At 59.8% G+C, this 57,232-nt stretch carries 48 protein-coding genes and 6 pseudogenes; 32 read left to right on the top strand and 22 right to left on the bottom strand.

The features are described from left to right. Positions 1-178 precede the first annotated feature (178 nt). Together NKH43_RS30005 and NKH43_RS30000 are read right to left on the bottom strand one after the other, a co-directional pair. Positions 179-601: a type II toxin-antitoxin system VapC family toxin gene (locus NKH43_RS30005; protein ID WP_352480554.1), complete on the bottom strand. Its 423-nt coding sequence runs from the start codon at positions 599-601 to the stop codon at positions 179-181. Further along, complete coding sequence (locus NKH43_RS30000; RefSeq protein WP_023679089.1) at positions 598-864, bottom strand: type II toxin-antitoxin system prevent-host-death family antitoxin; 267 nt, start codon at positions 862-864, stop codon at positions 598-600. The genes NKH43_RS30005 and NKH43_RS30000 overlap by 4 nt, the downstream gene beginning before the upstream one ends. 387 nt (positions 865-1,251) lie before the next feature. On the opposite strand from NKH43_RS30000, the gene tyrS reads away from it, so the two are divergent. After that, complete coding sequence (gene tyrS / locus NKH43_RS29995; RefSeq protein ID WP_352610115.1) at positions 1,252-2,511, top strand: tyrosine--tRNA ligase; 1,260 nt, start codon at positions 1,252-1,254, stop codon at positions 2,509-2,511. 50 nt (positions 2,512-2,561) lie between these two features. On the opposite strand, the pseudogene NKH43_RS29990 reads toward tyrS, so the two are convergent. Then, a pseudogene (locus tag NKH43_RS29990) lies at positions 2,562-2,939 on the bottom strand (IS30 family transposase); the annotation flags it as partial. A gap of 5 nt (positions 2,940-2,944) precedes the next feature. Between NKH43_RS29990 and NKH43_RS29985 the strand changes: the two are divergent. Next, positions 2,945-3,262 (top strand): annotated as a pseudogene (locus tag NKH43_RS29985) (integrase core domain-containing protein); the annotation flags it as partial. 977 nt (positions 3,263-4,239) lie between these two features. Here NKH43_RS29985 and NKH43_RS29975 read toward each other — a convergent pair. From NKH43_RS29975 to NKH43_RS29965, 3 genes and pseudogenes are all read right to left on the bottom strand, one after another. Beyond that, positions 4,240-4,552 (bottom strand): annotated as a pseudogene (locus NKH43_RS29975) (Tn3 family transposase); the annotation flags it as partial. Between the two features lie 78 nt (positions 4,553-4,630). Next, a complete protein-coding gene (locus NKH43_RS29970; RefSeq protein WP_352517481.1) occupies positions 4,631-5,785 on the bottom strand; it encodes an ISNCY family transposase in 1,155 nt (384 codons plus the stop codon). Positions 5,786-5,985: 200 nt separating this feature from the next. After that, positions 5,986-6,201 (bottom strand): annotated as a pseudogene (locus NKH43_RS29965) (leucine zipper domain-containing protein); the annotation flags it as partial. A 140-nt stretch (positions 6,202-6,341) separates the two neighbouring features. Between NKH43_RS29965 and NKH43_RS29960 the strand changes: the two are divergent. Then, positions 6,342-7,331, top strand: coding sequence for a tannase/feruloyl esterase family alpha/beta hydrolase (locus NKH43_RS29960; RefSeq protein ID WP_352861195.1), 990 nt, complete (start codon positions 6,342-6,344; stop codon positions 7,329-7,331). Then, a complete protein-coding gene (locus NKH43_RS29955) occupies positions 7,271-7,999 on the top strand; it encodes a tannase/feruloyl esterase family alpha/beta hydrolase (protein WP_352861202.1) in 729 nt (242 codons plus the stop codon). The genes NKH43_RS29960 and NKH43_RS29955 overlap by 61 nt, the downstream gene beginning before the upstream one ends. Before the next feature lie 254 nt (positions 8,000-8,253). Here the strand turns inward: NKH43_RS29955 and NKH43_RS29950 are convergent, their stop codons facing one another. The 3 genes from NKH43_RS29950 to NKH43_RS29940 are packed head-to-tail and all read right to left on the bottom strand — an operon-like array spanning position 8,254 to position 10,027. Then, entirely contained in the window at positions 8,254-9,387 is a 1,134-nt protein-coding gene (locus NKH43_RS29950; protein WP_352861193.1) for a site-specific integrase, read from the bottom strand. Beyond that, on the bottom strand, positions 9,384-9,770 hold the full coding sequence (locus NKH43_RS29945; protein ID WP_352453724.1) for a type II toxin-antitoxin system VapC family toxin: 387 nt from the start codon (positions 9,768-9,770) through the stop codon (positions 9,384-9,386). The genes NKH43_RS29950 and NKH43_RS29945 overlap by 4 nt, the downstream gene beginning before the upstream one ends. After that, positions 9,770-10,027: a type II toxin-antitoxin system VapB family antitoxin gene (locus tag NKH43_RS29940; protein WP_352492342.1), complete on the bottom strand. Its 258-nt coding sequence runs from the start codon at positions 10,025-10,027 to the stop codon at positions 9,770-9,772. The genes NKH43_RS29945 and NKH43_RS29940 overlap by 1 nt, the downstream gene beginning before the upstream one ends. Before the next feature lie 168 nt (positions 10,028-10,195). On the opposite strand from NKH43_RS29940, the gene NKH43_RS29935 reads away from it, so the two are divergent. Together NKH43_RS29935 and scpB are read left to right on the top strand one after the other, a co-directional pair. Beyond that, positions 10,196-11,215: a DUF1403 family protein gene (locus NKH43_RS29935; protein WP_352861200.1), complete on the top strand. Its 1,020-nt coding sequence runs from the start codon at positions 10,196-10,198 to the stop codon at positions 11,213-11,215. 5 nt (positions 11,216-11,220) lie between these two features. Continuing rightward, positions 11,221-11,901 carry an SMC-Scp complex subunit ScpB gene (gene scpB / locus NKH43_RS29930; RefSeq protein WP_352861191.1) on the top strand — a complete coding sequence of 227 codons (681 nt, stop codon included), beginning with the start codon at positions 11,221-11,223 and terminating at the stop codon, positions 11,899-11,901. Positions 11,902-12,082: 181 nt separating this feature from the next. On the opposite strand, the gene NKH43_RS29925 is transcribed toward scpB, so the two are convergent. Both NKH43_RS29925 and NKH43_RS29920 read right to left on the bottom strand, forming a co-directional pair. Further along, the gene (locus NKH43_RS29925; RefSeq protein WP_352861190.1) at positions 12,083-12,964 is read right to left on the bottom strand and encodes an ImmA/IrrE family metallo-endopeptidase; all 882 of its coding nucleotides are present in this window, start codon (positions 12,962-12,964) and stop codon (positions 12,083-12,085) included. 9 nt (positions 12,965-12,973) lie between these two features. Continuing rightward, positions 12,974-13,288, bottom strand: a complete 315-nt coding sequence (locus tag NKH43_RS29920) for a helix-turn-helix domain-containing protein (protein WP_352861188.1) — start codon at positions 13,286-13,288, stop codon at positions 12,974-12,976. A gap of 131 nt (positions 13,289-13,419) precedes the next feature. Between NKH43_RS29920 and NKH43_RS29915 the strand changes: the two genes are divergently transcribed. From NKH43_RS29915 to NKH43_RS29890, 6 genes are all read left to right on the top strand, one after another. After that, on the top strand, positions 13,420-13,644 hold the full coding sequence (locus NKH43_RS29915) for a DUF2188 domain-containing protein (RefSeq protein WP_084791880.1): 225 nt from the start codon (positions 13,420-13,422) through the stop codon (positions 13,642-13,644). Between the two features lie 2 nt (positions 13,645-13,646). Next, complete coding sequence (locus NKH43_RS29910; protein ID WP_352861186.1) at positions 13,647-14,660, top strand: CBASS cGAMP-activated phospholipase; 1,014 nt, start codon at positions 13,647-13,649, stop codon at positions 14,658-14,660. After that, positions 14,657-15,856: a nucleotidyltransferase domain-containing protein gene (locus NKH43_RS29905; protein WP_352861184.1), complete on the top strand. Its 1,200-nt coding sequence runs from the start codon at positions 14,657-14,659 to the stop codon at positions 15,854-15,856. The genes NKH43_RS29910 and NKH43_RS29905 overlap by 4 nt, the downstream gene beginning before the upstream one ends. Further along, positions 15,856-16,320 (top strand): type II CBASS E2 protein, encoded by a 465-nt coding sequence (locus tag NKH43_RS29900; protein ID WP_352818760.1) that lies wholly within the window; start codon positions 15,856-15,858, stop codon positions 16,318-16,320. Before NKH43_RS29905 ends, NKH43_RS29900 begins: the two co-directional genes overlap by 1 nt. Positions 16,321-16,571: 251 nt before the next feature. Continuing rightward, complete coding sequence (locus NKH43_RS29895; protein ID WP_352861182.1) at positions 16,572-17,288, top strand: hypothetical protein; 717 nt, start codon at positions 16,572-16,574, stop codon at positions 17,286-17,288. Between the two features lie 210 nt (positions 17,289-17,498). Beyond that, complete coding sequence (locus NKH43_RS29890; RefSeq protein WP_352861180.1) at positions 17,499-18,221, top strand: AbiV family abortive infection protein; 723 nt, start codon at positions 17,499-17,501, stop codon at positions 18,219-18,221. 346 nt (positions 18,222-18,567) lie between these two features. On the opposite strand, the gene NKH43_RS29885 is transcribed toward NKH43_RS29890, so the two are convergent. Beyond that, positions 18,568-19,188 (bottom strand): DUF4160 domain-containing protein, encoded by a 621-nt coding sequence (locus tag NKH43_RS29885; protein WP_352861178.1) that lies wholly within the window; start codon positions 19,186-19,188, stop codon positions 18,568-18,570. A 90-nt stretch (positions 19,189-19,278) separates the two neighbouring features. On the opposite strand from NKH43_RS29885, the gene NKH43_RS29880 reads away from it, so the two are divergent. The 5 genes and pseudogenes from NKH43_RS29880 (at position 19,279) to NKH43_RS29860 (ending at position 22,709) form a co-directional block, all read left to right on the top strand. Next, a complete protein-coding gene (locus NKH43_RS29880) occupies positions 19,279-19,533 on the top strand; it encodes a hypothetical protein (RefSeq protein WP_352861176.1) in 255 nt (84 codons plus the stop codon). Between the two features lie 2 nt (positions 19,534-19,535). Continuing rightward, positions 19,536-19,917 (top strand): annotated as a pseudogene (gene dnaE2 / locus NKH43_RS29875) (error-prone DNA polymerase); the annotation flags it as partial. 98 nt (positions 19,918-20,015) lie between these two features. Further along, positions 20,016-21,245 (top strand): AAA family ATPase, encoded by a 1,230-nt coding sequence (locus NKH43_RS29870; RefSeq protein ID WP_352818549.1) that lies wholly within the window; start codon positions 20,016-20,018, stop codon positions 21,243-21,245. Between the two features lie 2 nt (positions 21,246-21,247). Beyond that, positions 21,248-21,808 (top strand): RloB domain-containing protein, encoded by a 561-nt coding sequence (locus NKH43_RS29865; RefSeq protein ID WP_352682119.1) that lies wholly within the window; start codon positions 21,248-21,250, stop codon positions 21,806-21,808. A 76-nt stretch (positions 21,809-21,884) separates the two neighbouring features. Continuing rightward, entirely contained in the window at positions 21,885-22,709 is an 825-nt protein-coding gene (locus NKH43_RS29860) for a toll/interleukin-1 receptor domain-containing protein (protein WP_352861174.1), read from the top strand. Here the strand turns inward: NKH43_RS29860 and NKH43_RS29855 are convergent. Beyond that, on the bottom strand, positions 22,706-22,969 hold the full coding sequence (locus tag NKH43_RS29855; RefSeq protein ID WP_352861171.1) for a hypothetical protein: 264 nt from the start codon (positions 22,967-22,969) through the stop codon (positions 22,706-22,708). The genes NKH43_RS29860 and NKH43_RS29855 overlap by 4 nt on opposite strands. Before the next feature lie 527 nt (positions 22,970-23,496). Between NKH43_RS29855 and NKH43_RS29850 the strand changes: the two genes are divergently transcribed. The 4 genes from NKH43_RS29850 (at position 23,497) to NKH43_RS29835 (ending at position 39,761) form a co-directional block, all read left to right on the top strand. Further along, positions 23,497-28,050 carry an ATP-binding protein gene (locus NKH43_RS29850; RefSeq protein ID WP_352861169.1) on the top strand — a complete coding sequence of 1,518 codons (4,554 nt, stop codon included), beginning with the start codon at positions 23,497-23,499 and terminating at the stop codon, positions 28,048-28,050. A 347-nt stretch (positions 28,051-28,397) separates the two neighbouring features. After that, the gene (locus tag NKH43_RS29845) at positions 28,398-33,539 is read left to right on the top strand and encodes an NACHT domain-containing protein (protein WP_352861168.1); all 5,142 of its coding nucleotides are present in this window, start codon (positions 28,398-28,400) and stop codon (positions 33,537-33,539) included. 211 nt (positions 33,540-33,750) lie between these two features. Beyond that, complete coding sequence (locus NKH43_RS29840; protein WP_352861167.1) at positions 33,751-38,595, top strand: NACHT domain-containing protein; 4,845 nt, start codon at positions 33,751-33,753, stop codon at positions 38,593-38,595. 302 nt (positions 38,596-38,897) lie between these two features. Next, complete coding sequence (locus NKH43_RS29835) at positions 38,898-39,761, top strand: hypothetical protein (protein WP_352861166.1); 864 nt, start codon at positions 38,898-38,900, stop codon at positions 39,759-39,761. 6 nt (positions 39,762-39,767) lie between these two features. On the opposite strand, the gene NKH43_RS29830 is transcribed toward NKH43_RS29835, so the two are convergent. Beyond that, positions 39,768-40,349, bottom strand: coding sequence for a hypothetical protein (locus NKH43_RS29830; protein WP_352682133.1), 582 nt, complete (start codon positions 40,347-40,349; stop codon positions 39,768-39,770). 46 nt (positions 40,350-40,395) lie between these two features. Here NKH43_RS29830 and NKH43_RS29825 point away from each other — a divergent pair, with 46 nt between their 5' ends. Both NKH43_RS29825 and NKH43_RS29820 read left to right on the top strand, forming a co-directional pair. Beyond that, positions 40,396-40,719, top strand: coding sequence for a hypothetical protein (locus tag NKH43_RS29825; RefSeq protein WP_352700229.1), 324 nt, complete (start codon positions 40,396-40,398; stop codon positions 40,717-40,719). A gap of 285 nt (positions 40,720-41,004) precedes the next feature. Continuing rightward, a complete protein-coding gene (locus tag NKH43_RS29820) occupies positions 41,005-43,209 on the top strand; it encodes a hypothetical protein (RefSeq protein ID WP_352861165.1) in 2,205 nt (734 codons plus the stop codon). A gap of 108 nt (positions 43,210-43,317) precedes the next feature. Here the strand turns inward: NKH43_RS29820 and NKH43_RS29815 are convergent, their stop codons facing one another. The 3 genes from NKH43_RS29815 to NKH43_RS29805 form a co-directional block, all read right to left on the bottom strand. Then, positions 43,318-43,899 carry a hypothetical protein gene (locus tag NKH43_RS29815; RefSeq protein ID WP_352682139.1) on the bottom strand — a complete coding sequence of 194 codons (582 nt, stop codon included), beginning with the start codon at positions 43,897-43,899 and terminating at the stop codon, positions 43,318-43,320. Positions 43,900-44,119: 220 nt separating this feature from the next. Further along, complete coding sequence (locus NKH43_RS29810; RefSeq protein ID WP_352861163.1) at positions 44,120-45,283, bottom strand: hypothetical protein; 1,164 nt, start codon at positions 45,281-45,283, stop codon at positions 44,120-44,122. Positions 45,284-45,999: 716 nt separating this feature from the next. Next, positions 46,000-46,251 carry a DUF6074 family protein gene (locus tag NKH43_RS29805; RefSeq protein WP_352861161.1) on the bottom strand — a complete coding sequence of 84 codons (252 nt, stop codon included), beginning with the start codon at positions 46,249-46,251 and terminating at the stop codon, positions 46,000-46,002. 75 nt (positions 46,252-46,326) lie between these two features. On the opposite strand from NKH43_RS29805, the pseudogene NKH43_RS29800 reads away from it, so the two are divergent. The 6 genes and pseudogenes from NKH43_RS29800 to NKH43_RS29775 form a co-directional block, all read left to right on the top strand. Then, positions 46,327-46,524, top strand: a pseudogene (locus NKH43_RS29800) (transposase); the annotation flags it as partial. 524 nt (positions 46,525-47,048) lie between these two features. After that, positions 47,049-47,357, top strand: a complete 309-nt coding sequence (locus NKH43_RS29795) for a hypothetical protein (RefSeq protein WP_352861160.1) — start codon at positions 47,049-47,051, stop codon at positions 47,355-47,357. A gap of 654 nt (positions 47,358-48,011) precedes the next feature. Then, complete coding sequence (locus NKH43_RS29790; RefSeq protein WP_352861158.1) at positions 48,012-48,239, top strand: hypothetical protein; 228 nt, start codon at positions 48,012-48,014, stop codon at positions 48,237-48,239. A gap of 669 nt (positions 48,240-48,908) precedes the next feature. Further along, positions 48,909-49,163: a DUF982 domain-containing protein gene (locus tag NKH43_RS29785; RefSeq protein WP_352861157.1), complete on the top strand. Its 255-nt coding sequence runs from the start codon at positions 48,909-48,911 to the stop codon at positions 49,161-49,163. A 218-nt stretch (positions 49,164-49,381) separates the two neighbouring features. Beyond that, a complete protein-coding gene (locus NKH43_RS29780) occupies positions 49,382-49,627 on the top strand; it encodes a DUF982 domain-containing protein (protein WP_352643109.1) in 246 nt (81 codons plus the stop codon). A gap of 8 nt (positions 49,628-49,635) precedes the next feature. Next, positions 49,636-49,881, top strand: coding sequence for a DUF982 domain-containing protein (locus NKH43_RS29775; RefSeq protein ID WP_352861156.1), 246 nt, complete (start codon positions 49,636-49,638; stop codon positions 49,879-49,881). A gap of 444 nt (positions 49,882-50,325) precedes the next feature. Here the strand turns inward: NKH43_RS29775 and NKH43_RS35380 are convergent, their stop codons facing one another. After that, on the bottom strand, positions 50,326-50,568 hold the full coding sequence (locus NKH43_RS35380; RefSeq protein ID WP_502906522.1) for a hypothetical protein: 243 nt from the start codon (positions 50,566-50,568) through the stop codon (positions 50,326-50,328). Between the two features lie 50 nt (positions 50,569-50,618). Here NKH43_RS35380 and NKH43_RS29765 point away from each other — a divergent pair, with 50 nt between their 5' ends. Further along, a complete protein-coding gene (locus NKH43_RS29765) occupies positions 50,619-52,274 on the top strand; it encodes a DNA polymerase/3'-5' exonuclease PolX (RefSeq protein ID WP_352861198.1) in 1,656 nt (551 codons plus the stop codon). Between the two features lie 21 nt (positions 52,275-52,295). Here NKH43_RS29765 and NKH43_RS29760 read toward each other — a convergent pair whose 3' ends face one another. The 3 genes from NKH43_RS29760 to NKH43_RS29750 form a co-directional block, all read right to left on the bottom strand. Further along, positions 52,296-52,934, bottom strand: a complete 639-nt coding sequence (locus tag NKH43_RS29760) for a hypothetical protein (protein ID WP_352861154.1) — start codon at positions 52,932-52,934, stop codon at positions 52,296-52,298. Positions 52,935-53,455: 521 nt separating this feature from the next. After that, positions 53,456-53,701 (bottom strand): hypothetical protein, encoded by a 246-nt coding sequence (locus NKH43_RS29755; RefSeq protein ID WP_352479079.1) that lies wholly within the window; start codon positions 53,699-53,701, stop codon positions 53,456-53,458. A gap of 74 nt (positions 53,702-53,775) precedes the next feature. Further along, positions 53,776-54,486 (bottom strand): Crp/Fnr family transcriptional regulator, encoded by a 711-nt coding sequence (locus NKH43_RS29750; protein WP_352861152.1) that lies wholly within the window; start codon positions 54,484-54,486, stop codon positions 53,776-53,778. A gap of 412 nt (positions 54,487-54,898) precedes the next feature. On the opposite strand from NKH43_RS29750, the gene NKH43_RS29745 reads away from it, so the two are divergent. Continuing rightward, positions 54,899-55,075: a hypothetical protein gene (locus NKH43_RS29745; protein WP_352861150.1), complete on the top strand. Its 177-nt coding sequence runs from the start codon at positions 54,899-54,901 to the stop codon at positions 55,073-55,075. A 705-nt stretch (positions 55,076-55,780) separates the two neighbouring features. On the opposite strand, the gene NKH43_RS29740 is transcribed toward NKH43_RS29745, so the two are convergent. Further along, complete coding sequence (locus NKH43_RS29740) at positions 55,781-56,242, bottom strand: hypothetical protein (protein WP_352861148.1); 462 nt, start codon at positions 56,240-56,242, stop codon at positions 55,781-55,783. 167 nt (positions 56,243-56,409) lie between these two features. On the opposite strand from NKH43_RS29740, the gene NKH43_RS29735 reads away from it, so the two are divergent. After that, a complete protein-coding gene (locus tag NKH43_RS29735) occupies positions 56,410-56,712 on the top strand; it encodes a hypothetical protein (RefSeq protein ID WP_352861146.1) in 303 nt (100 codons plus the stop codon). Positions 56,713-57,232: the final 520 nt, after the last annotated feature.

Genomic DNA, 57,232 nt, shown 5'->3' with positions numbered 1-57,232 from the left:
GCGCCCGTCGCTTCACCCGCCCAGCAGGGCACAACCCACGCCGGAAACGAACTCAAAACTGGATAGAAACTGGGGGCAACGTCACTCTGTCACAACATTTCAGCAAAGGGTATGAGAGCAAACCCACACTTCTTTTTCGAAATTCGCTTCGAGCATTCGGGATGAGGTGCTGGGCGATTCACGCAGTCCACGGATCGAAGAGCTCTATTCCGAAGCCTTCGAAATCCTTCATATTACGCGTTGCCAGAGTGAGCTCCTGGGCAATCGCTGTGGCTGCGATCAATCCGTCCATTGACGTCAGCCCGCGGCCGCGGCGCTTCGCAAGACCCATCAGATCGCCCCAGGCCAGAGCAACCGGCTCGTCGACGGGGAGGACTCTCTGCTCGAAACGCTGAGGCAGGTCTCGGGCAAGCCATTCGGCCAGCGCCTCACGCTTCCGACCCTCGCCCATGAGAGCAACGCCGCGCCGGATTTCCGCGATCGACACCACGCTGATGAACGAGCGATCCTCGTCGAGCTTGTCCAGCCATTCCAGAACGCGTGCGTCCGGCGCCGGCCTTGTCACCTCGGACAGGACATTCGTGTCCAGCAGTAGCCTCACAGCGGCAGATCACGCGGTTCATCGCGTTGACGCTCAAGGTCGAGTTCCGCGCCGCGTAGCGGCGACTCCAGCAGAAACTCCGCAAGCGTACCCTTGCGCACCGTCTTGCGTTGCCATTCCTCGGCGGAGACGACAACGACGCTTGGCCTACCGTTGCGCGTGATCGTTTGCGGCGCCGCCTGCGCACGCTCGATGACTTCCGACAGCCGCGCCTTGGCCCGAGCGACGGTCCAGTTGGCATCCTCTTTTGGAGCAGACTGCATTCTGGCCTCCGTGACCATTGTGACTACGGTGACTATATAAAAATGCATAGTGACCGCAACAGGGGAGGGGGACTTTTTTCTAGAGCCCGGACGCCTTGGTGAGATGTTGTCGCAAAAGTTGAGTTCTGCGACGGTGCAAAAGTCAGTTGCAAAATCGTCGCGACAAAGGCTCGGCAGCTCCCCGAAGTAGCCATTTCAGATTGCTTGCAGGTGCGGATAAAGTCCTTTATGCATCGGCACATGATCAAGTCCGCGCCCATCGCTGCAATCTATTATGCGACGCTTCCATAAGGAGCGGCGCGTTTCGATCATGCCTTGAAACAAGCCGCCGTCAGGCGGCTTGTTCATTGAGAGGACCCCCTGGCGGCAATACCAGGAGGATTCCCTATGGCACTTCCCGATTTATCAACCGGTCATTCCGAACCATGTTCGGCCGCTTTGAAGACGCTCATTGAGCGCGGCTATGTAAATCAAGGGACCGACCTGCCGGGTGTCGATGCCGCCTTTGAAGCAGGCGTCGTACCCGCTTACGCTGGTTTCGATGCGACGGCTGACAGTCTTCATGTCGGCCATCTTCTTCTGATCATGGCGCTTCGTCATCTTCAGCAGACTGGCCATAAACCCATCGTTCTCATTGGGGGTGGGACCACCCGCATCGGCGATCCCAGCTTCCGTTCGGAGGCGCGGCCGATGCTGACGGACGACCGGATCGCCGCCAACATTGAAGGGATCAGAAAGGTCTTTGACCGTCTCCTTGTCTTCGGAGACGGCCCGACGGATGCCGTGATGGTGAACAATGCCGACTGGCTGGACAGCATTCGTTGGATCGACATGCTGAGAGACGTCGGCAGGCATTTCTCCGTCAATCGGATGCTCTCTTTCGACAGTGTGAAGTCGCGGCTGGAAAAGCAGGAGAACCTGAGCTTCTTAGAATTCAACTACATGATCCTCCAAGCGTTCGACTTCCTTGAGCTATCCCGCCGGACCGGTTGCCGTCTGCAGATGGGTGGAGCCGACCAGTGGGGGAACATCATCAATGGCATCGACTTGATACGGCGGACGGATGGAAAGGAAGTCTTCGGAGTGACTACGCCGCTTCTGACGACTTCTTCAGGTGTCAAGATGGGTAAGACGGCTGCCGGAGCTGTGTGGCTCAACGAAGATCGCCTTTCGCCATACGATTACTGGCAATTCTGGCGTAACACGGAAGACGCTGATGTCGTTCGGTTCCTGAAGCTTTTCACCGATCTGCCGATGGACGAGATCGAGCGATTTGGACAGGCTGAAGGAACCGAGCTAAACGCCGTCAAAGAACGTCTGGCCAACGAAGCTACGGCCCTGGCACATGGAACTAACGCCGCCAAACAGGCGGAGGCCACGGCTAGCCAAGCATTTGGGCAGGGCGAAGCCGCAGAGGGGCTACCGACGCTTCATCTAAATGACGCCGAGGGCTTGGCCGGAGTAGCCCTTGTGGATTTGCTGGTACGCGCCGGATTGACCTCCTCCAAAGGGGAAGCGCGAAGGGCGATCTCGGGACGAGGTGTGCGGATCAACGGCAACGTCGTCGAGATTGATACAATGATATCGTCCCAAGACCTCCCGATCCGGCTTTCGCTCGGCCGGAAGCGCCACACTGTTGTAAAGTAGGGTTTCAGCAAATGCTGTCGCAGAAATTCTGCCCGCTTAGCGGGGTGGGTTCAACTGATCCCTGCAACACACTCCGCGAACTTTTCAGCTGGGGTTTGATAAAGCAAGGTCTTTCGCGGCCTCTCATTGAGCTGCCGTGCGATCGCGCTGAGCTTAGTCTGGCTGTGCAGGGATAGATCGGTTCCGCGCGGCAGATATTGGCGCAGTAATCGGTTGGTGTTTTCGTTGGAGCCGCGCTGCCACGGCGACCGCGGATCACAGAAGTAGACCTCGACGTCGGAGGCCAAGGTCAGGCGCTGGTGATCGGCGAGCTCTTTACCTCGGTCCCAGGTCAACGACTGGTACAGTTCGCCGGGGAGTTTCCGTGCCTGTTTGATCAGTGCCGAGACGACGCTTTCGGTATCCTTGTTGGCGACCTTGACCAGCATCCCTTCAGCACATCTTCGACGGCATCTGCGACGAACATGGCATCGAGCACCGGCTCACAAAGATCAACCATCCCTGGGCGAACGGCCAGGTCGAGCGGATGAATCGGACCATCAAGGACGCCACCGTCAAGCGCTTCCACTATGACGATCACGATCAACTGCGCCGGCATCTCGCCGACTTCATCTTAGCTTACAATTTCGCGCGCCGGCTTAAGACCTTCAAGGGCCTAACACCCTACGAGTTCATCTGCAAAATCTGGGCAAAAGAGCCCGAACGGTTCCGACTCGATCCCACCCATCAAATGCCGGGACTAAACACCTAGCCTCCACCTTCGTTGCTTCATTGCTAATGAGCTTAGCAGGTGTTCGATGGTAAGCTCGCTGGTTTCTGCGGGTATCGCCCCGAGCGGCTTGAACGCACACGCCACAGAGCAGAGATCGGTCCATTTTGTTACGAACGAACATCTTGCTTCCGGTAGAGCTTTCTCGAACCAAGGTCCGAAAAGGGTCGCGAGCTGTCCGGTTCCCATCTGTCTCAGTAGGGTGGACAACCGACATGCAGCGGTTACCCGCCCATGCTCGTGTGTTGTTGGTTTGAAGGCTGAGGGTCTGTCACTATCCACTTTCCAATCATACGAATCGGATCACTGTCTTCGTGGTCGATATGGCAGGGCTGCTCGTGTCGTCCTGCACACTCGCGATCGTTCCCAACTTGTCCCGGGGAGCCCGTCTTTACGGGGTAATCGAAAACGTCGTGACAGATGCCAACCATCGCCGGACTGGGCTACTGGGCTGGGCCGCGCCGTCCTTCATGCCGCGCTCGACAAAGCATGGAACGCCGATTGCTACAAGGTTCTGTTGGCGACTGGATCTCGGAGGGAGTCCACTCTGCGCTTCTATGAAGGTGCAGGGTTCCAGCAAGGCGGAAAACTTACTTCGAAATTCGCCGCTTGGAGGACGCTTTGGGTCGATTTTCCACCTTCCCTGACGGCCCGGAGGGGTGGGAATCGGCCGCTCGCGTCGTCCCGGCTGCCTAGCGTGGCGGATGAATTAACAGCCAGCGATTTGGCTCTTGCTCGACGAACTCTTTCTGGACGTGCCTGAGCACGTTCCGCTGCCCGGCAAACGGAACCATGTTGACCGCTTGATCGAAGGGGACCCACTGAAACTCGCTGTGTTCGGCATTCAGTCGCACCGTCTCTGTCGACCCCGCGAAACCCACGAAAACCGGCAGGAGGCTAATGGCGTCGCGGTCCGCTTCATAGAATTGCTCGCATATGTCGGCCGAATAGAGCCTCTGCAGCGTCAAGCCCGTTTCCTCCTTATTCTCTCGCCAGGTCTTCCTTACGATCCGGTCATGGGTCTCGACCACGGCATCGGCGACCGCCGCCTCCCATTCCACGGCGCAAACGGCAAGGATCGCCCAGCGTCGATCCGAGCTGATATCGCGCAAGCCATCGGTGAACATAGCGCTCACCCTGCCGACGCAGGCGAGCGATGCGGTGTTGCGGATGCCGGCGAGCACTTGCGGATCAAGACCCACCGCGCAGGAACTCCAGTCGGTCAAGCAGCCGGTTTGCCGCCGCGGAATTGTTGCCGAGCTCGAACTGTCGGTAGCTTTTCAAGTTGTCCGGTTTTGTAGCACATCAGATGTCCGCTTCTGTTTGTTGCAGGAGGTGCGTCGAAGCGGTTCACGCCGCACTCCTGATCTCGGTTTTCTGCCCGCGCAACGACCCGTCCGCATGGTAGCGGGCGATCGACCGTGGCCCGTGGAAGACGGCCAGCGTGCCGTCGGGATATTGGCGCACCTTGACCTTGGCCTTGACGAAGTGATGACGGATCGGGCTTGGCGGCAGCTGCAGCCTGAGCCGTCCGAAGACAATGGTGTTGTCGCGGCCGACCACGCGCTCCTCCTCGATGCACAGGATCTCGGCGAGCTGGTCCGGATCGGCGGCGACGAAGGCGCTGTCGGCGATCTCGGGCGGCTTCGAAAAGCGGGCATTGTGAGCCGCCAGGTAGACCTCGGCGATGAAGCGGTTGGCCGCTTCGATGTCTGTGATCCCGGCCAGTGCAAGTTCCTTCGGCAGTCGTTCCTGCAACGTCGAGAAGGTGCGCTCCGAGCGTCCGCGCGCCTCGGGCGAATAGGCCGGTATATGCTCGACGCCGAGCCGCACTAGCGCCCGACCGACTTGGGTGAGCCGCTCCTTGTCGACCTTTTCCCCGGCCTTGGGCGTGTGGAAATAGTGGCTGCCGCGGTCGCTGTAGAGGCTCGACGCCAGACCCTTGGCCGCAAACGTCTCCAACAGGCCTTGGAAGCTTGAGGCCGTGCCTTCCTCCTCGACCAGGAAGGCCGAATAGAGCGTGCTCGTCGCATCGTCCATCGTCACGATCAGGTCGAGCGGCGGCTCACCCGTCAACCACTCGTGCCGGCTGCCGTCCTGATGCAGCATCATGCCCTCGCACGGCTTTCTGGGCCGCTTGCGCCGATGCGCCCCGCGCCGCTTGGCCCGCTCCACCAGACCGGCTGCGTGCAACTGCGCCTTCGTCCAGGTGTAGCTCCAGCAGAAATTGTGGTCGCGAACCAGGTGCTCGTGGAAGTGCTTCACGTTCCAGCCAAAATACCGCTCCCGGTAAAGCAACAGCATCTCCTCCACCGCATCGCACGGCGCCCGTCGCGGCGAGGCCTTGCCCAGCCGACGGTCGATAAGGCCGGCGACACCCTCTTCCTCGTAGCGGTCGCGATAGCGCCGGAACTGACGCTCCGACATCCCAAGCAACTCACCAGCCTCCAGCATCGACAGATCACCTCGATCCCACCGGCTCAATACGTCGCGAAACTTCTGCATCCTGCGGTCCTGTAGCCATGCTGCCCGTCTCATCCCCAGCCTCCGTTCGCTGAAGATCAAACCGGACAACTCGTCTGCTACCTAACCCGGACAACTCATCTGCTTACGACAGTTGCCGAGCTCGAACTTGCGAAGCAAGATGAAGCGGCTTATGTTACCGGCCAACATTTCGGTCAGAAGCCCATCCAACCGCTCGCGCGCACCAGCGTCGGCCGGCGCAGCCGATGAGGGCGAGATGAGCGATCCCGCAATCCTGGCATTTCCTCGGCGCGATACCGGTCGAGCCATTTGCGAACCGTCCGCGGGCAGACGCCTGCGGCTTTGGCGACGGCCTCAGGCGTCTGTCCGCTCTCGACCTGCATTACAATTCGCTCTCGACCGAGCGGCGTCAGACGGGTACTCTTATGGATGTTCATCCGGTCCCACTGGAATCACTGAAGCTTCGACAACCTCAGCTTTCCCGGTTCGGACCGGATGGATAACCTTCTGAAAGCTCACAACTAGCTACCAATGCGATCAGCTTTCGGGCTATCGGGGGCATCCAGGGAGGATGGGTATGTTCTTGGCTAACGGGCTCAAGCTGCGGGACCGCGGGTGCACCCTGGCACTGATTTTGGCGATCATATGTGTATGTGCGCCTGCACTGGCGGCAAACGCGTCGGATCAGGCGTGCCGGTCCATCGCCAAGCTCACAATTCCAAGCGTGATCTTTACCGAGGCTAGCCTTCAAAAGCCGCAGGAGATCCCCGCAGATCCCTTCACTGCATTCACCGGCGCCTCGCCTCAGGCGGTAAAAGTGGGCGGGCACTGCCTTGTCCGAGGTGTTATCGGGAAACGCCAGGGGGTCGATGGTCAATCATATGGCACCCGGTTTGAGGTGCGTCTTCCGACGACCTGGAACGACATGTTCCTTTTCCAGGGCGGCGGCGCAGTTGATGGCTTCCTGGCGCCGGCCGTCGGGACCATTCCTTGCCGGAACTCGACCGCGGCTCCCGGGCTCTTGCGCGGCTACGCTGTTGTAAGCATGGATGGCGGGCACCCAAGCCCCGATCCGGCTTTCGGGGTCGATCAAGCCGCACGCATTGATTTTGCGTACGCCTCCATTGGCAAAGTCACTTCGGTCTCGAAGCAGGTGGTGGCCAAGTTCTATGGGGCGGCTCCGAAAAAGTCGGTGTTCATGGGATGCTCGAATGGCGGTCGTGAGGCGTTGATAGCGGCTCAGCGATATCCGCTCGAGTTCGACGGGATTGTTGCAGGTAGCCCGGGTTTTCGTCTCAGTGCCGCCAACATTGCCCAAGCCTGGGATACTCGCGAGTACATGAGCATCGCTCCCAAGGATGAGGCCGGCCATCCCATTCTATCCCGCGCCTTCTCCCAGCAGGATCTGAACCTCGTCGCCAACGCGGTTCTCGCTGCCTGTGATGCCCGCGATGGCATTGAGGATGGCCCAACGCCTGGCAGCAGTGCCGGTTCGACCCAAAGGTCCTGTCCTGCCAAGGCGATAAGACGGACAGCTGCCTCACGGCTGGTCAAGTGCAGGCCATGAGCCGCGCGTTCGCGGGTCCGGAAAGCTCCGATGGCGAAAAGCTTTACAGCGATTGGCCATATGATACGGGCGTTGCGGGCGCGGACTGGAGAATGTGGAAGCTGGGCAAATCCCCCACTTCCCAGTCGGATGCAAACAACATCGTTCTGGGAGCCCGCTCGCTTCAATACTACTTCATGACGCCCCCGGCGCCGAATTTTGACCCCCTGAAGTTCGACTTCGACAAGGATCCGGCACGCGTTGCGGATACGGCCAAGCTCAATGATGCGACCGGCACGTATCTCGCCAGCTTCGCTGCCCACGGTGGAAAGCTGCTCTTGTTTCAGGGACTTTCCGATCCGGTCTTCTCGGCCAACGATCTGGTGCGCTGGTACAAGCAAGTCGTCGAGGTCACAGGCGGCGGCGATTTGGAAGCGACTCGCCGTTTCGTGCGCATGTTCATAATCCCGGGGATGACCCACTGCGGCGATGGCCAAGCCTTCGACGACTTTGATCCTTTGGCCGCCATCGAGGGCTGGATAAACCAAGACAAGGCTCCGGACTCTCTCGCGGCTGGCAGCAAGGCATTCCCTGGCAAGCACCAGCCGATCTGCGCTTATCCCACTCAAGCTGCCTATGACGGTAAGGGAAATCCCGATGAGATCGCGAGCTATTCGTGTCGGGGATAAGAGACCTCGTCATTTGTTCGCTTCAATCTGCGCGCATTCCCGGAACAGGTCTCCCGGACCAAGGATCGGTTGGAAAAGCTAAACCCGGAATTTGTGGGCCGTGCCATAACGCAGTTGATGATCATGCCTGACTACGAAGCGTCGGCCGCCGATAGTCTGGATACAGCGCTCGCTGTGCTCGATGAGGTATTGTTATCGCCTGAGATCTGACCGCCTCATCCCAGCGGACAAAACGGGGCAGGGGAGGGGGCTTTTCAGAGCCCGGACGCCTTGGTGAGATTGACGCGGAAACGATCGCGCCGGCGCTGATACTTTCGAGTCATCTCGGCCGAGGCGTGACCGAGCTGTTTTTGCACATAGCGTTCGTCGACCTCGGCCGACGAGGCGAGGCCGGCCCGCAGGGAGTGGCCGGCGAATTTCTTGGCCCGTTCGCCCTCCGACAGATCGCCGCGCACGCCGGCGGCGAGCGCCGTGCGCTTGACCAGGCGTGCGACCTCCTGGTCGTTCAAGCGATCGGCACCGACGGCTCTGCCTTGACCAGCAACGCGCCGGAACAGAGGTCCGTGCGCAATGTGCGCCAGTCTTAGCCAGGTCTGCAGAGCGGCCACCGGGCAGGTGGCGTCGGAGGAGCCGCGGCCGATTTCGACCTCGCGCCAGCCGGTTTTGCCGCGCAATGTGACAAGCAGACCCTTCTCGGCAAAAATCTCGACCCAGCCGCGTCCGTCCTCGGTCTGATCCCTGCCGGCGTCGAGGCCGACTATTTCGGATCGGCGAAGGCCGCCGGCGAAACCCAGAAGCAGCATGGCGCGGTCGCGCAGACCACGCAGCGTGCCGCGGTCGAGGGTCTCGAGCATGGCGATCAGATCCTCGGGCAGGATCGCTTCCTTCTGCCGGGGAGGGGAGGCGTGGGTGTTGCGGATGCCGGCCATCACCGTGGCGATATGCCGGTCCTTGCGGTCGAGCGGTTCGCCGCGCTGGGCAAAATTCCAGGAGAGCGACGAAAGCCGGCGCTCGATGGTTGAAACGGTGTTGGGCTTTTTGTCGCCAGTGGCCGTACCTGACGCGCAGGCGGCGATATAGAGTCCGACGACCTGAGGATCGGGCGGGAACATCTCGATGCCTTGGCGCCGGCACCAGCTCGAAAAATGCTTCCAGTCGGCTGCGTAGGCGCGGCGCGTGTTGGCTGAACTCGCCGCCTCGATATAGTCGCGCGCGCGGCCGGCGAGCGCCTCAAGATGCGCAGGCAGGCTGGGATTGGCAATGGCTGGAAGGGGAGGGGACGAGGCTAGGTCGGCATCGCCCATCTCCATGACGACGTCGATGATGTCGGGCATGTCGTCATCGCCGGAAGCAGCCGATGATCGTTGCGCGTCGCCAGCCATGCTCATGCCGCTTCGATATCCGTTTGGGAGAAGTCCTTGCCGACGAAAAGCAGCGGTTCATCTGCACGCTTTGCCAAAGCATAGGAGAGGCAATCGGCAAAATTCAGCGCCGCCGGGTGGTGGCCCTTGCCGTAGGTCAGCCAACCCTGGGTCGCTAGGTCAACCAATTCGGAGTCGACAGGAATGATGTCGGCCTCGATTTTGCGCAGCCAAAGATCGATCTCGGCCAATGCGTGTTCGCCGCGCCTGCTGACCAGCACCATGCGTGCCTCGAGCACGCAGGTTGCCGGGATCAGACGGATTGGGTCGGAGACCAGCGCTCGTTCCAGCCTTGCTGCCTCAGGCTCGCTCCGAAGGATCGCTACAACGGCTGAGGTATCGATCACCATCAGTTAGGGATTCCATGCTCGTCATACCCGATGATCTCCTCGTCGCTGCGACCATCCAGTTCAGGCAATCGTGCCACTCTTTCTCGGATGGCGCGCAATTCTGCCAGCAGACGCTCCTGAGCGGTCTCTCCAAAGCCCAAGCGATGCAGCCGCTCGCTCAGGGCCTGATGAATGGCTGCTGTCTTGCTGATACCCTGGCGGCGTGCGAGTTCATCGGCGAGAGCAACGGTGGCTGGATTTTTGATGTTTAGGGACACGAAAGACTCCAAAAGTCTACCTTTCAGGCGTATTCTACCATGGTCCCCCAGCCTCGTAAACAACGAATGATAATGCAACATTATCGTTCATTATGTAAGCATGACAGGCACAGCGCTTTTTGTCCGTTCCGGTTGCCAAAAGCGCCGCCATGATTCATCGTGTTTGCGATGATTCTGCGCCCCAAACCCTCTCCGCGCCACCACGCCACGCTTGCCGGTGCCCCTTTGACTGCGCCGATCGCAACGGTGCCGGCCTGGCTGCGCCGCGCCATCCCGGACGCGCAAAGCCTTGCGAGAAAAGAAGTTGAGGACGTCGCGCTCACTGCCGGCGCCGCCATCGGCGCGCTCGACGCGGTGGTCCGCCGGCAGGAGCGATGGGCCGGCGCCTGGCGGCAGCGGCTGGCGCTTGGGGCGGCGGCGATGACGGCAAAGCAGGCCGGCCGCGTCGAGGACGAAGCGGCCTTGCGCGATGCCGTATTGTTCACAAGACCGGGCGACAATGTCGGTCCCGCCGGCCTTTTCCTTCTTGCTTGGCGGCGGCTGGCATCTCGGCCAGCAGACGATCTGCTGACGGAGAAAAATGTCGCGGCGGTGCTGGAAGATCTAGGTCTCACGCTCAACGATGAGGCGGTCAGCGATCTGACGGACGATCTGCGACAGCTTGCCGCCAACACCGGCACGGTCGAAACGCTGGTCGGGGCCTTCACGGCCGCGGAGCGTTGCGGCTTCCGGCGCGTTCTCGGAGCCTGGCTTGCCGATGTCTTGCTCGCGCAGCGGCTAGGCTGGACACATGCAATCCCTTTGTTGGGCGCCGAAGCGACCTTAGTTGTGGGTACGGGCCGGGCGCGTCGACCAGTGACTGCCGCTCTGGCTGCCGGCGCCGAAACGGAAGCGGGTTGGGCCAAAAGCCTGCTGGCCGCGCAGGCGCGCGCTGCGCTGCGCGCCATTGATCTTTTCGCCGAACTCGAGCGCCGCGCGGACCGGCTGCTTGCGGTTGCGCCGCAACTCAGGGCCAAGGCGGCGGACGTCGTCGTGGAAAAGCTGCTCTCTGACGACGCGATCGTCGCCTCGGAACAAATCGCCGGCATGAGCGATCGCGGCCTGCGCCGCCTGTTCGACCGGCTGGTCGAGCTCGGTGCCGTGCGTGAATTGTCCGGCCGCGCCACCTTCCGCATCTACGGGCTGTGAAGACAATGGCGGAGAGTGCACGTAGGCGAGGAGGGAGCCGGCCAGATGACCGTCGATCAGCTGACCAGCTGTTTGACCGGGAACTGGATCATCTGCCGCCGGAAGCGCGTTGGCGTGAATGGATGCACCGGGTCGAAGCAACGATCTTCGCCGCTAGCGAGCCGGTCGACCGCGAAATGCTCGCCCGCATCGTCGGGAAAAGCTGCAGCATTGATCTTCTCATCGACGACATCCGCGAGGAGCTGCGCGGCCGCCCTTACGATCTGGTTTCGGTCGCCGGCGGCTGGAAACATTTGACCCGGCCTGCCTATGCAGACGCCATCCGCGCTGCTGTAGGTGGAAGTGGGAAGACGTCCGACCTTACGCAGTCGGAGGTTTTGGTGCTGATGTGCATCGGCTACTTCCAGCCGATCACCCGTGCCGAACTGTCGTCTTTCTTCGGCAAGGAGATCAGTCGCGATTTTATTGGTCATCTGCGCGGTGCCGGCCTGATCGCTTCCGGTCCGCGCAGCCCAACGCCGGGCGCGCCCTACACCTATGTGACGACAAAAGAATTCCTGCTGGAGTTCGGGCTCGACACGCTGCGCGACCTGCCGGATTTCGAGGCACTCGAGGATGCTGGTCTACTGTCGAAGGAGAAGTTGCTGGCGGGCGCCATCATGCCCGACTTTTCCGCCGGACAATAGGGTATCGGAGAAGAGGCGGGCGAATAACCGCGCTGCGTTTGCCTATACCTGATTAATAGATGAATCGCGCGATCTGCCGTGGGGATCCGGCAGACTCGGCCCAGATCATGTGCTGCTCGTAGTCATTACACATACAAAGCGCTGGACTTGCGCGACCCGCGCCAAACGATAGCTCGTTCGATCATCGCTTGTAGGCGAACCGAGGGGTCCAGCTCTCTTCGAGGACAGCATCCTCGTCCTCCTCTTCGCCGGGATCATCCGGCAAGAGTTCGCTGCTGAGCACCGTTAGAGTGTAGCCATATTTTCCAAGCCCGATGACTTCTTCATCAAGGGTCAATCGCCTCGGGCAATCGAACCAATCCTTGAGGTTTGTCTCTGCATTGGCACGCCGCGCATGCAGGACATTTGCGGGGCTCCTATTGAAGCGCAATGTCTCGCTGTCGGGCAAAGGCATCCCTTTTCGCAAGAAGGAAAGCTTGTCCAGATCCTTGAAGGTGTTCGACATAAAAGCGTAGGCAATGTGCTCACCCTGCGAGACGATCACTGCGAGCGGATAAGCGCTGCATTCGGCGGCTCGGATTGCGGCAGCGGTGCATGAGCATCCGGCTTCATCCGCCAGCTTCAGAATGCCGTCTAGGCCGACCTGATTATTCGATAGAAATTTCCGTGTCAGCGCCGTCGGCATAAGCAACCCGCTCGCGAAATGATCCGCTTCAAGCTCGATTGACGTATTCTGCGTGAAGTCAGCACGGGACATATGCGCCCCGCCCATCGCTATGATCTCTTCCGGGTGACCTGGTAAAAAATAGTGGCCCAGTTCATGGCCGAGGGAGAAATGTTCGAAACCGGCGTTCTCATACTCATTCGAGTAAATGATGGTCACCTTGTCGTTCGCAAAAATAATCGCGCCCGATACGCCTTTCACGTCGGCAGGCTTGGCCTGCACCGCAATTTCTCTTTGCCGTGCGATGTCGAACGGATCGACCGGAAACTGATGAAAGCCGAACTCGGCGGCGATTTTTTCGCCGAGTTGTGTTGCCATCTTTAGCCGGAAGCCTGCCAAGGGCGGATCCTACTTCTTGTCGCCGATCATCGTGTCGATGATGTTCTGGATAAAATTGCGGTCCTTTGCGGACAACTTTTCTTCGTCGCGGAAGGCCGTTGTGGTCGTCTTGGTGCCGAGCAGATAGTCAGCGGTGACCTTCAGGGCCTTTGCGAGTGCGCGAACATTATCGAAAGATGGCTTGCGCCTGCCCGCCTCGAAGTGGGCTATGGCCGAAGGCTGCATCCCGGCCTCACGGGCAAGCTCGGATTGGCTCAGTCCTCTTTTCTCACGGATGTCACGCAGGCGGGCGGCGAAGGTGGATGGGATGCTTGACTCAGTCATGACAGATCGTATAGACTTCCTTACCTAGATCGTCAGCCCCTAAAGGGACTTTTTTTGGGCTCGGCCTATGACAGAACGTACAGAATCGTATTACTATTTGCGAATCAGGTCAAGGAAAGAAGGAGAGTAGCATGGCTGGTAAAAATCAGCACGTCGTCCCCCATGACAATGCATGGGCTGTCCGGGGAGCCGGGAACCAAAGGGTAACATCCACGCACGGCACCCAGGCGGATGCCGAACGCGCAGCGCGTGAGATCGCAATCAACCAGAAAAGCGAAGTCGTGATCCATCGCCCCAACGGTGAAATTCGCGATCGTAATTCATACGGGAATGACCCGTATCCGCCGAAGGGATGACAATGCCGACGCTGGATGAGAAAACCTCGGAGCCGATCCGCCGGATATTGTGTATCGACGGCGGCGGTATCATGGGGACTCAACCAGCGTCGTTCCTGGCTACGCTGGAAGAAGATATCGGCCGACCAATCGGCGAGTATTTTGATCTCATTGCCGGCACTTCGACCGGTGGCATTCTGGCAATCGGTCTTGCGTTGGGGTTGCCCGCCAAGCGGCTCCTCGATCTCTACGTTCATCGCGGCCCCCATATCTTCGGGCAGGCCGGCGGCTTCATCTGGACCCGCATCGGTGACCTGTTGAGAGAGGTTCGCCACGTCGCCGCGCCAAAGCATGACGCGGAATTGCTGCGCGCCGAGCTAGACGGTGTGCTTGAGGGCAAGCGCATTGGCGATGCAAAGACGCGGCTCTTGGTCCCGGCATGGGATGCCGACCTGCGCAGTGTCTATATCTACAAGACGGCGCATCATCGCCGATTGAAGACGGACTATAAGAAGTCTGCTCTTGATGCGGCGATGGCCACGGCGGCGGCCCCCACCTATTTCAAGCGGCATCGTACTGCAGACGATGTCGGCCTGCTTGACGGCGGCACGTGGTGCAACAACCCGATCGCAATGGCAGTCGTTGAAGCCATCACCTTGCTGGGTTGGCCTTCGACCAGCCTGCGGGTGCTCAGCCTTGGCTGTGTGAATGAAGTTTACATGATCGGAGAGGCGCCCGGCTGGGGCGTCCTTGGTTCTGATGTCATCCGTTTATTTATGGACGGTCAATCGCGCAGTGCCATGGGGATGGCTAAGTTGCTCACGGGTCACGAATATGAGCGCGAGGCGCTGTTTCGATTCTGCCCGGATGTGCCAAAAAAGTTCTTCAAGCTCGATGACACCCGCAAAATTACTCAGTTGAAGGGGATGGGCGCGGCAGCGGCTCGCCGCGACCGGGCGCGCATCGAACCCGTGTTTCTGAGGGAACCGGCAGAGCCGTTTGTGCCATGCTACCAACTGAGCGAGGTGATGAAATGAACGAGCTTGCCAGAAGCCTCGTGCCGCAAAATGTCTTGCTGCGCAAATCCGAGATCTATTCGATATTGGACGAGATCTGTCAGGATCTCGAACTGACCACCGCGCAAATGCAGGCCGCCAAGGCGAGCTATGAGGCGGTCGCAGATTGGTTCTCCTCGTCGGACAATCCTGTTTTGCAGCACATCGATGTTTACCCGCATGGATCGGCGGGGCTTGGCACCTCCGTGAAGCCACTCGGCCGCGAGGATTTTGATGTTGATGTTATCTGCCTTGTTTTCCGATTTGCTTCGGTGCGCCCGCCAGCTGAGCTGAAGAAGATCGTTGGCGACCGGCTTCGCGAAAATGCACGCTATGCCGCTATGCTTGAGGAGAAAAAGCGGTGCTGGCGTCTGAACTACGCCCGCGAATTCCATCTGGATGTTTCACCGACAATTGTGAACGCTAGCTGCAACAATGGCGGCGAGTTGGTACCGGATAAAAGCCTTAGCGAATTCAAGCCCACCAACCCAAAGGGATATCGGGCACTGTTCGAGAAACGCGCCTTAATGCGGCCCCGCCTCAAGGTTCAAAAGGCCATTGCATCTGACCGACAGGCAAATATCGAGCCCTTTCCTGTTCACATGAGGGTCAAGGGCATTTTGCGCCGCACGGTTCAGCTGCTGAAGCGCCACCGCGATATCTATTTCTTCGACATCGAGGCAGACATCGCACCAATCTCCATTGTCATTACGACGCTGGCAGCGCAAGCCTACGAGTGTTGCGTGAACACGTTCACCTTTGACTCCGAACTTGACGTCGTCATCGCTACGATCCGGATGATGCCTCACTTCATCGATCGGCCGTTTGTTAACGGCCAGCGGATGTATGTTGTCGCCAACGAAACGACTATCGGTGAGAATTTTGCCGAGCGCTGGAACAAGGAACCTGCGCGGGCCACGGCTTTTTATGCGTGGCACGCCAAGGCGCTCGCCGACTTCGAGAACCTCGCTGAACTTGAAGGCCTCGATCGTATCACCAAGAAACTCGGCGATTCCTACGGCAAGACCGTCGTGGCGCGCGTCATGGATGCCCGCACGGAACAGATTTCAGGCGCGCGTGCGGCGCAAAAGCTTTTTGTTGCGCCGATGATCGGTCTTACGTTGACCAACAGCGCCGCGGCAACCGCTGTGCCGAAGAACACGTACTTCGGTGACTAATGAGCTGGTCAACCCGTCCTGATCTCACGCCCGCACAGCAATTCTTGTTCCTGCGAGCGAACCCGATTTGTGCGGGCGACGGTGCGTTGAATGCAAAAGGATTGACCTGGGAATATCATGTTCGTCCCACGCCCTTGAGTCGGGAATATCGCGTCCGTCTGAGCTATGAGCGAGGCGGATCAGCGAAGGCTGTCGTGCTGGAACCGGACATTCAGCTTCTTGCTGGCGAGAGGAAATTGCCCCACGTCTACCGTGATCCACTCCGCCTCTGCCTGCACCTGCCCAAAGCGCATGAGTGGGTGGGGTCGATGCGCCTGGACCAGACCTTCATTCCATGGATTGCGACATGGCTATTCTACTTTGAAGAATGGCTGGGTTCTGATGAATGGAAAGGCGGTGGCGAGCACCCCGATCCAGATTCGAGCGAAGTCATCCGTCGGGCCGTTCGCCGGGCAACGCGGTAGCAAGGGGAGAAGGCAAACAAGGCCTCACTTTTCGGTATCAGTGCGCGGTGGCAGGGTACCTGCGCGTGCGTGGCGATGAAGCGCAGCAGCCGGTCGACGGGCTCTCAACTCATCCGGTCAAGGACGATAGTGGCAAAAGGTGTCATCTGACCTGTAGCCATGTTTCTGGGCGTGCTTCTCGTACAAGAGTGTTGTCAGATACCTCAAATGCGTTGAACGTGACGGTGTGATCTATGCGGACGGAGAGCGAGATGGGGCTGATAAACCTAAGTCACCGCGAGAAGCAGGCCATCGGCGCGATTAACAGCGGTGCGCTTCATGACTTGGTTGATCAGGCCATCAGTTCAGAGCACCTCGGAAAACTCAGCAGCCTACCACTCTACGACTGCGGAGAGTACGTGGCCACCAAGCTTCGGTACTTCGATCGAGCGCTTGCGGCGTATAGGATCGCGAAGTCGGCCAAGAAGCGCGAAGAGACGCTATATTCCGCTCACAAGGCCGGCAGTGATCTGACTTTTGCGTTCGCCCAGATAAAGCAACGCATGGAGGTCGAGGAACGCGAGAGCCAGCTATTTTTTGTCTACGATCCGACGATGCCTCCATTTGGTCTGACCCAGAACATGCAGGTTCGCGTCAGCTACCGGTGGCGCCGGGCGACCGGGGATGAATGGACTTCCGGGTCCATTGTCTTCAAGCACAAGGTCCGGCCCCGTTTGGACTATCTTGCACTCGCTCAGCCGAAGCCTAAGCGAAAGCCGAGCGCCAGGAAACTTGCGGAGAACCGTGAGAGTGACCTGCTTTACGAATGGGAGCACTTTGAGCGGTTGGCTCATTGGTCAGTGCGCGACTATTTCCGGGCGGGCCGTGACGGAGCGGGCATTCCAGGTCAGTTTGAAGTTAGGCTCGGTGACGATGACCGGCTGGACAATTTCAGCGCTGATTTCTGGGCGCGCAACGTGAGCTCCTGACGACTAGTCGCCCGCTATCGCCTTCTGCTGAAAATTGGCGGGCTCAGTTGCTATGGACGATCCGGTTGTTTGCAAGAAAGAACTCACCGAGCCCATCGCGGTCGCCATGGGATGGAATGCGATGAACCGCCCGCGATCGCGACCTTATGTGCAGCGGTGAGTGAATGCCGGACTACATGAAGCAACGCTACTAAGTAACAAGGGAGCAACGTGAGCGAAGACAATGCGAAACCGGACCTGGCGTCCCTGGAGGTCCTCGTCCGCGGAGCGGAGAAGACATTTGATAACGCGGAGCACCTCTTCTTCGAGGCGGAACTCCTGGCCAAGGCAGGAGCAGTGGCACGAGCCCTGTGCCTGCATCAGATCTCGTTAGAGGAATGCTCCAAGGTCGACACTCTTGGGGCGTGGGGAATGAGCCTGGTCATGGGGCTCGAGGTCGACCAGAAGAAGGTGCTTGCCGCGTTTGCCCGGCATGCATCCAAGAACAAATCCAATGCCTACATGCTCGAAGAATCGGAGGCCGAGAAAGACGCCAAGCGGCGCGGTGATCTCAAGGGAGCCATAGAGGCGTTCAAGAAGAGCCAGGCCGAGTTTCACGAAACGTCGAACCAAGGGAAGAATGCCTCGCTCTACGTCGACTGGGTGGATGTCGAGTTCGTCGCCCCGAGCGAACGCATCACCGAGGCGATGTTGGCAGAGATCAAGGGGCGGAATGCTCAGTTTCTCGGTTACGCCCACAATTCGGTGAAGATGCTTAAACGGACTGCCGCGGCTCCCGAGGATGTTCGTGGCATGTTCTCCGGGTTTGTCGCGCAGGCCGAAAAACTACGGGATACGAAGCCTGACAATCCAATCGAAGCGATCGAAACATGGCTTTGGGATTTCTTGGAGGCAGAGCCGCGAAAGAGAAGGAGCGAGGATCCCGGTCAGTGAGGAAGTTTCTGGCCCGCATGCTCACCGCTTCCAGGATGATGATAACTATTCGCGAATGCGTGCGGCGTAATGCTGAAGTTCTTCCTGTAGGCTATGGTGCTGGGTCGCTTCTCAACCCTCGTTCTTGCCACTCGCTTCGCGGATCTGGCGGTCTAGTGCCCGCAGCGAGTCATCGAAATCCACCGCCCTGAATCAACCGGCTCCGCGATTGGCGAGCTTCTCAAGTTTCACTTGGCCCAAAGAAGGACGTATCGCAATCAGGACGCATAGGGCATACCGATTACAGGGAAACCCATAGAACACAGTAACTCCCCCCGTCCGAGGATTCTCACCCCTAAAGGCCCGATCAGGGCTGGTTTGGCGGTTTTGGCGGTGCGGAGCTCGCGGCTTTCGGAAGTTTCTGGTCGTCGGGCCGGGTCGCGTGCCACTCCTCGAGCAGGCTCTTCCTGTGGTCCTTCACGGCACGAAGGGCAGCAGCCTCGCCGCGAAGGCTGCGCTTGCCGGCCACGACGCGAGGTTCTTCCTCGATTGAGATATTGATGTCGCCATCCTGTAGTTGGACCTTCACGTGGGGAAAGCCGGCGTGCTGCGACTCGTTCGGGTAGAGCACCATCTTAAAGCCGGTGTTCGCCTTGACCGTCACTTCGTCGAGACGGACCGGCCCTTCGGGCAGCGTGATCAGCCCGTCCTCAAAGCTCTCCATGAGCGCGGCGTGAAGCGGCTTTGAAATCTCTAAGGTTTCTTGCTCGGGCAGGACCCCTTGAGAGGCGAGCTGACGAGTCAGAGCCGCCTCGACTTCCTGCGCATCTTCACCAGCGTCGATGAGTTGCCTCGCTGCTATCGGGTAGGCGCCCGTCAGGGCCTCTTCGAGCGCCATGCCTTGGTTAATCATGGGCGCGGCGATTTTTCCCACACGCTCGCCGAGCGCAAGCTCCACGCGGGAAAACTTCGGCAATTCGTCGGTCATCAGATCAACACTCCATATGCCTGCAATTGACTCTTCCGTCATGGGAACAAAGATAGAACATATCGAAAAACGGAGCCGAGCGCGACGGGCATGGCCATGTCCTCGAACAGTCGTGAATTGCGCGAACTTCGGGGGCGCATCGCACGCCTGGAAAGCGGCTCTGCACGCCGGCGCGAGGTCCTACTCTTCGGCGTCCCCGAAATCGCTCGCGTGCTGCTGGGAGGAGGGCTTGCGCTGGGGGCGCTGCATGAGGTCGCCAGCGGCGCTAACGGGGCCATCGACGGAGCGGCCGCCATCTTGTGGGCGGCCGGTGTCGCCGCCCGAAAGCGCGGCCGGATCCTCTGATGCGTCACCTGTCGCAGCACCCCGGTGGATTCGTCCTGACCCACGACCACCTCGATGAGCTGGTGCCGATCGAGCCGGTGCTCATGGCCGATCGGCAGGTCATCGAATGGGAGAAGGACGATATCGACATTCTCAAATTCATGAAGGTGGATGTTTTGGCGCTAGGCATGCTCACCTGCATGATGCGCAGCTTCGATCTCCTGGCCGAGGGGGCCTCACGCTCCACCTCGCCACCCGGCCGAGGATCCCGCGACCTACGCCATGATCCGCAAGGCGGACACGATTGGGGTCTTTCAGATCGAGAGCCGCGCGCAGATCTCGATGCTGCCGAGGATCAAGCCACGCGATATCGTAGATCCCAGGCTGAAGGTGGAGCCAATCAAAGTCAAAACCCGCGACTTCAGGTAGCATTTTGGCTGACTAAAACGTATAATCGACAAATTTCGGTTGAAAATACGAATACGGCACCCCATATTGCGCGAATGCTGTACCGCCTCGAAATCGAGAACTTCTATTCCATCCGCGATCCACAGGTCCTCGACCTGAGGATCGGCAAGAACGTGCCGGATCTGCCGGAAAGATTTGGTTCGATCTTCCCGCGCTCGGAAGAGCGTGTCGCCAAGGCGGTTGCGCTGTTCGGGCCCAATGGCTCGGGCAAGTCGACCGTGCTGCGTGCCTTGGCCTTCGTGAGCTGGTTCATCGGCGAGAGCTTCCAGCACAAGGGTCCCGGTCTTCCCTTCGAGCGCTTCAACGACGCGGAATCCGCCAATCGTCCGATCCGGCTCGCGATCGAGCTGGGCGGTCTGCTCGACCTGAGTGGCGCCGAACGCAGCGCGGAGGAGATCGCCGTCGCCGACGATGTCGGAACCTTCCGCTACGAATTGCACTTGCAACCCACAGATGGCGTGATCAAGACCGTCACCCACGAAGCTTTGCGCATGAAGAATAACGGCCAGGGCAAGTGGCAGCGCGTCTTCGAGCGGGATGCCGACCGTAAGGTCCAGGGATCGAGGATCTTTCCGCTCAGCGGCTTCTCGCAGGTGGTCGACAAGGTAAGGGAGGATGCCAGCGTCATCGCGACCTTGGCACTCTTCGAACACCAGGCCTCCAAGGTCATCCTCGAGGCCGCCGCCGCCGTCTATCGCAACATCCTGATCGACCGCACCGATCTTGGCGACCAGGCCGTGATCACCTACCTCGCGCAGAACCCGCCGGTCGTGGCGGCGCTCAACCGGGAGCTGCAGCGCATCGACCTCGGTGTCGAGGAGATGCAGATCGTGCAGGCAGCAACCGGACCGGTCGCACTGTTTCGGCATCAGGGTCTGCATGTGGATATGCCCTGGGGCCTCGAGAGCCACGGGACGCGTTCCTTCATCCGCATCTTCCCCCTGATCCTGCTCGCCCTGCAGCAGGGAGGGGTGGCGCTTGTCGACGAACTGGATCAGTCGATCCACCCGCTGATCCTGCCGGAGATCGTCCGCTGGTTTTATGACCCGGAACGCAACCCCTATGACGCGCAGCTATGGATGACGTGCCACTCGGCGTCCCTGCTCGACGATCTCGCCAAGGAAGAGGTGGTCTTTTGCGAGAAGGACAGCCGGGGCCGGTCACAGGTGTATAGCCTGATGGACGTTGGCGCCGTTCGCCGCACCGACAATCTCTACAAGAAGTATCTCGGCGGCGTGTACGGCGCAGTCCCCCAGGTCGGATGAGGATGCGCCGTCCGACCATAAGACCGAAAACGCCGATCTTTCTGGGCTGCGAGGGGGAATCCGAACAGGCCTATGGGCAGTTGCTCAACGATCTGCTGCAGGCCGCCGGCCGTCCGGTTCACCTCGAAGTCGTGAACCTCAGCCCGGGCGCGGGTGACCCCACCTCCCGCTTGCGCCGCGCCGCACAAGAGATCGAGCGGAGACGCCGGCGCCGCTCGGAATTCGCGCGTCGGGCAGTGCTCCTCGACATCGATCAGGTGCAGAACGATAACCAACGTCGGCAACAGGCCGAGCAGCTCGCCAACCAGCTGGACATCCGTCTCATCTGGCAGGACCCCTGCCACGAGGCGCTGCTGCTGCGTCACCTCAACGGCTTCGCCCAGCATCGGCCGCCGACCACGCAAGCATCGGGAGTCGCCCTGCGTGGTGCCTGGCCTCAGTACGACAAACCCATGACCAAGATCCTGCTGGCGCGCCGCATCGGCCTTACCGATGTGCGCCGGGCCGCCGCAGTCGAGCCCGTGCTCGCCGCCTTCCTCCACGATGTCGGGCTTCTGCCCTGACGCCTCACCTTGAAAGCACGCCATGTACAACCTCTTCGTATCCGGATGGGAAGATCAGTAGAAAGGCGATCCCTGCGTGCTCGACGCCAGCCGCTGCGTTCGCCACCATGAATACACCGACGAGCAGATAGCCCAGCAGTTCGGCGCCTTGGACGAGGAAGCGCTGAAGGAACTGACTCGTCTGCCTTCCATCTTCGCTTACGAAGCCGGCTGCAAGCTCGACCCCAAATTCGGCATCATCCGCGAGGTCACCGTACGCCGCGGCCAAGTGCGGATCGAATACGAGATCATCCCTGTAGATCCGTTCCTGGTGGCGGCCGATTTCGATGCCCTCAGCTTCGAGCTCGATATCGGCAACTGGGAAATGAACCGCACGCATTGGGCGGTCAAGAATGTCAACCTGCCCAAGGAACTCCATGCCGCACGCGGCATCGTGCTGCCGTCATGGACCCAGCAGGCCGGGAGGGCCGTCGACATCACGCGGCACACTTTCGATGTCGGCCTCTCTTTCCCTGGTGAGGCGCGCGGACTGGTCGAGCAGGTCGCCCGCGAGCTTGAAGCACGCGTCGGCCCCAATGCCTATTTCTACGACAACAACTACGTGTCCCAGCTTGCGCGACCCTCGTTGGACACCCTCCTGCAGGACATCTACCGAAATCGGTCCAAGCTGATCGTTGTCTTCCTCGGCGAGGACTATCAGCGCAAGGATTGGTGTGACGTCGAATTCCGTGCCATCCGCGAAATCATCATGGGGCGCGAAGATCAGCGCGTCATGTTCGTGCGCGTGGACGATGGCGCCGTCGATGGAGTGTTCCGCACCGATGGCTATGTCGATGCGCGCCGTTTCGTACCGGCTCAGATTGCCCAATTCATCGCTGAGCGCACCGCGCTCATTGCCTAGCCGTCAGCGAGCGCATTCGGCGGCAGTGCCACGCAGCGGCGGTCGACCATGACGTGGCGGCGCTTGGGCGCGCCGGGATCGGTCAGACGTGGCGTCACCGAGACAATGGCCACCTTCCAATCAGGCAGCCCCGGTTGCGGCGCTTCCATGACGCCCGACAACACAGTGAGGCCGGGGCGCTCGAGTTCGGCCACGCATTTCAGAATGTCGTTGTAGAGACCGCGCCGCCCACGCTCGGACGGCGTGGGGGTCTTCCACAATGTCGGAGAGGATGAACGACGCCAGATCGAGCCACTCGCCGAGATTGGCGATGTATCATCACATCAGGTCGGTAGATGAGATAGGCTTGGCACTTGGCAGCCTCGCGGATCCGTCCGTTCTTGAGCTGCCATTCGAGAATGGCGACACCGATTCAATCCGATCTTGTCTAACCCAAACGAAGGCGGAGACCATTTACGACTTACATCGACCCGCTCACGCCGCATCCTCGGGACGACGTTCGTGAACATCGGTCCGAAGGCTCGATATCAACCTTGAACGTCCCAGACTGTGGACCCTCCCGTCAGCCCATTTGCTATGCGGGGAGTTTCACAGTTTGGTCCTGCGGTGCAGGAACGTCGGGCTTGGAAATGCGGACAAAAACGTCGGCGCGAAGTAGACTGATGCTTCCGCCCGCTTCAACTGCCAGGTCCCTTCTTCCGCCTCGCCTTTGCCGCACCGATGGCTAGGCTGCTTCTGAGAGCGAATCATCGCTCGATCATGGAATGGGCCTGAGGAAGCCAACACAATGAACGACGCGGCGTCTCAGATCGCGGCCTCGCTTGCCATCGACCTTGACGCGGGAACGCCGGGCCGGCGCGCGATCGCCGGCTTTCTCGTGCAGATCTTGCGGAGCGTTCACCTCGGCCTCGAGATGAGCATCGCGCTTTCGCCTGTGGACGGCAGCGCCCAGATGATTTTGCATCTCGAACCCTCCGACGGCGGGGACCACAGGCTTCTTCGCGGACCACGCGACATCGTCGAACAGGTGAAGATGCGCACCGGCCGGGGTAGATGGTCCAGCAGTGAGGTCGCCTCAAAGGTGTTTCCCGACTTGCTGCGTGCGGTTCATATCGCTGCCGACCAGACATTTCGCTTCGTCACCAACAACGGGGCCGGCCTTGCTACGCTTCAGGGCTACATCGCGTCGCGCGGGTGGGCTACTGGCAAACCACATCGATGGGGCTCTGAACGCCTGACGACGGCAGAGTTTGAGCGACGCCTCGCGAAATTTGCTGGCCTAGACCAGGTTACCGCCGAGTTGCGCCATCTGCTCGATCGGCTTGAAATCCACGTATTCAATCCAGCGGCGGCCCTAGACGAGATCGACAAGGTGCTTACCCCGCTCATCGAGCCCGGCGAACACGTGAGTGACAAGCGCCATCAGTTGATTGGCCAATTGATGATGCTCGCAACGAATGGGGCAAAGCTGTCGTCCGCAGACCTGCTCGCCCTGGTTAGTCCGCGAGCGCACCGCCTGCTTGCACATATCCAGTCCTTGCCGACGCTGCTCGGCAATCATCTGCAAGAGGACGCCCGCCTCATCGGCTACGCCGTTGAACTACAGGTGCGTCGAGCTCTGCCCGATGTCGTGGCCGATCTCGCCGTCCTCTCGGGCGAGTCCGGACAGGGTAAGACTTGGTCACTCGCACAACTCGCCTTCGAGCAGATCGATCGCGGCGAGCTCGCTATCCTCATGCGCGCGCCCGCGACAATCGAGGAGGTTCTCGACTTCATCGCGGAGCGGATCTGGCAACCGGCGCATCCGGATCTCGCGCCGATCGCGGTCATGGCCAAAAGCCTGCGCGAGGCGCTCCGTCGCGCCGACGGGATGTGGCTCACCCTCTATGTCGATGACGTGCAGGATCGGACCTTCGCGGAGCGGCTCGCGCGAGCCAGGTGGCACGAACATGGTGTGCGCATCGTCATCTCGGCCCAGCCGCGCATTACCGAGGCGATCCGCTCGGTTCGCCAAGATTTGCAGATCATTGAGATCGGCAATTTCCGGAGTGCCGAACTGCGCCGCTTCCTAACCGTACATGGGCATGCCACGGCGCTGGAGACCACGCCCGACGATGTTTTCGAACTGCTTCTGAAGCCGGTGCACGCTAGCATTATTGTTCAGTTACCCAAACGCGATGCTTGGTCGGGCGTATCAGAGTATCAGCTGTTCAACGCCTATTGGGACTACGCGAGCCTGGATGCCCGCGAGCAATTCGACCATCCCAGCGACCGACACTGCCTGAGGTCGCTGGCCGGCCAACTCCTGACAGGGCAAAGCCACTATCCTTGGCGTATCGGCGAGATGCGGGCCGCGGGGCTCGACGATCCCGCAATCCTGCGCCTTGAGCAGGTCGGGCTTTTACGGCGCGTGGTAGCCGACCGCATCGCTTTCGCCGCGGACCGAATGCTCAACTGGGCGGTCGCGGAATCTTTGGTCGAAGCAATACTGGAGGATGGATTGTCTCCGACGGAAGCCGAGGCCCGTTTTGCCTCGATCGACGTTCTGCGAACCAAGAGTGGCGAAGCGATCGGCACGCGTCTTGGCTATGTCTACTTCGACGCATTGTGGCTGCTCGCTGGCCAGAGCGAGCCCGAGTTCGTTGCCATGCTTATCCGTGAGCATATCGCGCGGATGCACCCGGAAGACCATGCCGAGGATCAGTGGACAAACGGCTTCGGCAGCCTGGGCCCGCGCATCCTTCCCGCCCTGGAATATCTCGCCGCCCACGAGCTCGGTGAAGAGGGTGATACGGAAATCCTGAGGAATCTTCCATTCGCCCTCGCCAGCATCGCAGTCGCGGATGCCCAGCCCGTCGAGGACCTGATCGAGCGCCAGATCACGTCGGGAGTCGAGCGCCTCGTCGACATTGGAGTGCGGGCGGCCCGCATGGTGCCGGCTCCGAGAGCGCTTGACTCGATCTGGGGCGAGCACCTTGCGCGCACGGCCGCCTACGACGAGGCCGCAACCACATCGGATGTCGAGGTACGGTCGCTCGCGATTATCCGGCGGGAGTTGAGTTCCGATGCGCTGCGCATCGCCGTTGCCGCAGCCCCGGAGTGGCTCGACAAGAAGCTGGCCGCCGAAACGGACGTGACGGCGATCGACCAGCTGTTGTGGCGGCTCAAGGATGAGAAATCGGTTGACGGAGATACGGCGTCAGCGATTTGGAACAGGCATCGCGAGCGGTTGGTGGCGCTAATGACGTCCTCGAGCGCAGCGCTCGTAGAGGCAATAGGCCATTTCCGCGAAACGTCCTTGAGTACGGTACTTGACGCAGCCGGGACCGGTGCGCAGGAGTGGATGCCAGAGCGCATCTTGCGAAGCCGCGCACGGCTAGCGCCAAGCGATGCCATGCGGCAGCTGGCGGAGGGCAGCGACCTCTACGGCTGGAAAGCCTCCAATTGGTGGTTCGACTTACTGGCAGCGGCCGATCCAAAGGGCCTCGCTGACGCGATCCGCATGCGTGCGAGCAGGAGCGACGATCCACCGACCGAGCTCATCTTCTATTACCGCAACAGACCCGAGGCGATGAATGCCGAAACGCTCGACGAAGTTCTCGACGCTTTCACCGAAAGGCTCCGTGTCTTCAACGGGACCGGAAATCCCAACCGAGAGGAGGGGCGACTGCATCACCCCTTGGACTTCCTTCCTCGCCTCTGTGAACCTTGGCAATTCGACAGACTGAGAAGTCGTGCCGGCACGGCGCTCGAGGCCGAATTGCTGACGTTCGCTGCACGGCGTCGCGGCCGCATCGATATGACGCGCGATGTGACCGGCGGCCATTGCGAACGCATTCTGGCGATGATCGCTGGGCCGGGGTTCGATGACTTGGTGGTGGCCGAGCTCGCAAGACCCAATACCTTTGGTCGCCAGGATGGCTTTATCGCCGCCCGCTGGTCTGAGGCACACGCCGTCACGAGGTCGCTGTCGGCAGCCCTGGTGGACCCCGACGCCCAGTCCGTTGGCCAGGTCCTGTACATGGAAGCGCTCGCCGTACACGGTTGCGACGCGCACATCGAAAGCATGGTTCGAACCGGCTCCCCCATCTATTTGAATGCTGCGGAGATGCGCTCGTCGAACGGCCGGGACACCTCGGCGCTCCGCCTCCGCATCACGAACCTTCTCGCAGCTGGCGACGCACAATCTCTCGACACTGCCGCAGCTCTGACTGGCTTCCTACGAGCCGCGGAGGATGCGTCCCGCCTAGTCGCAACCTTCCTGGAACCAGGGACCTCCCGCCAAATCAGAATCAGGATACTGGCGTCGTTTCGGGCGCTGGGCTTCTACACGCCCAGAGTGCTTCCGCTGGCGCGCGAGATGATTGCCGGGCAGATCCACCAGGAGGCACACCTCGTCGCTACCTACCTCGGCGAACACGGAGACGAAGATGCCCGGCGCGCCGTTATTGACTGGCTCTCGGAGCAGGACATAGGGAGTTCATCATGGTCGGGCCAAGGTTACCTGCGCCCGCTCATCGACCACCCCGAGGGCAGGGCTGCGGTCGTCAGCTTCTTGCGGCGCTCGCGGACCAACGGACACCTGATCGTTGACGGAGGGCTTATGCGACTGCTGGCCGAGGCGGGCGACAGCCGGGCTCGAGACGAGCTGCTGCGCGCGGCTTACCGCCACTCGGGGTTTGACCGCGGGAACGCGATCGCAGCCATTTGCTATTTGCGGAATGAGGATCCGGACGAAGCCTATTTCGCCGCGCAGCGCTTGCTCACTCGCCACGAGGTACCAGCTTCGGCCGACCTGATGCTTGAGATCGACCCAGATCGCGCCGGCTCGGAACTCCTACTCCGCTACCGAGACGCAAAGCCTTCCCTTCGATTGGAACTCGAGCGGCGTCTTCGGCTGCATTTGGGGGGCGATAGGCTGGCAGCGCTACTCGCCCCGCTGGCGAACTCGCAGCGCTCAAAGGACCGAGTCTTGGCGGCTCAGGTAGCCACCGTCATCCCTTCGGCTGTGATGGTACCTTGGCTTGATCAACTCGCAGCCGAAACTCTGCCGGCCGTAAGCGATGCCGCCCGCGTGGCGCTCCGTCAACGTCACCTTGAAACGGCCGCGTTATTGCATCGCGATCGGCTGCTCGATTCGCCGAAACCTATCCAATGGGCTCGCTTGGTAAAAATCATGGAAATCGTCGATCCTTATTATCTCTGGGCGCGCAACGATCCGGTCAGCCTCAAGGGCGTCTTTGAGACGCTCCCCTATGAGTTTGTCGTCGAGGCCCGCCAGCTCCGTACGCGACTTCTCAAGGACCGAGAGAACGCGGCCAGATCGGACAAGGATCGTTGACGCGCCGCGACCACAGTTGTGTGCAGCTCGGCTAAGATGGGTTCGATGTCTGGACCCAGATGGAATAAATAGAGCGCACTTGGTCAGGTCTGGTTTGTGCTGGTTCAAGCCTTCGCTGCCCGTCACGGGTCATGTAAGATAAGGCTCGTGGCGACCTCAGAGTCCGCTATTTCCAATTCGGAACCAGAAAGAAGTCCACTTCCGGGCAGCAAGGCAGCCGGCTGCAAAGCGCCTCGGCCATTCTCACCTGTTTTCAGCGAAGTCAGAACCTGCCGACCGTTCAGGTGAACTAGAACAAAGTGTTGTGCCCACTTGATCGGGAGGACGACTCCCTGCAAATCATCTCAATGGTGGAACAGGAGTCCAGCTCCGAAATCGCGCGCGGTTCGAGCCCAGCATCGCGGGGGCCAGCCGGTGCCTATATCGAAGGTGAGCTCGGCGCGCTATATCTGCTTGCGCTGCTGACGGGCAATCGGGCACCGGGCTTGCCTGACGCCCGGGTCGTCAGCGTTCGGTTCCAGGGCACGGAGCAGGGATTCAAGCTCGATGACCTGATAGTTTCGGGCGTGGGATCGGCGGGCGACTTCATCCTCGAAATCCAGTCGAAGCGGGATATTACCTTCTCGCCTGGCGATAGCGTCTATCAGGACGTCGCGTCGCAAATTGCGCTGAGCACGGTGGGTTCTGTCCCGGAGGACCGGCATCTTCTCGGCATCGCGACCCAACGGACCAGCCGCAAGATTTCGGGCGCCTATCAGGATGTGCTCAAATGGGCGCGAACTGCGGATAGCGCAACAGCGTTCTTCAACCGCATCGACGCCAAGGGCGTCGCGAGCAAGGACATGCGCGACTTCGTCGCGACGACGCGAAAGCATTTGATCGCCGGCGGTATCGCTGACAATGACCAGGCGATCTGGTTGCTTTTGCGGCGAATGCTCATCCTCGAGTTCGATTTCGAAGCGATGGCGCCGATTGCCCGGGCCCTTGGTCTGGCGCTCGCGCGGGTGGCGCTGGCAGACGAGGATGTCGCCCGTGCCGAGGCGCTATGGAGCCGGCTGACCGACCTGTCGATCAAGACCGGAACCACTGGCGGTAAAATTGATCGAGATAGCCTCAGGGCCGATCTCGCCGAGGCAGGGTTCCGGCTTGCCGGCGACCGCGATTATGGGCTGGCACGCGCCAAGCTAGCCGAACTCGCGCGGAATACGCTTTCCCATATCGGGACGAGCGTGGCGGGTGTGACCTTGCCACGATTGGAAGCTGTCGCTGCGGTGGATGACGCGTCCGAAGCGCATCGGTTCATCGAAATCCGTGGCGATTCCGGTGTCGGCAAGTCCTGGGTGCTTCGGCACGTCGCCGAGCGCGTGGCGCGCCAAGCGCCGATCATCGTGCTTGACTGCGACTCGACGCCGGCAGGCGGCTGGCTACCGTTCTCTAACGCGCTCGGTATTCCGGGTTCGGCGGGCGAATTCCTGACCGATCTGGCCGCTAGCGGCGCCGCGATGCTGTTCGTCGACGGCATTGATATGTTCGACGATCGAGGCCGCCAACGCACCATCATCGAGCTCATGCGCGCGGCGAGCACGATTCCGGGTTTTACAGTAATCGCTACCACGCGCACTGCCGGCCATGTCGATATCGAACCTTGGCTCGACGAAGAGATCGTTGCCGCCCTGGGCGGCGTGCAGCCGGTACCCGTCGGCCCCTTGTCGGACGATGAAGTCGCGATTCTAGTTAATCAGGCGCCGGATCTTCGGCTGTTGCTTGCCCCCCAACATCCCGCCGCCGGTCTTGCTCGTAATCTCTATCGGCTATCCCGGTTGCTGAAGGTGCCGAGCGCGACCGAGGTTCGGACCGAAGCAGCAATGGCCGATTCGTGGTGGAAGAGAGCGGACGGCGCGTCGGCTGCGGAGGTGCGCGCCGCGCAGCGGCTGCTGGCAGCGCTCGCGGCGAGTGCCATAAAGGGAGAAGACGGGGTCGAGCTGACCGAGGATTCTTCTGCTCGGACGCATCTGCTTGAGGCACTGACGCTCAAGGAAGTGCGCCGCGACCGGCTAAACTTCTATCACGACGTGCTGCGCGACTGGGCGATCGGGAACTACATGGCAGAGAATCCGAGCCGTCTGGCCGCACTCGATCTGACTGTGCCGGTATCGCCGCGTGTGGCGCGCGGTATCGAGTTCGCCGCACGTCTCGCGCTCGAGACGGGGGCAGATTGCAGCGCCTGGACCGATCTGATCGCTCATCTGTCTCCGCGAGGGGCGCACGGATCATGGCGGCGCCAAGCCGTCCTCGCCTTGCCGCGGTCGGAGGCCGGCTTCGAATTGCTCGAAAAGTGCAGCGCTGGTCTATTGGCAGACGACGCAGCTCGCCTTATCGAATTGTGCACGGCGATTGCGGCGGCCGAGACCGTGGCGACGGCAGACTTGATGACGATGCCGGACGGCTCCAAGGTCAATCTGCCGCGCTCGTATCGTACAAATAATACCGGGTCGGCAGTTCTGGTCCTGCGCTGGGTGGTGGCGCATGCTGCTGAGATTCCAATGTCGGCGATCGGCGCGGTGGTCGAGCTGGTCCAAATACAGGTCTATTTCCTCAAGCACCTTCGACCGTTCGCCGAGCAGACGGCCATCATGCTGTTTGGCTGGCTGCGTCAGCTTGATGTTCGCGACGCCGAGGTGACGATCCCCGGAGAGCGAAGCCTCGGCCGGGCGGCGAGCGACGCGTCGCGTAGCACGATAGAGCAGTTGCGCCTGATTGCGGTCTTGCTTGGCGAATTCGCGCCCGATCAACTGAAGACTTATTTAAGGGAGCTCGGCGCCGAGGGGGACAGCTACAAGGTCAAGGCGATCCGGCCGTTTTCCAAGGTGATCGCGCCGGTTGCGCCGGCCGAGCTTACGGACCTCATACTGTCGAGCCTCATTGACAAGCGGGAGCGGCGCGGCCGCCATGACCGCTCGATGGAGCGAGCCTTCACCTTCGCCGACAGCGACTATCTGCCGGCCTCGCCGGCGCAGCCGCCATTCCTCGATCTGTTGGAGTCCGGCGCTGCTGAAGGGTTGAGGCTGATTCGGACGCTGGTTGCGGAAGCGATAGCGTTCAACACCGACGGGTTTGCCCCGGAAGACGACGGCTACACCGTCGATCTCGGCCATGGCCCGCGCTTCTTTCCCTGGACTTCGAGCTACTTGTGGTCTCGCGACCAGAGCCACGAATATTCCGCGGCCTCCGGACTGAAGGCCCTCGAGGCGTGGAGCCAGCAGCGCCTCGACGACGGTGTACCCGTCGATGAAGTGCTCACCGACATCCTTGGACCCGAAGGCAGCTGTGCGGCCTATCTGCTGGTCGCAATCGACGTACTGCTGTCGCATTTCAGTGTCGGTCGTGACGTTCTCGCGCCGTTTATCGCAGCCCCTGTGCTGCTGTCTGCCGACCGCGCGCGGCAGACCCATGATCAAATCGGGTCGGGAATTGATTTCCCTATTGGGAAAGAGCCGGATGGAAAGGTCAAACTCGCCGACTTGAAAGCCCGCCCGTCACGGGGTGCGTCCTTGCTTGACATCGTCCCCAATTATATGGGCGACGACACCATTGCGAACCGTCTGCGTGAGCAACTGGGCGCCGCGATCGAGAACTTGGAGCCCTATGAGCCTTATTCGAACTGGGGCGATACGCGGTTCATCGCCCGCTGTGCCAACAACATGCTTCAACGGTCGAACTGGACAGACATCGGGGAGGGGAAGCTGGCCTATCAGCCGCCGGCGGATGAGGCCGCCCATCTTGCGGCGATGGAGAAAACGCGGGGCGAGTTCCTTCGATCTAGCGAAATCGAGGCGCGCGTCAGTCTGGCTATGGGCGGAGAAGGCGAACACGCCAACGCCTCAACGGCACGCGATGCGGTCGAGTATGCGGAGGGCGATCTTCCCGACGACAGTGATACCGATGCTCTCAAATCGCGCTCGACGAGGCTGGTCACGACTGCCCTGCTGGTAGCACGCGATGGGGATGACGATCTGCTCGTGACGCACGAGAAATGGGTTCGTCAGGTCATCTCGATCGCGTTGGAAGAGCAGTCCGATCGCGGGGGTGGTTCGCAGCTTGCGCTGCGCTTCAACCGCCCGGCGATCGCGACGCTTGCGCTGATCCATCTCTGGGGGCGCAAGGGGAGCAAAGCGGACCGAGATGCGCTGATCCGGCTCGCGACCCGCAAGGACCGCAGCGCCGCGCCGGCATTTTCCGCCGGCCTTGCGCGGATCCTCGAGATCGAGCCCAGGCTCTTCAAAGCGGCGATGCGCGTAGCCTTCGCAAGCACGACCTGGCGCTGGAAGAGCTATCAGGAGGAGGACGACGCCGAGCATGCGCGTTTCGAAGCAGAGCGGGCCGCGGCAATCGATGCAGCGGTCGCAGCCGAGGTCGCCTGGCTGGATGGCGGCGCCGAATCTGCGTGGCCGACATGGCCCAAGGAGCGTCCACATCTGCGTCGCGGCTCGCGTATTCGCGTTCCTAGACCAGTCCCACCGGCACAGTTCGACGAAGACGAGGCGATTGAGATCGTCCACGTCGACAGCGCGGCTGCGGCGCAGTGGCTGGCGATGATGCAGGCCGCGCCTAAGGGATCGATCGGCTGGCGGCAGGAGGTGGTCGCGGCCTATGCTGACTGGACCGCGCGGATGAACGGGTTGGGGCTGTCGGTTGATACCGAGATCGACCGCGATCCCCACGACTGGAACCTGCACTATTATGCGCTGTTCGCCGAGCGGCTACTCGACGGAACGCCTATGTCGTTCGATTCCGATCTGAAGCTCGTGACCGATTTGCCAGACGAGCCCTTCTGCGAGGTCGCGCAGACGGTCATGCATGCGGCCGACGCGCTCTATTTCAATGATCTCCAACGTACCGCTTCTCGGCCTGCCGATCTGCGCGCCAAGCTGGTGGAGCGGGTGATCGCGCTCAGGCGGTGGGAATATGCCGGCGATCCGGCCAGCTCGCGGATCGACATAGAAAGTGGCGGCATCATCGCGAAGATGCTCCTCAATACCCACGATCCATTTAACGGGACGCATAGCTATCTCCCGCCATTTCTCTTCGACCGCATCGACCCGCTGCTAGCCACAATGCGCCCCCTGCTGAGGGGCGGGCCGACGGTGTTCGTGGCGCTCTGCACTATGAAGCTGCTCCTCGTTGCGCCCCGGGCGCGACACCTCGACTTTGTCCTCGATGCAGTGGAGGCCTGGTTCGATCGCACCCGCGCGGCGGGCCTGTGGATCACCGCTGGCATCGGTGGTCGCGTCGTGCGCTGGTTCGATGCCGTGTTCGCCGAACAACCGAGCCTGCTGATCCAGGCGCATCCCGCGCGGGGCCGGATCGACCGCGCGCTGGGCAATCTGATCGGGGTTGGCGTCGCCGAGGCGCATGAGCTCGAGTTGCGGGTGGAAGCGGCTGCGGGCGACCCACAGGCATCGGTCGCGCGTCTGGATGGGAGAAGCTGAGTAGGTCCTCCTACGCGATCGGCGCGCAAGGCGAAATCGCGGGACATCAAGCATCGGCTCAAACAGCTCGGCCAGCGGAGGGTGAGTCGGATTGCAGATTAGCGTTCGCGCCGGCCAATGTGAAAATGGAAGCGAAATATCTTGCGCTGGGGTAGATATTGCTCCGCCCGCATAATTGCTGGCTATCTTTCGCTGTGCCAAGGCTGAGCTCGTGGATATTCTCGACTCACAGATCAATGCGCCGAGCAAGTGGCAAACCTTCGAGGACCTGTCTTGCGCCTTGTTCGCGGAAGTATGGAGGGATCCAACCGCGCAGAAGAACGGCCGGATCGGCCAACCGCAGCACGGCGTCGACGTATACGGCTCGCCCGAATGGAAGCCGGGTACATACTTCGGTGTTCAGTGCAAAGGCAAGGACCAAGGCTTTGGCGGAAAGCCAACTAAGGCCGAGTTCGATATCGAGCTCGGCAAAGCAGAGGCGTTCGCACCACCACTCGGGAAATGGTATTTTGCGACGACTGCCGAGGTCGATGCGGATCTCCAGGAGCACGCCCGCACTGTCTCCGCGGATCGGGTTGCCGTCGGCAAGTTCGAGGTAGATATTCTTGGCTGGGGCGCTCTCAAAGCCTTGCTGGCAAAGCATCCATCGGTCATCCGCCAATTTTACCCTGAGCTTGCGGCAGGCGCGGCTGATCTCGAGCGTGTGGCTGAGGCCGCCGAGGCCGCCTTGGGGTCAATCGAGGACCGCTTGCGCCGCGGCAGTGAAAGTCTCCAACTGCCCCGGTCGCATCTCGTTGCGCGCGCGTCGGTCTATCTTGCTGAGCATAATATCGTCCGCGTCACAGGTGAGGGCGGAGGTGGCAAATCGGCTATCCTGAAGCGCCTGGCACTTGAGCATTTGGGTCCGCTTTTTGTTCTGAAAGACAATAGGGTTCGGGCAGGCTCGCTCGCCGAATACCTGGTGCAACTCGGGATCGGCGAGACACCTACAAAGCTGTTCGAGCGCCTCGGACGCGGTGGCAATTTGCTGGTCCTGATCGACGGGGCCGACCGACTCCTGCTCTCGGAGCGGCGCGGGGTCGTGACCGACCTGCTGGCGCTCGCGGCACGTTATCTGGATGCCGGCAATTGGCGGATGATTACTTCCGCTCGCGCATATCAAGACCGGGACTTGGTGCTCGCCGCTCTCGATGACGCGGGGATCAGCAAGTCGGCGAGCCTTCCGGTCGATGCGATAGAAGAGGAGGATTGTGAAGCAGTTGCGGAAGCGTTCCCGGCCTTTGCATCTTTACTCAGACGGAATGATCTTGCCCAGCAGAACCGGCGGCTCTTTCTTCTTCGCGAGCTTTTAAAACTCGACGTACCGCCCGAGGGGCGCATTACCGAAATGGATTTAGCAGGAAAATGGGCTAATGCAGATCAGAATGATGCCCGCTTAACCGTTTGCCGGACCAAGGCTCTGTCGCAGATGGGGCGGTGGCTTGTCGAAAATCCGACGCGCGCGCCTGGGAGCTCCGTTTTCGATCCGGAAGGAGCGCTCTGCCTCATAAGCGAAGGCACGCTGCTTTCAGACCCTCGTGCCGACGCAATCACGCTTGCTTTTGACGTACACGAGGATTGGCTCATCGCCCGTGGTCTGCTGCCCGACTGCGACCGGCTTGGCGAACGTTTGCGCGACAGCGGTGAGCCGTTGTGGTGGCTTCGAGCGGTTAGGCTCCTCGGACAATTGTGTCTCGAGCAAGGCCACTATGTCCGTTGGCGCGAAGTGTATGCGGCGCTCGAAGCCGACACCTCAATAGATCCTGCCTGGGCTCGGGCCTGGCTCGTCGCGCCGCTCTATACCGAAGCCTCTAGCGCAATCCTTGACGATCTCGGTTCCGCCCTCGAAGCCGATGACTTCCGGCTGATCCGCCGTCTTCTTGACTCGCTCCTCGTATCCGAGACAAGGCTAGACGAAACGCTCCTACACTCTCCTCACCTTGCCCATTTTAGCGAAAGCCAACGCTACGCGATCGCAACCTATGGCAAGCAGCCGGTGTGGCGAAGCTGGGTTCCATTTCTACGTTGGTCGCTGCCGAAATGGTCCAATTGGCCGAAGAGTCTTGTTCCTCAGCTTGCCGAACCTGCGCGCGTTTTCTGCCGAGCAACGCTCAACTTCCCGAACGCCCATAGCCAGGCCATAGGACAGATCGTACGCCCTTGGCTGGATGAGATCGAGGAATGCCGTCACCTGCTCGGTTGGAGCGATAGACGCGAGCCTTTCGGGATCGATTTGCCGGACCGCGACGCTTGGAAGCTAATCGAAGAGAAACTTCGGCAGGCTCTGATATTCTGCGCTGAGTCGGACGCGCGCGGTGTCGAAGCCTATCTCGCGCGTCTGGCTAATGATCGGCGCCTCGGCAGCCCGCGACGCAAGTTGCTGAAATCCCCTGGTTTCCTGCCAGGTAAGTTTCCAGCCACGTGGGCCAAGCTTTGCGCCTGCCATTATCTGCCGCCGCGACGCCGCTCGCGTAACGATCAGTCGATCCTCGGGCGTGAGCTATTTAGTTTTTCCGACGCTCATAGCTCGGGGCTCCCTGACGGTCAGAGTTGCTACCCGCCTGGCCCATCACGCGCGGGTTTCCTTGAGTTGTTCGAGGCCGACGAAGTGTTGGCGCTGGATCTTTTCCATCGAATCGAACGGCGAGCCTCGGTCTTCTGGCGCTGGTACGCCCGCTGCCGCGACGGGGAACAACCGCTTGCGCTGACGCTCAAAATCGATGGGCATACCATCGCTCTCTGGGGTGACGAGACCGTTTACCGCTGGTCCCGAGCCGTACTCGGATCAAATATCCTGGGTTCGATGCATCTCGCGCTCGATGAATGGATGCATCGGCAAGCATCCAACGGACGGGATGTCGGCGACCTTATTAGGCTCGCTCTACAGCCCAACGGTCTGGTGGCGACGGCGGGTCTGTGTATTTCTCTCCTCAAGGCGCATGTAAACACGCCGGGTGCGATTGATCACGCTGCGCCATTTCTCGGGACGCCGCGGTTCTGGAACTACGACATTCGCAAGCATATCGACGACCAACAACCGGCGCATCGCATAAGCTACAGTTTCTCAGAGCGTGATCACCACTTCGATCAGGTCGAGGCGATCTTCGAGCGACATAAGGCGCAGTCGCCGATGTCGCACACGTTGATGCTTCCATTCCGCCTGAAGGCGGGCGAGACAGTCCAAGCCGAGTTCGACGCCTTGCGTGGCACGTGGAGTTTGGAGGATCTCGCCGAAGATAAGCGACAGCCGGCCGATTCATCATGGGTCGCGGCGAACGGGGAGCGGTTCGCACGCATCCTCTCCGACAGCGACCAGAATCAGGTCGAGATCAGCTACAATGAGGCCAAGCAGCGTATCGAAGCCCATATCAATCCTCCGGCCGAGCAGCTCAAGGTCATCGAGGCTGCAGAAGAAAACCGCCGCAGAATGGGACAGGTAAATCGGTTGGCGATGTGGGCAGTCCACTCGCGCGAGAAAGGTGGTATCGAGGAAGGCTTGACCCTCGAAGAGGCTATCGAACTAGCTGATCAAGTGATGGCCGAACCGCCCGAGGATGCCGATGATGGCGGATTCGGACTGGCCCGAAAGATGACCTCCTTCGCCATTGTTGGAGCAGCAGCAATTGTCGTCGCAAGGGCCGACATGGCGTTTCTCGATGCAAGGGTCGAATGGGCTCGCGAACGGCTTGAGGCGGGTTGTCAGAATCGGCGCTCGCCAGCGGAAGAACACTTTACTGTTGATGAGGCGCTACTCAGCTTCGACCCTCAGGATATAGGAGCATGGGGGCTCGCCGCGTATGCCTGCCGCCAGCGCAACGACGCCATCGAGCGGCGTGTCCTCGAACTTGCCGTCGATCGGCTGCATGGCCTTCAAAAGGCAGTGCTCGATGGACTTCTCTGGGACGCAAACCCGGACTTTGCTCGCCGGGTGACCTTTGCCACGCTGGATGTATGCGTGATCGACATCGGCCATTTCTGGTTTCAGGGCAGCGAAGAAAGGACTGCGAGACGCATGGCGAGGAGGCGATTGAAGATTATCAAACGCGCTGCAACGCCATGTCCGGCAAACCGAGTTCCAGACCTTCCGCCGGCACCCTATCGGTCTCAGTGGGTACGCGGTCGCAAATGGTATCATCCGCCGCGCCGCGTTCGGCTGATCTCGCCTGTCGTGCTCGACTGGGGACGCGTGGCGGAAATTCTAGCCCGCCTCGACTGGCGTCGCCTTACGAGCGAGGCAACGGGGCGCGACGCTTTCGCGACCTATTTGAAGGGCCTCGTCGAATGGACACTGGGCTATTCGGAAGACGAGGAGCCGCGGCAGCACGACCGCCGCTATCCCTTCGAATGGGCCCACAAGATGGCGAGCGAGGTCGGGCGCTTTGCGGCCTTCCACGGCGATGGGGCGATCTGGAAAAGTCTGACCCGGTTTGAAGAACGAGATCACGGCCGGGAACTCGTCGGCAACTATATGGAGGCGATCGCCCACGAACTAATGGTCAGCGAGCGGAGGCCCGACGCACGCTTCTGGTTCGCGTGGAAGCCCGCGGCGGAATGGGTCATGGCGACGGCCGTCCCATCTCGGCAAACCAATTATGATTCACTCGACAATTGCGTGGAGGCTGCAGGGTTCGTGGGCCCTTGGTCGACTCCAATTCCGCCCGGTTGGCTACATCTCGCAGATCTTCTGGAATGGATCGACACCTGGCAGCAATCGACACTTCATCTCCGCCGAGCGGCGTCGCTATCACTGCGTGTGGTCGAACGCATGTCGTTGGACGAGCGAGCTTCCATCTATACGCGATGGCTCGCCCGCCTTGTCGAGGCGCATGGCCGCGATCCGAAATTCTGGCAATATGATGATCTTGGCGACCGCGCCGCCGCGCTCGCGAAGCCGTTGGCCGATCACGCGGGCTGCGACAGGCCCGAGATCCGGCGCATATTGGCCATTATGGCCGACGCTGGTTCGAACGCTGCGCTTGCGATTGTCCCATTGTTTGCGCAGCGGAAGGGCCGTTAGCCAGGTCGCTCGACATCTCCGCGCTTCCCTAGCCCGGTAGATGTCGCCTGCTAACCTATCCGAAACCGAGCCATGCTAAACTTAGGCCTGACAAGGATGCTCTAACGGGTATAGTTCAGTCCGGACTGACCGTCGTTCGGCATCGGCCTGAGCAAGGTTGGACGCGGGGCTTTCGAGCAAGCGGAACAGCAGCTAATCGCGCAAAGCGCGCGGCTCTCGATTCCTGAAATCGATGCTCTCGCCGACGGGTTTGCACATGGCACCATCCAGCTGAACGACCTCCTGCATGGGCTGCTGAAATAATGGGACAGGCCAAACAAAAGAAGAGCCGCTACCAGCAACTGCTGGAGGACAACCCGCTGTGCTGCCTTTGTGGAGGCGTGACCAAGTGGTCCACGGTCGACCACATCCCGCCTCAGGCGTGCTTCCCGCGTGGGTTCTTCCCGGAGGGTTTTGAGTTCCCCGCGTGTGAGGCCTGCAACGGCTCGACCAAGAGGGAGGACCAGATATTCGGCTACTACATGCAGATGGGAAACCCCGACCTGTTCACCAACGACTTGTGGTCGATGTGGCGGCTGCAGGATGGCATCAAGAACAACTATCCGGCCGCGCTCCTGAACACCAAGCTCAGCAATCAGGCCAAGGCGGCGGCACTGGCTGAAATGGGGATTCATGTGCCAGCGGACGCCGATTTGTCGAACATGCCGTTGGCTGGTGTGCCTGCAGAGTTTCCTGCGGCGGCCACGAGGATCGGGCGGAAGATGGCGTGTGCGATCTACTACAAGGAAACGGGCGGCAAGTTCCTTACGAAGAAGCACTACATCTGGACCGCAACGGTTCACAGCAGCCATCCGCGCGCGTCGCAGCTAACCGACTACGTGAATAGGATGTTGCCTGAAAAAGAGGTTGGTGGCCGGGGCAACATCAAGGATTACGGCAGGCGGTTCGGTTACCGTTACGGGTACAAGGAGAAGGGGGACTTCATGATCTCCACCTCGCAGTTTGGAGTCGGGTTCATCACGATCTGTACCAGTGGCATCCTTGATAAGGGCAAAGAGCGGATACCACCCGAGGAGCTTCAGACCATTTTCCCGACGCCCAAAGAGCGGGCAGCTGTCGCTGATGCAAAGGAAGCGGAGAAGCCCGCAGCTGCCCCAAAGGCTTGATTGAGCCTAGTCCTCTACGCTGACGCTCACTTTGCCCGGTCCGTCATCGATATGTCGGCGTATGACCTGCCCGATGTCCGACCTGCCCTGCATCTCAAATGACAACGCGAGCTGTAGCAACTGGTAAGCGTTGCCGTTATCTTTCATGAACTGCACGAAAGCCTCGACCACAATTTGGTCGAACGAGCTGCCAGACGGGGCGTGCGCAATCACTCTTCTGGTGAAGTCTTCGATTTGGACCTGTGGAACGGCAGCAGTTAGCCGCCGCACCGTCTCCGGGCCGGTAAGCAACTGTTGCCGCGCCTTCTCCCGCCTCTTCGCTTCCAGCGCCTCCGCGGGCGTCACCCTGAAGGCAATTTTCTGGGTGCCCGTCTTGGCATCCGCCTCATAGCTGAAATCGAACTCGATACCGTTCTTGATAGCCGTGTCGGCGAGACGGAGGCCTGCCTTCGCAACCTTCGACATATGCGGCAGCTCAATCAGCGGACTTTGAGGCACCGCATGCGTGCCTTTGAAGAATCCCTTCAGTCCTGATGGCGATCCGGAGGTCCGGAGATGGCGCAGTGCCCGTTCCGGCGGCCAGCTCAAACGGCAAGATCTGACCCTAAGCGGCCTCTTGCTCTTCGATAGGTGAGTGGCAGCTTTGCGCCTGATCGCAGCCGTTCACGTTGGTTCGCCCAAAGCCAGAAAGCGGACATTCTCGCGATCCACCTTGGGCACGATTGCACTAAGTCACGGCCACATCGCATCTGAATGCCAAACGGGCGGCGCCAGGATGCTCGTACTGGAGAAGGCTACGCAGCTTGTCGATCGTGACCGGCAGATCACGCACGGACTTGCCGGTCACGTGGTGGATGGCGTTGGCTACGGCGGCGGCAGTACCGACTATGCCAAGTTCGCCGGCCCCCTCACGCCAAGCGGATTTTATATCGAAATCCTACTCCTCGAAGAAAAATGACCTCTGCGTCATGGATATCGGCGTTCACCGGCACGCGGTACTCGGTACGGTCATGGCTCATTGGCCGGCCCAACAGGTGGTCCACAAAGGTCTCCTCATGGAGGGCATGGAGATAGACATCACGACGAAGCCGAGGATCTGGCTGCAGGCAGTCCTCAGATTGATGATGCGTCCGGCTTCGCATACTGACGATGCGGGGAGGACTTGCGGTTCTCTGGCGATGTAATACCATTCTCTTGAATGTGCATCACTGACTTGCGCTGAAATTCTCTTTAGAGACATACGATGACGCTTTTCACACGATATCTATTTCAGCGCATTCCGCTTTTTGTCATATCTGTATTTTATGTTCTTTTCAATTTTCTAGCGCCACCGCAGGTTTTACATATCTTCAGCATATACCTGCGCGACGAGCGCTATGCCTCGATATTCTTCTTTGCTTTGCCAGTATATGTAACCGTGGCCTTCGCCATCTCATTCGTCGACGATCTCGGTCGAAGCTCACGATTCGCCGATCTGCTCGTCGGGAGTGTATCCTTTTACGCAATTGCCCGCTTAATCGAAAAGACTGACGCCGCCTCGCCGTGGCTGTTTTGGGTGATTGTCGTTCCCGGCATCTTTGTATGTATTGGAGCCATGATGCTCTTAGGCCGGCTAAGATTGGCGGGGTATGGCGCAAAGCGCGTTGCAGAACTGAGCCGGAGATGGTCGCTTGTAACCGTTGTGGTCATGTGGGCGCTTTTGTGCCTCGTAGTGAGGCTCGACCCGATCTCGACACCTCAGGCTCTAGGTATTGCAGTCGTGACTATTGGACTTGGACTGCTTGGCGCCACACTAACGATCCTATGGTCATGGCCTTTGGCCACAGCGGCATACCTCGGAGCTTGCCTTTTAGCGTCGATTGTGTTCGGGAGCAGCAACGATATTCCGCTCACGCCTGGCAAAGAGCCCGGGGCTGACGCCAGCTCCGACTGGTTTGCGGCCACTGCTGTCGTGCCGTGGTTGGCAATGCGCGGCGATCTGGACGCCTACAAAGAGGCAAAGCGACCTTATCCGGTCATTATCAGCTCCGCCGAGGGTGGCGGCATCTATGCCGCAGCTCATTCCTATCTCGCGCTCAGCAAGCTGCAGACCGTTTGTCCAAGCTTCCAGCAGCACCTGTTCGCGTCGGTTGGCATATCGGGCGGGGGCATCGGCAACCTGTTGTTCGCATCAGCGGAGGCGCCTAATTCTGAGCTGCGTAAATGCGGCTCTTCCAACACGGCTGTGAATACCGATGTGCTGTCTTATGATTTCCTGTCCCCCGTTTTGGCCAACCTCCTCATTGTGCAGGTGGCTGACTTCTTCGTGCCGTTCATCGATATTTCGCCGGACGGGGGCGATGTCCTGGCAAACACCATTGCTGCAAGTCTCCCGGACAATCCGCGTATCTCCGAACCGTTAGCAGCGTCATGGCGGCCAGATCAGGCTCGTCCCGCCCAGGTGTTCGTTGCAACGGACGCCAATTCGGGATTTCGCTTTGTGATTGGATCCGTGCCTGACCTGGGTGGCCAAACAGCTGCTTTCTTCCCCATGACGGGCGGCGAGGACATCCAAGGGAACCGGGCAGCCGTAACCAGCGCTCGCTTCCCGTGGCTCACGTCGACGGCGCGGCTGCGAGTCGACAAAGACGATTATCGAATTCTCGGAGACGGCGGCTACTTCGAGAACGCAGGGGCCGATACGGCGATGGAAGTGGTCGAGCAGATAAAGGCGCTTTCCCTCGACTCCGAGCACTGCGCCAAGAGCGAAGACGCAACCTACGAGGTGAGTGGAACAAACCTCTGCAAATGTCCTTTACACGTCATCCCGACATTCACCCAAACAGTTGAGTGGAAGGGCTGCGAGTTCAATGTTTTTCTCGTTTACATGCCGATCAAGAGTTTGAACTCCAAAGTGCCTCTGAACGACCTTGAGTCCCTAAAGGACGCAGATCCACGGCAGTCCTATCTTCTGGACCCGCTGTTAACGATGATCAGCACTCGGACCACCAGAGGCGAATTGGCCGTGAGTCGGGCCAGGCGGTTGCTCGGCGGACTGGCTGACCCGGACAACGTTCAAGGAATACACGTCGATGGCGGGTATTTTCCCCACGAGCTGCCCATCGGCGACTTGGGCTTGCCGCTGGGCTGGCGGCTGTCCGACGCCAAAGTCGCCGAGATGGCGGGACTCACGGCATCAACAGACTCGTGTCCATTTCTCTACGGAAAGCCGAGATACTGGCGCACCCTTGAAGAAGAAGCAAAAGCTGTCATGGAGCAATTTCGCCTCACCGGCAAATGGCCGGAGGGAAAGGTGAGTGTAGCCGCCGACGAAACGCCAGCCGCGGAGCCCGATTTGCTAAGTAACGTCAAGACCATGAACGGCTGCAACATGTCAATGCTGGCATGGCTGTTCAATCCGACGTTGGATCCGACCGCCTACGGCATCCCAGGATTCGAAGGGCTCTGACGCTATTCGCCCACCGGTGGCCGCTCTGATCAAAACAATCAACTCGCTCGAACCGTGACGGGCAGGTTAGCGCCGCATGCCGGACATTCCGAATCGACGTTCGATTTCCTAAAAAGCGGACGTTGCCATGAAATCTCTGGCCTCGATCACCGAATGTCCCCTTGCGACGAGAGCCTGGAATTCGTCCCACATACGGATATGATGGCCTGGGTCCCTGCGAAGTGCTTTCGGTACCTCATTCCCATGACGGAATGCTGTCCGGGTGGCGCCGCCATCTGCATTGCGCCACTCAAGATGAGGGTCAGGAATGAACTCAAACCTGTTCGGCGCAGGCACTAACTGCGGCGTCAGACAGATCCATTCATTTTCAATAATGGCGACCGAGTGGAGGATCAGGTCTTCACCATGGGGCAACCATCCAGTGACCTGTCTGCTTTTGCCATCCGGGTCATTGGCAGCTTGCTCACCGCAATTTCGGTGACAGTCATAACGCACGAAGCCAGTCGCCAAAAGCTCTTCCACGGGCGGCCGAGAAACAACTACGCGCGGCAGCGCGCTCACCTCCTCATAGGTGGCCGCCTCTATTTCCGATGGCGGGAAGGCCATAGACTCCACGTTTCGTCGGATCAGATCCGCAAGTTCGATGCTCGCGGCAGTTCCCGCTGCCACAGTAGTTGCCTCCTGTTTCATAATGGGGACCCAATTCGGTTTCGGGCGACAGACTTGATCGTTCGACGCCCTACTTGCTGCTACTTCAAGAATGGTACCAGATGTTGATGACCGGAGTTCAAAGCAATCGTCACACAGTCGCAAAAAGGCACCTCAGGTTGCTGTCAGTCCGCTCTTGAGCGCAGAACTCAGGATGCGGACTTAGGAATCGATCTTGAAGCCTCTCCAATCCGGCTAACCATCATGAAAGAAAGCCATAACTGCCGAGCAGAAGCCGAATGTATTCGGGGGTTATTTGATAAACCTGCCTTGAAACGAGCGCGCCGTCAGGATGCGCTTGGATGTGCTCACCGCTTTCGACGTCGTAATAGTTGAGAGCGATTTCTGCGGGCCATGGGAATTCTGGCTCAAACGGTACCTCTGCAAACGGATTGAAATAGACCTGAAACCCATCGAGATGGGTTTCACGATGAAACGATGAGTGCTGAATAAGCACATCTGCACCGCCGATCTGATGCTCGCTTTCTCGTCGTTGCGTGAGGAGGTAATTCAGCGCGGCGAGCTGAAACCGGTGCGTCCCGACTTGCCAGAGCTCCGAACCGGGCGCAATCCTGTCCTTGTCGATCACCCTGTAACGGGTCGACCGGACGAGCCTATCAATCTTACCTTCAACGACCGCTTTTCCAAAGGTCCCGACCGTAGAAAAGAAAACGGCGCTGATCTCTTTGAACGAATCGTTCGTGAAAATTCCCATCTCAACTCGCGCACCCGAAGGCTTCAGGAGAGAGGTTATCTTGTCTTGCTTTCCTAGGTCTGGCCCTTCGAGCAAAGGCGGCGCCAAGCCAAAAAGGACCATGTTGATGAGTTCGTTGTTTTGGGTGAGTGAGAGGTCGCTATCGAAGGGGGCGATTGCAATGACAAATGGCCGGCTGCACACGTGGCTCATCGAGGAATACGGGTGCTTCTTTCCATTGCTTCCGCGGTAAAGATCCAGCTTGTCCCTGATCTTCCCAGCAAGCTTCAGTGCACCACGGGTTTTGAAATCTTGCTCGTTGAAGGTCTTCTTCTGCTTCGCGGTCGGAGGCTGGTCAGAGACGACAGCCTCTATGTTGAACTCGTAGTTTCCGGGTCCTCGGACGAAGAAATCCGGCGCTGACTTTGAAAAGTCGACACTGCACCCCAAATCGGTCAGCGCTCTGTTCAAATAGAGTTCCCACATCGAGGAATTGAATGTCGTTTGAAATTCGTTGATGAATTTCTGGCTCTCTCCCCTTCGATCCAGCAGGCCTGTCGCCCAGTTTTGAATGATAGGCTGGACCTTCGCGTAGTGAGGGTCGGCCGAGATGCGACGAAAGTAATTGTGGAGCTTTTCTTCCCGGAATCGCGGAGTAAACAAGTCCAACATTCTGTCCCGTTCGTGTGTTTCAGTCGCGCATCGCGCTGGTCATGCGGCACTATGGGAGCCGTGCTTTGACGATGTTAGTTCTGCAGCTGGAAAGGCAAAAATCCCCCTCTTGGAATCGCTTAGAGCCTATAGAAGGAAAGGTACACCAAACTGCAATGGTAGCCCGAAGGACTGCCATTGGATTGGCATGGGGGAGGGCAGCTTACATCTTTGTTCGAAGTAGCTCCCCATGTCCGCTAAGGGGTCGGCTGCAGAACGGCAGCTTCTCGCAACTACCGAAACCGGGACGGTCTGGAAACGGCCCCCTTCCGGTCATTCACAAGCCGGCGATAGCCGAAGTGAGTCAGTGCTGTTGACGTCGAGAACACATAGGCCGGCCACTACATGTTCGCCTTTTGTGCTTCAAAAGTCGCATAAAAGGGCAGTGTGGAACTCAACGGCGGCTCATTGGTTTTGCGGGTTCAGCTCGTGGAAAAGGTCCGTCGGCCTTCCATGAACGCGGGTTTCGGCATCGCCTACCTCGATTTGGTCGATGAACGCCGGACAGGCGAGGCGGAACCGTATCTCGCCCGAGAGCACATTCGCGCGCATGATTTCGACGAACGCGGCTATCTTTTCATCCGCAGTGAGAAACCTGCGTTTGACGGATGCAGTGGTGCTACGCTTGTGGAGCCCCGGGGCGTCTCTATGCGGCAATCCCTCATCGTGAGCCGATGCTATTGTGCAAGTTTCGCAGCACTGCGGGTGGCGATATCGCCTAAGACAGCATGAAGAAGCGTTCCAACTTCCTGTTCGGCGACCCCGGGTGCAATTCCTGATTCGCACAGTTGAACGAGAATTGCCTTGGCGGTGTTGCGCCAGAAGGCGTTCGCGTCCTCCCCGTTCTTGGATTCCAGGACCCGGGCGATCCCTTCGACCAACTTCCGCCGCCGATGCAGCGGAAACGCGCTAATGTTTGAATCACACATCGATCACCTCACCCCTTCAGTCGCGCGAATAAGCATTGGCGGGTGAGAAAATTTGGTTAACAGCGCTTTTGGACAATGGTCAGCAATGGAATAAAGCGTCTACCCAACAAGCCAAGAGGTGTGCCGCGTGTTGATGATCGGCGCGTGCTGAACGGCATCTTCTGGGTGCTGCGCTCCGGTGCTCCATGGCGCGACCTGCCTCAGCGCTATGGGCCGCGCACCACCTGTTGCAACCGCTTCGTCCGATGGCGAAAAGCAGGTGTGTGGCTGCGCAGTAACGAGTCTAAGGCCTAAGGTTTGCGGAGCCTCACGCCGGCGCGGCTGACGTTCTCCGGGATGAACTCGACGCCGGCGGCCTAGAGGGCGACGCGCAAGGCAGCAACGGTTCGCTCTTGTGTGGGGCCCTGTCGGGCCGCGACATCTACTTAATGTCTACTCTAGACAGTCGCCGCGACCATAACTTTTGATAGCAAGTCAGGGTCGCGGGATGCCGAGCCGCTTGAAATACCGAGTTAGGTCCGGGTGCTCGCGATCGTCCTGCCTCAACCGCGTCGTCATCGCCGGCGAGCGCCATAACCAAACCGGGAGCGCTTATTCTCGACGGAGCACCGGGCATTCTCTGGTTGTGAAGACGGTGCTTGATCACCAGCCGCCTGAGTGTGTCTTCGCTTACGTTGTAGTCGTGTCTGAACAGATCAATGGCCCTCTGGACCGTAATCGCCTCTGCCCGTGGGATGTAGAGCGGCCGAAGCCGTTCGGCTGTTTCTGGCGCTGTTTTGACAGGGAGCGCATTGGTCATGCGGCCCATCGCGCTTTTCTGCGGCCCGCCGTTTCGCCCGACATCACGGAACGATATCGCCCCCCATGTATTAGAAACCATGGATACTATGGAACCCCATGGCCACGGGATGGTGGCCGACCTTCTGACATCGGAAGTTGCGAACGCCAGGCAGCGCATCCACCGGACCGAGCTCGCGCTTCAACGCACTGAAGAAATGCTGGCCGAAAGTCTCGCGCTGTGCAGCAGGATACGAACTGCGGTCGAGGCCGCAGACCGCTTGATGAAGATCAATCCCCCCAGCTTTGAGAGAGGTCGCGCGGGTTGAACTGGGCCGGCGTTTCATTTTCGCGGCCTTGCGGCACCGTCCCGCAAGAGCCTGCCCTACATCACAGCGTGAGCAAACATCGGACAGAAGCATTCCAACGTTCACCGACCCAGATCGACACGAATCTTCAGTTCAAAGAGCGAGGATTAATGCTGCGGCAAACGAAGGGGGCACGGGGGGTCTTCGCGCGAGCCAGTTATCCGATCTCCCGCTCAGAAATTTCTACCAAATATTCCGACCTCCTGATGGAACCCCATTCGTTGCGGGCGAGTTGCGGCTGATTGGGACGGACTTCCCGAACATGACAACCAGCAACAAAGCAGACCATCAGTCTGTCTCCGAAGCGTTTCGGAAACTGATCCGTTCCGAAGGCTATCGTCATCACGTACAAACGTTCTTAAATCTGGAGGTCGAACCAGAACTGCCGCCAACCCTACAGTCATTACTTGCGGCTATTGATCGGGCCAAACAGGGCCCGACGGAAGAAGGTCCCTAGCCGGCTGGCTGAGCGCCAAAGCGGAAGAGTACAGAGGGTCGCTCCGTACTTGTTTCTCTGGTTCCCGCTCAGAAATTCCGGCAAACATTTCTTCTTGATTTTTCCCGACAGAGGATCATGAATGTCCCCTTGGTTCTCGCTGAGGTGGGAGGCCTTGTATGAACGTTTGGACGAACTGCCGACCCGACAAAGTGACTGCCAAACACCTTGTTCACGAGCTGATCCTACAAGCCCGTCGCGGCCAAATCATCTCCGTCAAAGAGACTATTGCAGCGGTGCGCCGAGACCGGCCACATCTGGCGGAAACTGACTGCGAGCTGGTGGAGTTTATTGTCAATGTTGCCCCAGCCTTAGGCCTGTTCGTCGGGTTCGATCTTCGCGAATAGCCTCATGGCAACCCATTTGTTCTCGCCTGCGGTGTACGTCAGGACAGACCGACCTGGGATGTGGGAGAAAGGCGGCTCGAGGCGCGTCAATAGGATCGAGGAGGAGCATGAGGGTCTTCGCGAGCCAGTGTCCGATCCCCACCACAGAAATTCTACCAAACATTCCTGACTGTCGCGGCCCAGCGCCGTACCAATTTGTGCAATTCGTATATCGTCTTGATGCCGCTCAGGTAGGGAGTAGAGTACCTTCGGCGTGTCCCTGGGGAGGGCTGGATGAGCGCGCGAAGGGTCGGTCCGTTTCTAGAACCAAGCAATTACTGTACTCCTCAACAGGGCGGACCGTCGCGACACGGTCTCGATCAAAGCGGCACTACGCGAAGCTCGGGAGACTGCGCCTTATTTGGTGGGTCCGACGAAGAACTAACCGAGGCAATCGTCGAGGCAGCAACTGCCATGGGCCTCTGCGTGGCTTTCGACGGTCGCGAGTAGCAGCCAACTTCAGCCGCTGTGGCATCGCAACGGAAACGCGCCGTCCTGCGCCATTTCAATAGTCAGAGGTAATCCGCAATTCCCTTCGCAGAATGCTAAATCTGCCTGTAGAACGGGAGCTGCCGGCTGAGCAAAAGTATTTGCTGGAGGAACTTGATCGGGCCGACAAAGAGTGACTGCATGGCCCTCCACTGGTTCAACCCTCCGGTCCCGGTCAAGACCGAGCGTCTCGGGATCATCCGCAACGTCAACAACGCCGAGGCAGCCGGCGAGGAGCTGATGAAGTGGACCAAGCGTGGCCCTTGCTGGGACCTCGCAGTGCGCGTTTGCATGGCCGTGATTTTCGACGAGATGGAACCTGAGGAGGCCCGCAAGGCATTCCTGGCTGCTGCCAAAGAGGAGGGGACATTATTCCCCCCAATGATAACTACCTAAATTGGAGTGCGGTAAAGGTTCTAGGTGTCTCTGACCAAAACCGCCTTCGCGAGAGGAGCCCGCCGCCGGTGAGGGAGAGGCGACGGACCCCCCACAGCGGCTGCACATCCACGAAGAATCCCGCTGCCACTCTAAACCCGCGAGGGCCTACATCGTTCCCTTAGCTGCGGCTAAAGCGGGGTTGGTCGGCGGGCTCTTGCCGCTCTAAGTTCCCCCTTATGGGTCCTCTCTGGTTCTCTCCACCGGTCTACGTGAAGACGAAACGTCCGGGCATTCGCAATGGGGTCAGCCACGTCGAGGGAGCCGCCGAGGAACTCATGGGGTGGGACACAAAGGGCCCGAAGTGGACGAAGGCGGTCCAATCCTGCGTCGACGCGTTCGAGGGCACGGTGTCTCCCCAAGAGGTCCGTGAAGCCTTTGAGGCGGCTGCCAAGGAGGCCAACGTGTATCTCTCCCCTGAGTAGGACGTATCATGGCGCCCATCTGGTTCGTCCTTCCGGTGTTCGTGAAGACTGAAACTGGTGTCAGGCATGGCTGCAACAATGCGAGGACAGCCCTTGAGCAACTCAAGACCTGGACCCGGAGAGGACCTCGCTGGCACAAGTCGGTGACCCTCTGCCTGTCAGCTCTGGAGGGCGATTCGATTGACCCGCACATAATACGAAAGGCCTTTGAGGCTGCCGCTAAGGAGGCCAACGTGTATCTCTCCCCTGAGTAGGAGGTGTCGTGGCAACCCATTGGTTCTCCCCTCCGGTGTACCTCAAGACCGACCGACCTGGGGTCACCTACGGGTGCAACAGCGTCGAGGGTGCCGCCGAGGAACTCATGAAGTGGGCCAAGATGGGACCTAAGTGGAGGAAGGCTGTGCAACTGTGCGCCGACAAGAGGTCCGTCAGGCTTTCGAGGCTGCTGCCAAGGAGGAGGGGGTGTTCCGTGAGTAGCAGGCCGGTGCCCATGGCTATGTTGGGACGGACCCGCTAGGCTGTCCGAATGCTGACCAAGTCCGCGCTGCTCGAAATAGACCCGGATACGAGAGCATTCACTCTGGTCGGCGCATTTATGGGCCATTTTGCACTTCTTGAAACTGGCATCGGAGCTTGCTCTGGGCGAGGTACTTGGCGTCTATGGGGCACGTCGAGGTAAGGGGACCGGAACCGGAATGTCAGGCTTCTAAAGCCGATGGCAGAAACCGGATACGGATGTCGAAAAGGCCGACCGCCTCGTGTTCGACCTCGACCCCGATGAAGGCCTCGATTTTGAGGCCGTCCGCGCCGCTGCCTTTCAGTTCCGCGCTATCCTTGAATCGCTGGGGCGGGGTCGCGCTGACCAATCCTTGCCCAATCTGTAGCGTCCGACGCGGGAAGAGGCAGTAAAGCCGGGATTCAAAGGGCAACGCGGCGCTCACGGCCTTGCCTCATTGGAACCTGCGGAGATCGGTCTCGTTTGGCTGAAGCCATGGCAAAAATCGATCCTAGGACCGTCGCCAGTCTTTTAAGGGAATACGCGCAACGGGCGTCTATGCGCGGCGACAATCCCTATCGCACAAAGGCATACTTGCGCGCGGCAGACAGTCTGATGGCGCTGTCGCAGCCGCTTGATCGGATCATCGCCGCCGGCGCCCTCACCAAGATCCCGGGGATCGGTGACGCGATCGCAGACATCGTGACCAAGCTTTACCAAACCGGCACGCACCCAAGCCTTGAGAAGCTGCGCGAGGATGTTCCAGCGGGCGTGATGGAGCTGTTTGCCATACCCGGGCTTCGTCCCGATAAGATACTGAAGCTTCATCAGGCGCTCGGCGTGAACTCGCTGGCGGAGCTCGAGGCCGCGGCAAGAGAAGACCGCATCCGCCCAGTCAAAGGCCTCGGCGCGGCGCTTCAGACAAAGCTGCTGCAGAACCTGGCCATCGTGCGAAGCGGCGAAACGCAACTTCACCTGCACAAGGCCGCCGCTCTTCTCCACCATGCGGTCATATCGGTAAAGCAACAGCATCCAGAGTTTTCGCGCGTGGAAATTGCAGGTGACTTCCGGCGCGGTTGCGAGCTCGTTTCCGACTTGGCCCTGGTAGCGCAGGGCAGAAAGTCGACTGGTATCGAGGATACAACCCTCAGGCTTGTTGTCACGGACAGGAAGCATTTTGGCGCGAGCCTGCTCGAAGCAACCGGGTCGGCAGACCACCTTGAGCAACTGAAGACGTTCGCGGCCGACAAGGGATACACCCTAAGCGCCGATGGGCTTCGTCGCGGGAGAAAGCTGATCGCGTCAGCCACAGAGGAAGAAATCTACCAAGCGCTAGACCTGCAGTTTATCGAGCCTGAATTGCGCGAAGGCAGGGGCGAGATCGAGCGAGCGGCAAAGCAGAAGCTACCTGCCCTCATTCGGGATGAAGATCTTCATGGCATCCTGCATTCTCACACGACCGCTTCCGATGGCACCGAAACGCTTGAGGCAATGGCTGAAGCCGCGCGCAGGCGCGGTTTCGACTACTATGGTGTCGCCGATCATTCGCAGTCCGCTCACTACGCAGGCGGCCTTTCGTTGCAGGAGATTGCTGAACAGCACCGCGAAGCTGATCGGCTGAACAACGCATACAATGGACGCATATTGAAGGGCATCGAGGCGGACATCCTGGCGGATGGCTCGCTCGATTACCCGAATCATATCTTGGAGCAGTTCGATTTCGTCGTCGCGAGCGTGCACAGCCGCTTCAAGTTGCCCAAGAAGGAACAGACGGAGCGTATCATTGAGGCGATCGGAAATCCTCGGACGACAATTATCGGGCACATGACCGGTCGCCAGCTGTTGCGCCGGCCCGGTTATGATCTCGACGTCGACAAAGTCCTCAAAGCGTGTGCGAAACACGGCGTCGCTGTCGAAATCAACGCACATCCGTGGCGACTCGACCTCGACTGGCGCTGGCATCAAAAGGCACTCGATCAGGGCTGCATCTTCAGCATCAATCCGGACGCTCATTCGATCCGCGAGCTCGACCACATGCATTGGGGTGTCGAGATGGCGCGCAAGGGCGGTGTTCCTGCGAAGCGGGTCCTGAACGCGATGCGTTTGACGGCCCTTCTTGCGCATCTCGCACGGCGCAGGCAAACGTCCTAAACTGCTTGTGCGCCCGGCCTATCAGCGCAGGAGTCCGTCATTCTCAAAATCTTCCCAGCCGCGCAAACTGGAGTGCGCGTTCTCGTCGGGGCCGTAGCCAGTTGAAGCTGCAGTTCCGCGACCGCTTCTTTGAGCACGTTTCATAGCGGCCTTCCCCGCGGCTCGCCGCCTGTTCTCTGCAGCTGTCGCTGCGTCCTGTTCGCGCCAGACCGTAACCAGGTCGCGGTCAAGCACATCCTCCACGTGCTCCGGGTCGAACACGTGAAAGGTGATGTTCCTTGCCCGCCCGCGGAGTTTCACGGTTTTCGTCCCGGCGCTCTGCAAGCGACCACCTTTCAGCCAGCGGTGCCGTTCGGCCGTCGAGATCGTCAGAATGTCCTCGATTTCACGGGGGATTACGGGCAGTTCTTCGATATTCTGCAGTGCTTTGGATACGATCCCGAATACCACCTGCACATCATTTTCGGCGCCCTCAGACAGGCGCAGGGTAAGCACGCGGGACTCGATATTGAGCAATTTCCTGAACTCCGTTGGAAGGCGGGCGCGTATTTCGAGAAAAATACCCTTCGCTCTGACGGACGATCCAAGCGTTGCAGCCGGGGTCAAAGGCCATTCTCCAATCAGCTTCGCTGTTGCATTGGTTTTTCGGCGCGTGGACATGCCCCTTTATATAGGTCACCGATTGTCGGCAGCGACGAGCCGATCGCAAAGCCAACAGAGTTCTAATCCGCCAGCGGTCTGAACCACGATGCCCTAAAGGCGCAACCACGATTGTTGGCGGGGCCGCTTGCAACTCCGGCTAACAGGAAGCGGCCGAGTTGATCTCGAAGTGCGATATCAGGCGCGTTGCCGCCTGGCGGCTGTACGTGGGCCACAACCTGACCGTCCGTGATTGGGAGCCACATGGCTAAAGCGGCTGTTCCGCTATTGAGCCTCGACATGCGTTTTCGGGACCCACCCCGTCGGATTCAATCGCGAATCCCGCATCGATCGCGCTTCGCGCAATGAGATCGCCAAGTTGCCAGTCCGTGAGTTCGCAAAAGGAAGCATTCTCCTCACGGTGTGGCTAACCTCGGATATCGAAATGCTCGGGCTGCCGATGTTGTCGATCAGGTGGCGGACAATCGCTTGGCGAACGTCCGATAAGGTAGGCGTCTGCGCGAGCGCAGGCATCACCGGCCCTATGAATGGAGCCGTGGTTCTGCGGCCACGGCTGTTTTTAAGTCGAACGCGACTGGCACACCGTGAATAATGGATGCTGCCGCCAAGAGCTCCTCCAGCTCGCGGTCGGTGGCCCTGCATGCGGGCATGAGTGTTCGGATGGCGCGGATTGCCTGTGCTATCGAAAGGAAGTGGGCCTTGCCTCTGGAGAGAACATAGGCTTCGGCGGCTCTTTCAACCGTGACTGTGTCAAAAGTGGTGGTCATCGAGAATTCCTCCCTGAACCCTGACCCACACGATTTACGGCACGAATTCGGTAGCTTGCAAGGGTTTGTCTGATTTAGGACACTTGGGCGGAGGCTAGGCCGAAGTGACTTTGCTCCTCCTCCCCGTAAGCACCATGCGTGAGTCGTATCATTCCAACGCGGTCGATAATCGTGATCTCGCCGCGCTTGGCGTGAACCAGCCCCCGATATTCAAGCATTTGGAGGGCCGTGGTAACGCCGGGGCGCTGGGCACCAAGCATTGTCGCCAGGAATTCATGCGTCAGGTAGATCTTATTTCCTTCGACGCGGTCTTGGACCATCAGCAACCAGCGGGCCAAGCGCTCCTCGATTTTGGAGTGGCCGTTGACCAGTGCCGTCCGGGACGACTGGATGAGGAACGCGTGGGCATAGCGAAGCAGTGACTCGCGAAGGGATTGGCTCTCCGCAATCGCAGAGCGAAGAGCTTCAACCGGGAGGATCCAGCCATTACCTGCGACTTGGATATAGGTTTCATTGGGCGACTTCTCCTGGCCGAGAATAACGGCAACTCCTGTCATGCCGTCGTGGCCGACGATGCCGACCTCGCTTTTGCGCCCTCCGGTCATCGTAGCGACCACCGACGCGATGCCCATCTCTGGAAAATACACACGCTCGATCGGCTGATAAGAGACTTCCAGCTGGTCTTTGATGTTGAGTTCGACGTGATGCAGTGACGCCCTCAAAAGCGCGAAATCCTCCGAGGAGAGGGTTTTCAATACATGGTTGCGAAGAAGGGATTGGGGCATGGCTCTCTCTCCCATGCGGGCAAGAGCACGTACCTCTTACTGTCGGCTGCGTCCGACGCGCTGGCGGCCGATGTGGGAAGCATAGGCTTCAAATGTGCGGTTGGCAAAGAGTCCGTGCCTGGCGAAAGGCTCGGGGAATGTCGGCTTGAGTCCCGTAGGTGGTGGGCGCTTCTTATGACTTATGAGGCCGGTCACGAATGTCCGGAACCGGCCTAAGCAGATCGGCAGGTTTCGAGCATCGAATTGGCAAAAGCAGTCGTTCAGCTCACGTGATGAGTTTCGGGCGCCGTCGCCTTGCGCTTACCGACATTGTGCTTCACCCGTTCCGGCCCTCTTCTTAAGCGCAGTAACTTTGAAACAAATCCTGCCGGCAGGCGTTCCAGCATGGCGGGCGGCGTCGCCGGAGGACCCAATGCCCGACGAATACAATGACATCGTCATCCCCCAAGACCACGATGCATCGCCACTTCGGGAGGAGGAGTATTTCGTCCTCTGCCCGGCGTGCGGCCAAGCGTTCGACATCAGGTGTATGGCAGAGGCGCTTCATCACAAGGAGCTAGGCCACGAGCCATACGACCTCGACTCGTAGTCGGCAGTGATCGACGACCGTCGACGAGCGTTTGGAGATGTCCCTTCACCGCCTCTATGCGAGCCGGGTCGAGACCAGCACCGAGGGTAAGCTCTCGCTCATCTGGCCGGTCGCGTTGCCGACCGATCGGCCTGACGAATCCCTGTCGCGAGGGCGGATCTTCGCCGGCACGCTATGTCTTGACGATACCTTGTTTTCAGCAACGACTTGATGCCGTTGTGGTCGTCGTCGATGCGGCCGCGGCCGACCGAAAGCTTCGACAACGTATGCACCGCATGCGACAGTTGTTGTTCATCCAGGGCGACGGCGCCTACTCCACCGCAACCATGTCGCCCAGTTCTGTCACGACGCTTCCGAAGCAGACCTGCTCCCGGCATCGGGTGCCGGGACCAACATGTGATCTCCATAATGCGTAAGAGCCGGAGGCCCATCGCCGGCGACAAGGCGCTCATTGCAGAGAAAGGTTAACGATCGATCGGATGCCCGCGTTGCCTTCACGCGCAATGTTGCTGGGCGCCTCCTTCGACAGCGCGCACATGCGACACGTCCTGGCCGCGCGCGCCGCCTGTTGCCGAGAGCGACGATCGCGAATGCGCGAACGGCTGGACGGCAGGTGAAGCGGGGTCGCGATAGGCGCACATCGGACTTGCTTCACCGGTAGTCCGAAGACGCCAGCGACGCTATCTGACCGAAAGCAAACAGAAGCTAGGCGTGCCCCACTGAAAGCACAAGCAAGCGCAAACGTTCCTGGACTGATGCTCGGCTGGCGGCAACTTGCTCGCCAGCCGAGTTTATCTTAGCCGGTGGTCGGGGGAGACCAGCCAGCCACACACTGGTGATTCCAACCCGAGCCGATGTGCCAATCAGCAACCTTCGTCGGTCTAGCGCCGCCTGCTGAGCGCTGCCAGTCTGCTGGCCGGGCGCGCAGTCTCTGGCCGAGTTCTGATTTGTGGTGCCGCTGGTGGTGGTCGTGTCGGTGCCCTGATCGCCGGACATGTTGGTCCCGCTGCCCGTCGTGCCGGTGCCCTGATCCGTCGTACTGGGCATGGTTGTCGTGGTCGAGGTTCCGCTCGTCGAGGTTCCGCTCGAAGTTCCGCTCGTCGTCTGGGCAAAGGAAAGCCCAGCCGATACCGCCAGCACGGCCGAAGCCAAAAGGATGCGTTTCATTTTCTTTCTCCTGTCTGAATGCGCCTGGCAAATTGAACAGGCAGACAGAAGGAGTGTTCCCCGATGAAGTTCAACTTTTGTAACTCTGGTCGTAGGTCAGCCTTAAGATGGCGGGCGTATATTAGAAGCCTCTTGAAGAAGACGCTGCCCGCACCAGAATCCATGGCATGGCTCGGGGAATAGGCATTGGTGACCAGGTGGCGATTACTGCCACGGTTCGAAGGCGGATAACAGAGGACCGCGTAAGCGTCTCTATCCCAGGTTACGACTTCCCACATTCCATCATCGACCACACCAAGGTGAACCGAGGCCAGCAAATCGACCTGAAAGGCGAGGTCACTCGCATCGACGAGGGCATCGTTACAATCGACCTCGGGCCGCTGATCACGGTCGACCGTGACAAGGTCCGGCTAATGCAGAAATATCGGCCGCCAAAACGACGAAAGGCACTTGTCGTTGCCCCGGATTAGAACCGACAACATCGCGACAGGCTATGAGGGCAGGCCGCATGACGGGTCGGTAGAGGACGAGTCGAAGCACTTGGTCTACTGCCCAGTCTGCGGCCAAACGTTCGACGCGCGCGATCTTGGACAGGTCTTCCACCACGCTGAGCCGCAGCACGAGCCGCTTCCGGTCGAGCAATAGTCCAGCTAGTTGAGCTCCGGCGGCAGACCGACGTTGAGACCCTTCAGCGCGCCACCGACGTACGTTTGATGAGAAAAGGGTGCTGCGTGCACCGCGCTTTCCCCCGCGCGCCGATGCTCCACCTGGACCGCAAAAAAGTCCCGCCGCACTGCCAGAACGGCGGGACCGATCAAACACTTTGCACCAGGCGGGGGGATGCGGGGGGTTGGGCTTGCCAGGTGAGCGCGGCCCGTAACCAACCCTAAGCGCCACAGCGGCAACGAGTTGTGTGCGTCAAGTTCTGCAAAAATGGCGTGGCAGTAGCTGTGACGTCGGCGTGTCCGCCGCGCAGCCCCCGTGTTTAGC

This window comes from Mesorhizobium sp. M1163 (genome assembly GCF_040318415.1).
In the GTDB taxonomy this organism is placed as follows: Bacteria; Pseudomonadota; Alphaproteobacteria; order Rhizobiales; family Rhizobiaceae; genus Mesorhizobium.
Note: the sequence above shows the minus strand (reverse complement) of the source record. Positions and strands in the feature narration are given on the sequence as shown.

Coding starts and splice junctions, on each gene's coding strand:
- NKH43_RS29790 (WP_352861158.1), top strand. CDS start 48,012: ATGAACGTTTGGACGAACTGCCGACCCGACAAAGTGACTGCCAAACAC.
- NKH43_RS29845 (WP_352861168.1), top strand. CDS start 28,398: ATGGTGGAACAGGAGTCCAGCTCCGAAATCGCGCGCGGTTCGAGCCCA.
- NKH43_RS29810 (WP_352861163.1), bottom strand. CDS start 45,283: ATGTTGGACTTGTTTACTCCGCGATTCCGGGAAGAAAAGCTCCACAAT.
- NKH43_RS29935 (WP_352861200.1), top strand. CDS start 10,196: ATGATTCTGCGCCCCAAACCCTCTCCGCGCCACCACGCCACGCTTGCC.
- NKH43_RS29910 (WP_352861186.1), top strand. CDS start 13,647: ATGCCGACGCTGGATGAGAAAACCTCGGAGCCGATCCGCCGGATATTG.
- NKH43_RS29905 (WP_352861184.1), top strand. CDS start 14,657: ATGAACGAGCTTGCCAGAAGCCTCGTGCCGCAAAATGTCTTGCTGCGC.
- NKH43_RS29760 (WP_352861154.1), bottom strand. CDS start 52,934: ATGTCCACGCGCCGAAAAACCAATGCAACAGCGAAGCTGATTGGAGAA.
- NKH43_RS29970 (WP_352517481.1), bottom strand. CDS start 5,785: ATGCAGAAGTTTCGCGACGTATTGAGCCGGTGGGATCGAGGTGATCTG.
- NKH43_RS29960 (WP_352861195.1), top strand. CDS start 6,342: ATGTTCTTGGCTAACGGGCTCAAGCTGCGGGACCGCGGGTGCACCCTG.
- NKH43_RS29740 (WP_352861148.1), bottom strand. CDS start 56,242: ATGAAACGCATCCTTTTGGCTTCGGCCGTGCTGGCGGTATCGGCTGGG.
- NKH43_RS29915 (WP_084791880.1), top strand. CDS start 13,420: ATGGCTGGTAAAAATCAGCACGTCGTCCCCCATGACAATGCATGGGCT.
- NKH43_RS29865 (WP_352682119.1), top strand. CDS start 21,248: ATGCGCCGTCCGACCATAAGACCGAAAACGCCGATCTTTCTGGGCTGC.
- NKH43_RS29795 (WP_352861160.1), top strand. CDS start 47,049: ATGCGGCCCATCGCGCTTTTCTGCGGCCCGCCGTTTCGCCCGACATCA.
- NKH43_RS29755 (WP_352479079.1), bottom strand. CDS start 53,701: ATGACCACCACTTTTGACACAGTCACGGTTGAAAGAGCCGCCGAAGCC.
- NKH43_RS29775 (WP_352861156.1), top strand. CDS start 49,636: ATGGCGCCCATCTGGTTCGTCCTTCCGGTGTTCGTGAAGACTGAAACT.
- NKH43_RS29815 (WP_352682139.1), bottom strand. CDS start 43,899: ATGAAACAGGAGGCAACTACTGTGGCAGCGGGAACTGCCGCGAGCATC.
- NKH43_RS29745 (WP_352861150.1), top strand. CDS start 54,899: ATGCCCGACGAATACAATGACATCGTCATCCCCCAAGACCACGATGCA.
- scpB (WP_352861191.1), top strand. CDS start 11,221: ATGGCGGAGAGTGCACGTAGGCGAGGAGGGAGCCGGCCAGATGACCGT.
- NKH43_RS29870 (WP_352818549.1), top strand. CDS start 20,016: ATGCTGTACCGCCTCGAAATCGAGAACTTCTATTCCATCCGCGATCCA.
- NKH43_RS29780 (WP_352643109.1), top strand. CDS start 49,382: ATGGGTCCTCTCTGGTTCTCTCCACCGGTCTACGTGAAGACGAAACGT.
- tyrS (WP_352610115.1), top strand. CDS start 1,252: ATGGCACTTCCCGATTTATCAACCGGTCATTCCGAACCATGTTCGGCC.
- NKH43_RS29835 (WP_352861166.1), top strand. CDS start 38,898: ATGGGACAGGCCAAACAAAAGAAGAGCCGCTACCAGCAACTGCTGGAG.
- NKH43_RS29895 (WP_352861182.1), top strand. CDS start 16,572: ATGGGGCTGATAAACCTAAGTCACCGCGAGAAGCAGGCCATCGGCGCG.
- NKH43_RS30000 (WP_023679089.1), bottom strand. CDS start 864: ATGCAGTCTGCTCCAAAAGAGGATGCCAACTGGACCGTCGCTCGGGCC.
- NKH43_RS29850 (WP_352861169.1), top strand. CDS start 23,497: ATGAACGACGCGGCGTCTCAGATCGCGGCCTCGCTTGCCATCGACCTT.
- NKH43_RS29785 (WP_352861157.1), top strand. CDS start 48,909: ATGGCCCTCCACTGGTTCAACCCTCCGGTCCCGGTCAAGACCGAGCGT.
- NKH43_RS29820 (WP_352861165.1), top strand. CDS start 41,005: ATGACGCTTTTCACACGATATCTATTTCAGCGCATTCCGCTTTTTGTC.
- NKH43_RS29805 (WP_352861161.1), bottom strand. CDS start 46,251: ATGTGTGATTCAAACATTAGCGCGTTTCCGCTGCATCGGCGGCGGAAG.
- NKH43_RS29750 (WP_352861152.1), bottom strand. CDS start 54,486: ATGCCCCAATCCCTTCTTCGCAACCATGTATTGAAAACCCTCTCCTCG.
- NKH43_RS29735 (WP_352861146.1), top strand. CDS start 56,410: ATGGCTCGGGGAATAGGCATTGGTGACCAGGTGGCGATTACTGCCACG.
- NKH43_RS29900 (WP_352818760.1), top strand. CDS start 15,856: ATGAGCTGGTCAACCCGTCCTGATCTCACGCCCGCACAGCAATTCTTG.
- NKH43_RS29920 (WP_352861188.1), bottom strand. CDS start 13,288: ATGACTGAGTCAAGCATCCCATCCACCTTCGCCGCCCGCCTGCGTGAC.
- NKH43_RS29880 (WP_352861176.1), top strand. CDS start 19,279: ATGGCCATGTCCTCGAACAGTCGTGAATTGCGCGAACTTCGGGGGCGC.
- NKH43_RS29765 (WP_352861198.1), top strand. CDS start 50,619: ATGGCAAAAATCGATCCTAGGACCGTCGCCAGTCTTTTAAGGGAATAC.
- NKH43_RS29950 (WP_352861193.1), bottom strand. CDS start 9,387: ATGAGCATGGCTGGCGACGCGCAACGATCATCGGCTGCTTCCGGCGAT.
- NKH43_RS29885 (WP_352861178.1), bottom strand. CDS start 19,188: ATGACCGACGAATTGCCGAAGTTTTCCCGCGTGGAGCTTGCGCTCGGC.
- NKH43_RS29945 (WP_352453724.1), bottom strand. CDS start 9,770: ATGGTGATCGATACCTCAGCCGTTGTAGCGATCCTTCGGAGCGAGCCT.